Consider the following 57671-nt stretch of genomic DNA (forward strand, 5'->3'; position numbering starts at 1 on the left):
GATGGGTATTAGGACATTGATCCGTTCAACCCCCATCATACGAGGCGCTCCTTTTTTTGTCCAAGCTCAATTCTTAGACTCTACAGGAATGTTTAGCGCCGATGGGGTGAGGTAGTAGCAGTAGCAGTAGCAGTAGCAGTAGCAGTAGCAGCTTGCCTCCTCATCAAGCAATATCCACGCACAAGCACTATTGCACCCGCTCGAACCAACTAACCTCCTTAAAGCGACGCGGGATCCATTCCCGATCCGCGAGCCCAACCTACACAAAAAGCCTGCCGCGGATTCCCGCTGCAGGCTTTCATATGTTTAATGCGATAGCCGCTGAAACGCAGCAGGTGAATTGTTCTGTAGAAGCGTCAGCGTTCGCTTTGTGTCCGGATTGTTACCTATTCTGATCTACTCTAATCAGAACAATCTGGACACAACAGCGATCGGAAGAACATTCACCTGCGGAGTTTCCACAACGGCAAGCTTTTATCTATTAAGCATCCAGTCCGCGCTCACGAGTGCGCGCTCCGACAGTCCGCGGCAGCACCACCACGACGAGGAGGTACATCACTTCAACAAGCGTAACCGCACCGATAACATCCCACAGCACGTGCTGCTTCACGAACAGCGTCGAAGCAATGATCGTCGACGACATGCCGTAGATCAGCGCGCGGTTCACCTTATTCCGAATCGGGCTCACACTGAGCAAGCGAATCATCAGATAGCTCGAGAAGCAGTGTATGCTCGGGAAGCAGTTGAACGGTTGATCCCGCTTGTAGATATACCGCATGAGATGCGAGAGCACATCGTCGCCGACCACAACTGGACGCGGCACCGTCGTCTGAAACACCGAATAGATCATATAGCAGGACAATGCGCACAGCGTATACAGAACGATGCCGCGGTAGAACGATGGTCGATCCTTGAAGAAGAAATAAATAAGGCAAATATAGATATACACGATCCAAATTGAATACGGAATAGCGAAACCTTTCAGGAAAGGCGTCGATTGATCGAAAGGCGTAACCAAGCTGTACACCTGATCCGTCGGTTGGTTGAACGCTTTATACAAGTAGCCGAGCACAGGAAACACCAGCATCAGCAGCAATGGAGCGAGAAACGTTAGCCGATCGCGATCGAGCCACTTTCTGATAGAAGGCATAATGACGATCCATCTCCTTTAATTCTGTTGTGATGTACGCATTGCACCTGGTTCCGTATGTCCATCCACTGGCGGGAGTGACTTGATATAGCTGTTAGACATCTTGAGCAGGCGAAGCGCACGATTGAATTCGTCAGCCGACGGGTACGCAGGCGCATTCGAGTCAGCTGGCAGCGGATAGACGACACCATCGTCGTATTTCTCACCTGGAACGAAAATGCTCTTATTACCAATAAGCGAGCCGGAAGGCAGGTAGTATCGCTCAGGCAGCAGGTTGCTCGTATGATTCAACAAGTCTTGGCCAAAATAAATGTCATCCTTCAGCGACAATCCAGCCAAGTTTGCAATGGTCGGCATAATGTCGATCTGTCCAGCCGTCTGCGTACGAACCTCAGACTGAAGCAGACCAGGTGCAACAACGAGCAGCGGGATGTTCAGCATGCTTGAATAGCTGTAAGGCTTGCCAAGCACCGTCTCCAGCAGCTCGCGGTCCGTGTCGTCGAGCGAGTAGACCGGCAATCCCATATGGTCGCCATAAATGACGAGTACGCTGTTGTCCCAAATACCCGTCTCTTTCATTTTATTAATGAGAACGCCAAGTGCTTCATCCGCATAATGCTCGGATTGAATGTAATTGCCCGCGAAAGAACCTTCATACTTCTCCGGCAGCTTCAGCTTCGGCATCGACTCCGGCAGGAAGTTGAATGGATGGTGCGACGACATCGAGATAATGTTCGCGTACACGGACTTCCCGGACTTGTTAATATTCGCAATCTCATCAATGGCCTTGTCATACAAAATTTTATCGGACGAGCCAAACGCAATCGTATCGTCCTCGCCATACCACGACTTGTCGTAGTAATAGTCGAAGCCGAGAGCCGGATACATTTCATTCCGATGCCAGAACTTCACATCGTTCGTATGGAACGTAGCGGTCAAATAACCAGCTGCATTGAACCGTTTCGGCAAAGAAGGAAGCGAATAGTTAATGTATTCATCTGTCGCTGCGCCAACAGGCGGCACATAGAACGAAGTGTTCGTAATGAACTCGGCATCGGACGTATTTCCTTGTCCAACCATTTGGAACATATGATTGAAATATACGCCCTCTGACTTCAACTGGTTCAGTACAGGCGTAACCTCTTGGCCCTCTACATTCAGATCAATTAAGAAGTTCTGGAATGCTTCAAGCTGAATAACGATAACATTGCGGCCCTTAGCTTCCGCCCAGTGAGCAGGAGTTTCGGTAGAAGGTGTCAAACCTTTCAGCTCATCAATAGCCGAACGGGTTACTTCAGCGACTGGGATCGTACGCTCGGCGTCGCTTGTACGTACGACTTTGTACAGCTCGTAGTTGATAATGCCCATCTCTTCGGTCTGACGAACCTCGTTCAGCACGCTGTCGTGCTTCCAAATCGTAACGACGGAGCAGGCTATAGCAGCAACCAACAAGACCGCCGAAGCTATACGCGGCACTCGAACAGCGGACAGCTTGGCCCAGCCGCGGAAGCGGCGATAGAAGGTCAGCGCAAGTCCGATGAGCACGATGTCAATGAAGATCAACAGGAACGATGCGTGCATGAGCTGGAATACGCTGCCCTTCACTTCGCCAACTTGCCCGACCTGTGCGAGCGCATGATACGTGACGATAATGCCGAAATATTTGTAATACATAATGACGGCGAAATAAACAGCGGTCAGCAATAAGTTCACGAATAAATAGATACCAAGCTTACGCTTAGTTGCCAGCAGTTCAATGACGGCGAAGATAGCCCAAATGATCGGCAACTCGGTCAACAGCGGCTTCCAGCTGAATCCGATGTCATAGATGACATTCCAGGACATATAGAACTTCAAGGTCATAATTACGGTAAAAACTACGAACGGACTCCACAGCCACGTTTTCCAAGTGCGATTCACTTTCTGACCCTCTCCGATCTTACGTCTACGTTAACAATCAAGTAATAAGTTTAGCGATTTGAACGGCCATTTACAACTCGAATTATTTGTCGCATCTGACAGCGCATCGCTGGTCGAAGAATGTACTAGCGAAACGACCTGTAATTTCCATTTTGGAATAGGTTGATTATACGTCTGATTAGATATCGGTTCAATGCGATCATGGTCTAGGTTTTGACCTCGACCCTGCGACCGAGCAGCTTAATTACAGTCACAGTGAAGCACCGGCCGCCGGGCAGCGAGTGCCTCATCCAATCGACTGACGACTGTCGTAGAGGGCGCCTGCAGAATCGTCTCGGGCGAATGTTCCGCTTCCCAAGCAATCTGGAGCATAATGTCGATGAACTGATCGAGCGTTTCTTTGCTTTCGGTTTCGGTTGGTTCAATCATAATGCTCTCTTCGACAATGAGCGGAAAATAGATCGTTGGCGGATGAATGCCGAAGTCGAGCAGCCGCTTCGCGATGTCGAGCGTGCGGATGCCAAGCGCCTTCTGTCTTGCGCCAGACAGGACGAACTCATGCTTGCACAGCCCTGGATAAGGCACGTCATAGGCAGCGCTTAGACGGCTTAGTAGATAGTTCGCGTTGAGCACCGCGCACTCCGAAACGCGGCGAAGGCCAACAGGGCCATAGGATCGAATATAGGCGTACGCCCGCACGAGGATGCCGAAATTGCCGTGGAACGGCTTAATTCGGCCGATCGAGTGCGGGCGATTATCGTCATAGCCATAGGTACCGTCAGAATGACGGACGATTAGCGGTTTTGGCAGAAAAGGCTCCAGCAGCCGCTTCACGCCAACCGGTCCAGCACCAGGACCACCGCCGCCGTGAGGGGTGCTCATCGTTTTGTGCAAATTCAGATGGACAACGTCGAAGCCCATATCGCCGGGACGAGCGATCCCCATAATCGCATTCGCGTTCGCACCGTCGTAATAGAGCAGTCCGCCTGCTTGATGGACGATGTCTGCAATCTCTTCAATATGGGACTCGAACAAGCCTAGCGTGTTCGGATTCGTCAGCATAAGCGCAGCTGTATCAGGGCCAGCTGCGGCGCGGAGTGCATCCAGATCGACAAGCCCGCGCGCATCGGATTTGATCGTAACGGTCGTATAGCCAGCCGCGGATGCGCTCGCTGGGTTCGTGCCGTGCGAGGAGTCAGGGACGAGCACCTTCGTCCGCTGCTCGCCGCGGCTTTCGTGATAGGCGCGAATGATCATGAGTCCGGTCCATTCGCCGTGTGCACCCGCTGCGGGCTGCAGCGTCACGCTGTCCATGCCCGTGATGGCGGCGAGATCATTTTGCAGCGTATAAAGCAGTTCAAGAGCGCCTTGAACCGTAGAAGCTGGCTGATAGGGGTGGATGCCCGCGAAGCCAGGCAGCTTGGCGGCGTCCTCGTTCAGCTTCGGATTGTATTTCATCGTACAGGAGCCAAGCGGATAGAAGCCGTTGTCGACACCGAAGTTGCGCCGCGACAGCGCCGTATAATGCCTCACTACATCGACCTCATACACTTCGGGCAGGGCAGCCGGTGTTGTCCGAAGCAGATCGATAGGAAGGAGCTGCTCGGCAGGCAGCGCCGGCACATCGCATTCGGGCAGGGAGTAGGCGGTGCGTCCTGGCTTGCTTTTATCGAAAATGAAAGGCTGTCCGCCGTTATCCGCTTCATTGTGGTTGGTGTTCATGCGTATTCCTCCAATCGTGCCAGCAGTCGGTCGATGTCCGCGCGCGTTCGCTTCTCGGTCACAGCAAGCAGCATATGACCCGTCAGCTCGGGGTATGACTGCCCAAGGTCATAGCCGGCGAGAATGCCGTCATTTAATAGTCGTTCGCTCAGCGCCGCGCAGGAAAGCTTGTCGGGAAGACGGAGGATGAATTCATTGAAGAAAGGGGCGGCCATCGGCATCGAATAGCCCGGGATAGCCGCAGCGGCTGCGGCGGCATAATGCGCCTTGCGCGTATTCAGAAGGGCGGCTTCTTGGATGCCTGCTCTGCCCATAACGGACAAATACACGGCTGCACATAAGGCGAGCAGCGCTTGATTCGAGCATATGTTGGACGTCGCCTTCTCCCGCCGGATATGCTGCTCGCGCGCTTGCAGCGTAAGCACGAAGCCTCGTTTGCCATTGCGGTCGACGGTCTGGCCGACAATCCGGCCAGGCATTCGGCGCATAAGCGGCTCAGCGACGGCGAAGAAGCCGCAGGTCGGCCCGCCGAACGACTGCGGAATGCCAAGCGGCTGTGCATCACCGACGACGATGTCGGCACCAAGGCGTCCGGGCGGCTCCAATAGACCAAGTGACAGCGGGTTAACGCTGACCGCGAGCAATGCGCCTTGTGCATGCGCCAGAGCTGCGATGTCTGCAATACGCTCGATGCAGCCGAAGAAATTCGGCGATTGCACGATAACCGCAGCAGTCTGATCGTTCACCGCTTGCTCCAGCAGCTCCGGATCGGTTGTGCCATCTGCAGGGATGTAATCGACCTCGGCGATCTCGAGGCCAAGTCCTCGGGCCGAGGTCGCTAGTAGCTGCCGCGCTTCGGGATGGACGCCTCTTGAAACAACAAGCCGCTTGCGTCGGGTGGCACCAGCAGCGAGCAGCCCCGCTTCAGCAAGTGCTGTAGGTCCGTCATACATACTCGCATTGGCTACGGGCATTGCCGTGAGCTCACATATATACGATTGGAACTCGAATATGGCCTGCAGCTCGCCTTGGCTGATTTCTGGCTGGTAGGGCGTATAAGCGGTATAAAATTCAGAGCGCGATATCAGGTGGCCGATCACGGCTGGGATGTGATGGTCATAGAGTCCCGCTCCAAGAAAGCTAATGCATCTCGACGTATCCGTGTTGCGCTCCGATAGCTCTCGCAGATGGGTCCACAACGCAAACTCATCAAGCGGCGCAGAGACCGGGAGTGTCTCCTTGTAACGGACGGAATCCGGAATATCCCGGAATAAGTCGTCGATAGAGGAGAGGCCAATAGCTTGCAGCATATCGGCTTCGTCTTGATCCGTCATGGGCAGGTAGCGGTGACGATAAGAAGTCATAGCCGTTACCTCCTTGGCGAGAACGGAGAGCGGCGGTAGAACGGCGCGGGCACAACAACGGCCTTATGCTCGGTGCCGCGAACATTAACGATCAGCGATGTACCGATCTCTGCATACTCGGCGCTGAGCAGCGCGAGACCGATATTGCGCTTCAAGGTGGGGGAATGGGTGCCGGACGTGACATAGCCAGCCCGCACGCCGCTGTTCGTTAGGACTTCACAGCCGCTGCGCGGAATGCCGCGCTCTTGCAGTTCGATGCCGACGAGTCTGCGGAACGGTCCGCCGTCTGTTAGCTGGGTCAGCAAAGCCTTGCGGCCGATGAAGCTGCCTTTATCGAGCTTAACGAACGAGCGCAGCCCCGCCTCCAACGGTGTGATAGAAGGGGACAGCTCATGGCCATGCAGGGGCAGCCGCGCCTCCAGCCGCAGCGTGTCCCGCGCGCCAAGTCCCGCCGGCTGCAAGCCTGCCTTTGCCCCGACTTGCAGCAATGTACGCCACACCGCAGCAGCATCTTCGGCGGTTGTATAGAGCTCGAAGCCGTCCTCTCCTGTATAGCCGGTTCGGGAGACGAGTACAGAGGCATCGGCGATCGGCACGCCAGATCTGAATTGAAACGGGGCGAGAGCGGCGATCGCTCTGGCGTAGGTTCCAGTTGTGCCAGCTGCCTCAACCAGAATATCCTCAGCGTTGGGGCCTTGAAGGGCAATGAGAGCCGTCGTGTCCGTGCGATCCTCCAGCGTCACATCGCCGATCAGATGCTCGCGCAGCCAATCTAGATCGGCAGCCGTATTGGCAGCATTCACTACGAGCATATACTGATCGGCTGACAGCCGATAGACGAGCAGATCATCTAAAATGCCGCCTGAAGGGCTGCACAGCAGCGAATATTGCGCACGACCGTCCTTTAATTGTGAGACATCATTCGTAGTCAGTCTCTGGAGACACGCTTCTGCGAATAGGCCGGTTACGATCAGCCTGCCCATATGCGATACATCGAACAAGCCAGCGGCTTGCCGGACGGCTTCATGCTCCTTCACAATGCCGGCGAACTGTACGGGCAGCTCCCAGCCCGCGAAATCGATGCAGCGCACGCTTGGCTGCTCAGTATAGAGCGGATAGAGGGGTGTTCTTCTGCGCATCGTCATCGAATCACCTCATCATGTAAGGTTAGGGGGAACCCTTGAAGGGCTATCTCTCGCTGCCTCGACATAGATATAGGGGGAATAGCAGCTGCAGCGGGATAGCTGTTCTATATGCATACGCGGGGAGGCGGTCTAACATGAGCGACATTCGGCAAGGGCTTTGCTATACAGAGGAGCATGAATGGGCAGTGTTGGTGAAGGATGGTGTCGTACGGGTCGGCATTACCGACTATGCGCAGTGTCTGCTTGGCGACATTGTTTATGTCGATCTCCCGACTGTCGGTACGACAGCAACGGCCTTACAGCCTATGGGGACGATCGAATCGGTAAAGACCGTATCGGATCTGTTCAGTCCACTGGACGGCGTCATCGTTCGAGTGAACGAGCAGCTTCAAGCCGCGCCAGAGCTCGTCAATGAACAGCCTTACGAGGAAGGCTGGCTCGTCGAAATTGCTGCAGCAGGAGATGTGCCGGAAGCACTTCAACGGCTGCTAACGGCAGAACAGTATGAGAAGAGGCTTTCGACCGAATAAAGGGGGGAATAAGTGTCCATTACAGGATAATAGTAGATGTCTACCGACTAGAGTCGGTGTATAATCAATGATAGGGTTAACATGTATGATTCGGCATCGGAGGACATCTTATGGTTATGTTGCATGGGACCTACAACATTGGAATTGTGCTACTTTCGTTCCTCATCGCCACTTTGTCTTCATTCTCGGCGCTTAATATGATCGGACGGGTATGGCGGTCACGAGGACGGTCTAGATGGGGCTGGATTACATCTGGAGCGATCGTCATGGGCAGCGGCATATGGTCGACGCATTTTGTAGGCATGTTGGCTTATCATTTGCAAATGCCTTTAACTTTCGATGTGGAGTCAACAGCGCTGTCGATGGTGGTCAGCATCCTCTCTTCGTTTATCGCGTTCTATATCACCCAGCGAGAGCAGATCGGGTTGGGACGGATCGCGATCGGCGGTTTAATTATGGGTGCGGGCATAGCCGCCATGCACTATATCGGCATGGCGGCCGTCAGCATTCCTGGCGTTACGATGAACTATGATCCGTTCTATTGGATATTGTCTATTCTTGTTGCGATCATCGTGTCTTATGCGGCGCTGTTCATGATGAGTCGATTCCGCAGCGGCTTTGAAGGTCTGTTCGTATCCAAATTGGCTGCAGCGATACTTATGGGACTTGCTGTGTGCGGCATGCATTATACGGGGATGGCATCGGTCTCGTTCTGGTGCAGTGTACCTTCGGCGATCGATGCGACGACGGATAATAATATTTTCCTGCTTGGTGTCGTGACGCTGTCGATTGCAACGCTGCTGCTCGTGTCATGGGGAGCGATGTTTATTGACCGTGCCTTCCTGGAGCGGATGGCCTATAAGGATCAACTGACAGGTTTGCCGAACCGGTATGAGCTCAGCCGTCGGTTTGAAACATTCTTGTCGAGGTCGAGCCGGGGCGCTATTCTGTTCGTTGATATCGATCAGTTTAAGTCGATCAACGATACACTCGGCCATGACGTAGGCGACCTGCTTGTGTTGGATGCAAGCAGACGTTTTGAAGCCTTGGCAAATAAGCAGTTGATGGTGTTCCGCATTGGCGGCGACGAGTTTCTGCTGATCGCAGAAGGAGCCAACCAAGCACAGGCAGAGAATTTGGCGCAGCGGATTTTATCGCGCATCCATCAGCCATTTTATATCGAAAGCAATGAATTGTTCGTCTCATGCAGTATTGGCATTGCCCTATATCCGGAGCACGGCAGCGACCGCTCGTCGCTCATGCGTTCATCGGATGCGGCAATGTACGAGGCGAAGGCTGCGGGCAAGAACCGTTATGAGCTGTTCAATCCTGAACTGCAGGAGCGTCTGATTCGCCGGATGCAGCTGGAGAACGATTTGCGCAAGGCAATCGAATATGGCGGTCAGTTTATCGTTCACTATCAGCCCAAATGGGATACAAGGATCGGTCGTCCGGTTGGCTTCGAGGCGTTGGTTCGTTGGGACCATCCGGAGCTCGGCATTGTGGCGCCGTCCGAGTTTATTCCAATTGCGGAGGAGACCGGTATTATTGTCGGGTTGTCCCGCTTCGTTCTGCGTCAGGCTTGCCGCGACTGCATGCGCTGGGAGCAGAGTGGGCTTGGTACATATACGGTTTCGGTCAACACGTCGGTAAGGCTGTTCGACAGTCAGATTTTGTTCGAGATGGTCAAGGAGTGTTTGCAGGAGTCGAAGCTGCCTTCTGATCGTCTGGAGCTCGAGATTACAGAGTCGATTGTCATCCACGACATGAACGAGGTCATCCGCCAGTTGAACCAGCTGCGTGAGATTGGGGTGAAGGCGTCGATGGACGACTTTGGAGCAGGCTATTCTTCGCTCGGCTCACTGGATCTTATTCCGATCGATACGGTTAAGATCGACAGGCTGTTCATCAGTCAGAGTCATATCCCGGCAAGGCGTGCCATTATTAGAACAATCGTGACGCTAGCACAGCAGCTGAATCTTGAGGTCGTCGCAGAAGGCGTCGAAGAGGAAGAACAGGTCACCCTGTTGACGGAGGCGGGCTGCTCGATTATTCAAGGCTACTATTTCGGCAAGCCGATGGGCGCTCCGCAGGTCATCGCATACTTGAAAGAGTACGGCTCCGAAGCTAAGCTGGAAACCGCGGCCGGTGCGGGAATTGATTCTGATATAGGCGGCAAATCGAGTAATTAAGAGAGAAGCGTTTCATTGTACGGCAAAATCGGCTTATATGCCGACGGAGCGTACGAGGGAACGCTTTTTCGACGCGGAGCGGGGTGGGATTTTTTAGGTGTCGTCCTTATAATGGAGGTTGTGTGAATTAACGATATATCGGAATGGGGCTTCATCTCAATTCAATTTCACCTTTGGTGCAACAGAATGGGGGAACGCATGTGAAAGGAACGGCACTTCTGGCTGCTTATTTCAGGCGAAACAAGTGGATGTACATGGTAGCGGTTGCAGTAATGGCGGCAGGCAATATGATCTATGCGTTCTATCCGAATGTGCTGGGCGGTTTCACCGACACGATGAAGCAGGGCGGGCTGACGAAAAGTCTTGTCATCAGCTGCAGCTTACAGCTGCTCGTGATCGGAGTCGCATACGGCGTCATGTTCGGCGTGGGTCAGCTGCTCAACCATCGGCTCGGTCGTCGATTCGAGGCCGAAATTCGGGAGCGGCTGTTCGCGCAGTTCACTAAGCTGAGTGAAGCGTACTTCGCTAAGCATGGCGTTGGCAAATGGCTCAGCTACGTGCTCAGCGATGTCACGAGCATCCGCGAGACGATCTGCGGCGGCATCAATCAGCTGACAAACGCGACCTTCCTGTTCATTACCTCGGTTATTATGATGGCGTCGACCGACATCCCGTACCCGCTTTTGCTCGCGTGTATTGCACCGCTCTTGGCAATTCCCGTGCTCGTCGTTTACTTCGGCCCTATCATTCGCCGACGCTCACACGAGGTGCAGGAGTCAATCGCCAATATGACGGCATCAGCCGAGGAGCAATTCGGCGGCGTGCGAGTGACGAAGACGTTCGTAGTTGAAGAGGTGGCACGACGCCGATTCGGCGAATCCGTCAGCCGGATTCAAGAGCGTCAGCTGTCGCTTGTGCGTTCATCGTCGATGTTCCAGTCCGCGATTCCGCTAGCGGGTGCATTGTCGCTCGTCGTAGCGATTACGTACGGCGGTTATTTTGCAGGGCATGGCAAGTTCTCGCTTGGGGGCTTCGTCGCGCTTACGCTTTATCTGAGGGTCATTATGACACCTCTTCAACAGTTCGGTAACGTCATCAACCGCCTGCAGCAGGCGCGTGCTTCGCTGGATCGGCTTAATGCGCTGCTCTCAGAGAAGCCAGAGGTACGGGATGCAGAAGGAGCGATTGAATTGACAACGGCGCGTGCTGATCTAATGGTCGATCAATTGACCTTCACGTACCCGGAGGCGCGTCGGCCGGCGCTGGAGGATCTCGCTTTCACACTGCAGACGGGACAAACGCTTGGCATTGTCGGGCGGACGGGCAGCGGAAAAACAACGTTGGCAAAACTGCTGCTCCGTGTCTATGAGCCGCCTGAAGACACAATCCGCATAGGCGGAGTCGACATTCGAGAGGCAACATTAGCAAGCTTGCGAAGCGGTATCGCCTACGTGCCGCAGGACGGCTTCCTGTTCAGTGAGACGATTGGCGACAACATCGCCTTCTCCGATCGCAGCGGGGCTAAAGAGCGTGTCCATGCCGCAGCGCAATCGGCGGCAATTAGCGGAAGCATCGAAACATTCTCCGACGGCTACGATACGAGGCTGGGCGAACGAGGCTTGACGTTGTCAGGCGGTCAGCGCCAGCGAACGAGCCTGGCACGTGGTCTGTATAAGAATGCGCCCATACTTATTCTAGACGATAGTGTGAGCGCGGTTGATGCTGTGACAGAATCGCAAATCATTGAACAGCTGCAGCGAGAGCGTAAAGGCCGGACGACGGTCATTATCGCGCATCGCATTAGTGCAGTGAAGCACGCGGACTTGATTCTCGTCTTGGAGAACGGCCGGATTATCGAACGAGGCACCCACGAGGAGCTCGTGCAGCTCGGCGGACACTATGCTTCACTCCGTGCCATTCAAGAAGACGGAACGGATACAGCAGACAGCGTCGAAGGAGGTGCAGCATATGAGCGATCCCAAGCCGACGCAGACGCCAATAATCGCCAAGCCGTCCAGCGGCGATAACAGCGGTAATCGTCCGGCGAATCGAACGGCGGCATTCCGTGCGCTGCTCAGCTATGCGAAGCCGCATCGCTGGATGTTTGCAGCCGTATTCGGTTCCGCGCTGCTGGCCATATCGGCCGATCTGCTCCAGCCGTATCTTGTCAAAATCGCCATCGACGACGAGCTGCTCACCGGCGAACATGAAATGCGCAAGCTGATCATTCTTGGTGCCGTATATCTGCTGATGGCGGTCGTCAGCTTCGCCTTCGGTTACTTGCAGTCGGTACTCGTGCAGCGCATCGGACAAAGCATCGTCGCACGGCTGCGCGAAGATCTGTTCCGGCATATTACGAACCAGTCGATGTCGTTCTTCGATCGGCATCCAATCGGCAGTCTCGTCACGAACGAGTCAAGCGATACGGAGACGATCAGTCAGTTTTTCACGCAAGTATTAATTAGTCTCGTACGCGATGGCCTGATGCTCATTCTCGTCGTCGCCTTCATGTTCTCGCTTGATGCACGGCTGGCGGCATTTTGTCTGCTGCTGTTTCCGGTCATTATCGGCATCGCGATCGCATTCCGACGGGCGCTTCGGCAGTCGTATCAGCGGGCGCGTTCACAGCTGTCGCGAGTCATTGCATTCGTTGCGGAAAATCTATCCGGCATGAGCCTCACGCAAGCGTTCCGGCAGGAGCAGGAGCAGCGGCGGCGGTTCGCAGAGAAGAATAGCAATTATCTTCGTGAGAGCTTACGTGAAATTCGTACCTCCGTTATGTTCAACCGGACCTATGATACGCTTGGCAACATCGCAGTTGCTCTCGTCGTCTGGCTCGGCGGGCTCGCCGTACTTGATAATGCCATTGCTTTCGGTGTGCTGTATGCATTCATCAACTACATTCGTCAGTTTTTCCAACCGATCAACCAAATGACCCAGCAGTGGAATACGCTGCAATCGACCTTCGTATCCGTCGAGCGTCTATGGCGCATTTTCAGCCAGGAGCCAGAAGTGAAGGAGCCGTCTGCTGATGAAGCGGTTCGGCCTGCACCGGCAGCTGTTCGCGGCGCGATTGATTTCAATGGCGTATCGTTCGCTTATATCGAAGGGCGCGATGTGCTGCGTGAGCTCGACCTGCACATTCAGCCAGGGGAGTTCATCGGTATCGTTGGCACGACGGGAGCGGGCAAAAGCTCGCTCGTCAATTTGCTTGCCCGCTTCTATGATGTGCGTGCGGGGAATATCATGATTGACGGCATCGATGTGAAGCGCATGCCGCAGGACGATCTGCATCGGATTGTCGGGCTTGTTCAGCAGGAGCCGTTCTTGTACTCAGGCTCGATCATCGACAATGTGCGGCTGTTCCGCGAAGAGATTACGCGAGAGCAGGCAATTGAAGCGTGCCGGCTCGTTGGTGCGCATGCGATGATTATGCGGCTGAAGGACGGGTACGATACACGACTGTCGGAGCGGGGAAGCGGCCTGTCGGCGGGAGAACGGCAGCTGCTCTCTTTTGCCCGCATCGTCGTGCATCAGCCGCGCATTCTCATTCTCGATGAGGCGACGGCGAATCTCGATTCGCATACGGAGCGGCTTATTCAGCAGGCGCTGCATGTCGTGTCGGAGGGGCGGACGACGCTTGTCATTGCCCATCGCTTATCGACGATTCAGCATGCGGATCGCATTATTGTGATGCGCAACGGCCTCATTGAGGAGCAGGGAACGCATGCGACATTGCTGGAAGACCGCGGCTATTACGCGGAGCTTTATGCGCACTCGCGCCGCGGCGGCACGCTGTCGCATGCAGAAGGCAGACTTAGCGTTTAAATGGATTTTTGCGGTAACATCGATCCATACTAACGCTTACGAATATGCCTTTCGAGATTGGGGTGCAGGTAACGTGAGAAATCGACTGCAGCGAGGGAAGGAACGGCTTACGCGAATGACAGCGGGGCTGCTGGCTATGCAAAGCTTACTCTTCGGATTAGGAGCCCCGGTTGCGGCGGGGGCTTCCGCGGCAGCTCCTACGGCTGCAGGCCTGAATGTGTTAGGTGCTCCAGCGGATACAGCCGTACATCCTGAAGCGCAGCGGGATCGATACGCGACGGTGAAGCGAAGTGACGGCTACAATCTTGTTTTTCCAGTGATGAGTGATATTCATATCGGCTCCGGCGATAAGGCCGAGACCAAATTCGCTAGTGCGCTTGAGCAGTTGAATCGTCTGGCACCGCATTATGATGCGATCGCGAGCGTAGGGGATTTGACGGACCATGGAAAAGCGGAGCAGTACGATACGTTTATGGCGATCTATAATCGATATAAGCAGCCCGCAGCACGGAGCTTGCTGACGATCGGCAACCACGACTATTACGGCTCGTCAGGCGCAATGAAAGGGCAGCGTCTGTTTCTTGAGAAGACGGAGATGCCGGGCATTTATTACGATCGGTGGATTAACGGCTATCATTTTATCGTATTGGGGAGCGAGAATAAGTCGACCGGCGGCAAGCTGTCGGATGAACAATTGAAGTGGTTGAAGGAGAAGCTGGCGGAGCACGCGAGTGCGGATAAACCGATCTTCGTGCTGTTCCATCAGCATATTAGCGATACGGTATATGGCAGTGACCGATGGGGGCATACGCAAAATCATAAGAAGCTGTACGCCATCCTATCGAAGTACCCGCAGGTCATTACGTTCTCCGGCCATTCGCACTACATGCTGGAGAGTCCGAGGACGATCCATCAGCGCGACTTCACGTCGCTTGGCACATCCTCGATCCGCTACCCCGAGCTGGAGCCGGGCATGGTGCAGGGCAACCACCCGTCAGATGATATTTCGCAAGGATATCTCGTGATGGTGAAGGATGATCGCGTTATCGTGAAGCGTCGTGACTTCCATCGCAACGATTGGACGGGGGAAGATTGGGTCATTGACTATCCCGCTTCCAAAACAGCCTTCCGCTACACGGATGATCGTGATCGGATCAACCCTTCGTTCGAGCCGTCTGCGCAGGCAACGGTAGAACCGAGCTCCGTTCATGCTGCGCGAGCCCTGCTTCGCTTCGATCAGGCGAAGGACAACTTGTTCGTCCACGCTTACGATATTGAAGTAAAGAGGGAGGGCGGGCAGCGTAATGTGCTGAAACTGCACGCATTCTCCGAGTTTTACAAGCATCCGATGCCTGCTGAGCTGACGGTCGAGCTGAACGGATTGACGCCGAATACCGCATACACAGCTTCTGTCTATGCCGTGGATGCATTCGGCAATCGGAGCGACAAGCCGCTCGCGGCGGGATTCCGCACCTCGGCGCTCACCCCGCTGCAAGCATCGCTTCGTCTGAAAATTCGCAGCTGGTTCAAGGACGGCGTGTAGCCGCCTTTGGTCTTGCTGTTTCGCTGTTGGCTATTTTCGCACTTCCGGTTCGCAGTCATTGCTCTACAAGTTGTAATTTGCAGAAGAGCATGTCTTGCCAATAGGACAATGGTCTGCCTATGTGCGCAACGGTTGCCATAGCGGTTATTTTACGAAAAATACGACTGTCGATCCAATAACGGATGCAGGAGAGCTTATGGATGTGGAAATCGCCTGTTTCAAGCGACAGTTCGTCCAATAAGCGCAATGACAACCGTTATCAAGCAAACTTGCACCTTTCGAGCTGGATAAGATCCATTGCAACCGTTAGCAGGTCCAGCCTGCCTAGCAGAAACGGGCTCGAGCTTATCGCATTGTGCGCCGCGTACTCCGTGAAGATCCTGCGGCAGATAACGTCTGACGAACACCGCCCGCTTCGGCAAGAAACCGAGACAGCTCTGCCTTCTGCCCGTGATAGAAGGCAGGCGAGCTAACATACAGCCGTTCACGCGCACGCGTAACGGCAACATACATGAGACGGCGCTCCTCTTCGAGCGCCTCTTCTTTTTCCCGCTCCGTCTCTTCCTGCGAGGACGTCTGCTTTGGCTGCTGCGGCTGAATCGCGCTGCGATGCGGCATGATGCCTTCGGAGGCGCCAATGACGAATACAGCAGGGAACTCCAGCCCCTTCGAGCGGTGAATGGTCATCACTTGGACGCGGCCCTCACCATTCGAGCCTTCGCTGCTGTCCGGCTTTACATCCCCTTTAGCCTCCGCCTGACGCTTCACCATATCCTCTGCAAAAGCAACAAACGATTCGACGGTCTCGAACCGTCCCGCCGATGATTCGAGCTCGTCCAGCAGCTCCTTCATCAGCTCCTTATGCGGCGTCCCGCCTCGGTTCGTCTCCGCGAACTTATCGAAGAACGCATCGCGAATACGTCGAATGGCTGCCGCTGGCTTCTGGGTTGCCGCTGCTTTAATTAATCGAAGCCGCTCGATGACAGCATCCTTCTGGAATTGCTGCAAACCCGGAAGGGAGGTTAAGTGGATGAGCGGCCATTTCTTCGCCTGCTGCGCATCCTTATCGCGAATCCACCTCATCGCCGACTCCCGGTTCACATACAGCGTAGGAAGCATCATCTCGATCGCCTGCTTGTCCCGATGCTGAAGGGCCAGCTTCAAATGCGCCATCACAGGACGGATAAGCGGCGATTCGTAGAAGGAGAGCAAGTCGCCATGCTCTTCAATTGGAATGCCCGCCTGCAGCAAATGCTCGATCGTCGCACGACCGCTGCCTGCCGACCGATACAGTACCGCGATATCGCCGTACGAATAGCCGCCGTGCTCGATCAGTTTGCGGATCGAGGTTGTAATGAGCGCCGCTTCCTCCTCGGCAGTAGCAGGACGTGCGAACAGCGGCTTGCCTTCTACGCCAATAGCGGCTTCAACCGTATCATCGCTGCCATCCGCCAGCCTTTGACGACCAGCTGGCACGGTCAACGTCTTCGGCCGGCGATGCTTGTTGCCGCGAATGATCGCATTGCCAAGGCCAACGATCTCCGCGCTCGAACGGTAATTGATCCGCAATGCGACAACTTTTGCATCGGGGTACACCTTGTCGAACGACAGAATGGCCTCGCTGCTCGCACCGTTGAAGGAGTAAATCGTCTGGTCATCATCGCCAACGACCATCAGATTACGCCGCTCGCCTGCGATTAGACGAACAATTTCATATTGGACCGTATTCGTATCTTGAAATTCGTCGACCATAATATAGTGAAAACGATCCTGCAGCGCTGCCAATAGCTCAGGCTCCGAGCTCAGCTTGTTATACGTAAGCAGCAGCAGATCGTCGAAGTCGATCATGCCGCCAGCCTGCTTCCACTGCTCATAGCGAAGCAGGACTCGCTTAATCTCACGCTCCGCCGGCGATGCTTCCGGCAAGTCGCTGGCTGTGAGCAGCCGGCACTTGTAGGAAGATAGCAGCGCTAACAGTGATTCAGGCTCAAAGTCGAATGACGTGCCGGATTCGCGCAGCAATCGTTTGATGGTCATCCGCTGCTGGCCGTCATCTCCGAGCACATTCGACCTTACGCCGTTGCGCCGCAGCAGCTGCAGACAGAAGGAGTGGAACGTCCGCGCCTCCACGCTCTGGGCTGCCCGGAGCGGGACGCCGGGAATTTCCGCTAAGCGCTGCTTCATTTCATCCGCCGCTTTGCGAGAGAAGGTAACTAGCAGCAGATGCCGTGGCGAGACGCGGCGCACCTGCATCAGATAGGCCGCGCGGCAGGCCAGCGTCGTCGTTTTGCCAGAGCCAGCGCCTGCAATCGTGAGCAGTGGACCGTCGCCATGACGGACGGCCTGCACTTGGTCGTCATTCAGTTGGATTTGCTGCTGCTCAAGCTCTTGAAAGAACAATGCATCACGCTGCGCAAGGCTGGCTGCTTGGCGGCTGCGGTCGGCGGAATCATCCTCTGTAGTAGAAACCGTGTTCCGACTGACCTCGTCAACAATAGAAGCTGACTCGACAGGGCGGGGTGCCCCGGGAATGGTAAGACGATATGATTGCATAAGGAGACAATCCCTTCATTAATTCGTATCGAAATAATTTCGTTACCCATAAGTATAACATGCGCAGCCCGAATAGCTGATCTGGTAAGGATCGGAACTGTTTCGGAGCGAATGATTTTCTCTAGTGATGAGCATCTATATAAACGATGTTAGATATAACCAAACGTAATCCAGTTTCTATCAAACCGTCCTGAGCCTTAATACACTTGAGAGTAAGCGCATCCAACTATAGGCCGAAAAATTGCACATGTAATTGTAATTAGGGTGTTAATATAGTAATATAAATGTTAATAGCTATTATATAAACACAAAAGGGTGATCCGCTTGTTCATTCCAGAATATCAGAATCCGGTATTGCTTCAACGAGCCGATCCATGGGTGTATAAACATACGGACGGCTATTACTATTTTACAGCATCTGTGCCTGAATACGACCGCATCGAAGTTCGTCGCTCCCAGACGATTCAAGGTCTTGCGCAAGGCGAAGTGTCTGTAGCTTGGCGTAAATATGAGACAGGCCCGATGAGCGCTAACATTTGGGCGCCAGAAATCCATTTCATCGATGGCAAATGGTACATCTACTTCGCAGCGGCACGTACGACGGAAACGCAAGACGGTCTGTTCGACCACCGTATGTTCGTACTGGAGAACGCTTCCGCTAATCCGTTGGAAGGCGAGTGGGTAGAGAAAGGCCAAATCATTACGGAATGGGAATCGTTCGCGCTGGACGCAACGTCGTTCAACCACAACGGTACGCAGTACCTCGTATGGGCGCAGAAAGATCCTTCGATTAAAGGCAACTCGAACCTGTACATCGCACCACTCGCGAATCCGTGGACGCTTGGCGCTAAGCAAGTGATGATTACGACGCCAGAGTACGAGTGGGAGAAAATCGGCTTCCTCGTAAACGAAGGTGCAGCTGTGCTGAAGCGCAACGGCAAAATCTTCATCAGCTTCTCCGGCAGCGCAACGGACTACAACTACTGCATGGGTCTGCTATGGGCAGACGAGAATGCAGATCTGATGGATCCTGCTTCTTGGAACAAGCTTCCTGAGCCCGTGTTCCAAACGAACGAAGCAAACAGCCAATACGGCCCTGGACATAACAGCTTCACGGTTTCGGAAGACGGCAAGCACGATATTCTCGTGTACCATGCTCGTAACTACAAAGAAATCGTTGGCGATCCGCTGTACGATCCAAACCGCCACGCACGTGCACAAGTGCTGAGCTGGGATGAAGACGGCATGCCAGTCTTCGGTGTTCCAGTTCCAGACGCTAAGCAAGAAGCGAAGGCTTAACAAGCAGAAAGCCGCGCAGTCATCTGATGACTGTGCGGCTTTTTGCTTTGCCGGGGGGCAGTTCGTTTGGTGAAACGTTGAGATGATCGACATGCTGCTTGAAATCATCGGTGTAGATCAACTGCGCCTTCTTATCAGCGAGCAGCTCCTTCTCCTGTACCTTCCAAGTATGCGTATTCTGGTCAGCTCTTCGAAATGCAGCAAAATGATACGGCGACGCACTGCGCAGCATCAGTCCGTGCTGCAGGCAATCCCGTAAAAACTGTACGTCGGAGCCTTGCTTCTTCTTCCCGAACTTAACATGCTCGAGCACGCTTGCCCGAAACATAAGCGTTGCGCCTGCCACCCGTTTGATGTCGCCCTGCGTGGGATCTTTCCGCATGCGCAGCATCAGTAATTGACGGTGGGGAAAATAAAAGAAGAAGGAGCGCTTTCCTACGATATCCGCACCGGTCTGCGCAAAGGTATTCATCGAGTCGGCGATGTAGCCGGGACCGTAATAGTCGTCATCGTCGAATTTCGCAATGTATGGATATTGTGCATGCGATGCCGCCAGATTCAAGCAGTCGCCGAGCGGATGCTTGGATGGCAGCCGAAGGATGCGCACGTTGTCGTACTTTTGCGCGGCTTCCTCGTAACGAGACATACTCATCCTCTCACGATTCAGGACAATAATAAGCTCTTTGTGCGCCCACTGCTGCCGGGCGTAATTCTCTAGCAGCAGCTTCATATATTTCGGCCGAATCGTCGATGTGACGATCGTAACACCTCTGCTGACACTACTGCTGAACTTTCCGCCAAACAAAGCAGAACGGTTCATGTGATACCTCCTTCTGTGTGCGAAGCAAATGGTCGTTTGTTCTCGGTCATCGGTCGTGCGCAACCTCTGTTCTTGTCCGTACCTTATACAAGAACAGTAATTACCCGGAGGGAGGGCGGAGCTGTGAATGATAAGTACACGACATCAGCATTCGACAGGTCGTCACGCGAAGCCAATAAGGTCGGTGTCATCGGACTTGGATATGTCGGGTTGCCGCTGGCCATGGCATGTGTTCGTAAAGGGCTGCAAGTCATTGGGATTGAGGTAGATGAACGTAAGCTTCAGCTGTTGAAGGATGGTAAGAGCTATATTCAGGACATCGACGACGACGAACTGGAGGCAGCCGTCGGCTCTGGACGATTGGTGCCGACTTCCGATTACGGACAACTGACGGAAGCGAGTGGCATTATCATCTGCGTGCCAACGCCGCTGACAGAAGAGCATACGCCGGACGTTAGCTTTATCACCAATGCATGCATGTGTTTGCGTGCCTATCTTCAGCCGAATCAGCTTGTCGTAGTCGAGAGTACGACATATCCAGGCACGACCCGTGAGCTGGTACAGCCGCTCCTTGAGCAGAGCGGGCTCAAGGCGGGCGCTGATTTTCACCTCGCCTATTCGCCGGAACGAATTGACCCAGGCAATCACAGCTATCCAGTGGAGGATGTGCCCAAGCTCGTCAGCGGGATTACGCCCCGCTGTCTTGAACGTGTTACCGAACTGTACGGGTGTATTTTCCGACATGTTGTACCCGTATCCTCAACCGATATTGCCGAGGCAGCCAAGCTGCTCGAGAACAGCTTCCGGCTGATCAACATTTCGTTCATCAATGAGTTCGCGAAGCTGTGCGATGAGCTGCGTCTGAACATATGGGAAGTGATTGAGGCAGCTAGTACGAAGCCGTACGGCTTTATGCCGTTCCAACCCGGTCCTGGTATCGGAGGACATTGCATACCTGTCGATCCGCTGTACCTGCAGTGGACAGCGCGGCGCTCGGGTGCGGAGAGCCGATTCATCGAACTATCGCACGACACGAATGAGACGATGCCGCAATATATGGTGAACCGGATCATTCGGCTGCTCGGTCCTGATCGGACGTTGAGCGGCTCATCCATTCTATTGATCGGCATTGCGTATAAGAAAAATATTGCCGACATGCGCGAATCAAGCGCACTGCCGCTCATCAAGCTTCTGCAGCAAGCCGGAGCAGAGGTGAAATACTACGATCCGTATGTGCCATCCGTTCGTATTGGCGCATCGGTGATGCATTCGGTGGAGCTGACCGATGAGGTATTGTCTGGCGCCGGTTGCGTTGTCATCCATACCGATCACGGCGGCCTGCCGATTGAGCGGATCGTCGCGAAGGCTGCTGCCCTATACGATGCGCGTAATGCGACACGGGGGATGCAGGGGGCAGGTAAGCTGGAGCGGTTCGGTGATGGGACGCGGGCTGGCGTGCAATAGCGTTTAGTCCGTGAACAGCTTGTTGTGCAGCTGTGTGCCTATTCTGAACGGAATTAATCCGATCCGAGGCTTTGCCGAAATCGATGGCAACCTTGCCTGTTAGGCTGGCAATCTGCGGTGCGAGAATGACGGCATTGACGCCGCAGGAGATCAGCGCAATATCGAAGGCGTTCCTTATCGATCTGACCGTCTTCAACGTCTTACTGATTTGGCTGTAGCGAGAGAACGAAATCGTATGTGTAACCTGAAGTTTCTGAGGCTTTTTCTCCAGTGTAGACTTGAGTCGACCGGGATAACGAGTGATGATGAGAATGCGTCGGCGGCGCAAAGCACGCCAAAATAATTCACTGCCCGGCATTTCCCGATTGACGCACGAATGGCATTGTACGCCTGGGTTCAGCTTGAAATAGCGGAAAACTCGGTTGGTTAGAGGCCGCTTGAGATAATTCGGAGCCTTGATCTGCTTGTCGCCTGGCGGGAGCAGACCGACAATGGAGGCAGAACGGATCGATCTGACAAGTTCGTTGCGCAGCTTGATGTTGGGCAGTGTTACACCCTTCAGGCCTTTGCTCGCTTTGATTGCCCAGGGCTCTTGCAGTACTCTGCGCATAGTCCATACGGATTGCTGCGCAAGCACAATATTCTCACCATCACCGATTCGAACAAGCGACAACGGCTTGCGGTCCGTCAACGCTTGATCGATGGTTCGAAGGACATCATTCAATCCCAGATAGACTGCCAACCACATCCCCGCTTTCGCATACTTCATATTGGATAAGTTACACCAGTATATGTTGCTTGGCGCTTCGAGGAGAGATGGCAGCTGTACCGTCACAATAGATGCCTATCTGCATGGGGCCGGATTCTACTGCCAGTAGAATTCGGCTTTTGTTGTGCCGGGAATGCAGCAGCAGCAAGGGCTGAGCCGATTCAACTGACAGTAGATAGCTAATTGGAAGAATCGTATGCTATGCTCGATTCAGACAGTGCGCACTGTTCCATACCATATGGAGGGGATTCGGAATGATCGACTCAAGAAAAATTGGAGCACGCATCTCGGAATTGCGCAAAGAACGGGACATGACGCAGTCCAACCTGGCGGAGCAGCTCAATGTAAGCCATCAGGCGGTGTCGAAGTGGGAGCGGGGCGAATCGCTGCCGGATGTTGCGATACTGCCACGATTATCGGAGTTGCTCGACATCTCATTAGATGAGCTGCTGATGAACAGCAGCAGGGACCGGACGCAGGCGGGCAGCGTCTATGTCAGCAAACTACTTAAAGGCCTTTCGCAAGGTCAAACGAATGAGGCGGCTTCTCTTATTAATGGCAACGTTGCTGCAACAGAAGATTTAATCGAAATTGCGCCGATGCTGAAGGCAAGTACGCTGAATCGATTGACAGGACAGCTGGCGCCAGAGGTATTCACCCCGCAGTTTGTGTTTCAGCTGGCGCCTTTTGTGTCCAAAGAGTCGCTTGACCAGATCGTTTCAACCGTAAAGGAGAAGTCTTGGGGCTGGGAAGCCATTGAAGGTCTTGCACCGTTCCTTCACGAGCAATCGCTGAGCAGGCTTGTGGATGGAGCCGTGCAAGGGAACATTTCACCACAGCGTATTGTGAGCCTAGCACCATTCTTAAGCAAGCAGCAGCTGACTCGACTTGTACAGGCTGCGGAGGAAGGGACGTTCGACCTTCACATGGCCGTCTCGCTTGCGCCGTTCCTAGATCGGCAAACGCTGGGCAGCTTAGCGGAGCGGGCGATTGATGGACAGATTGAAGGCTCGCTGCTTGTTGGTCTCGCACCGTTCTTAGAGCGAAGTGCAGTCGATCGGTTTGCAGAGCTGGCAGCAGAAGGTTCGATCCGTCAGGAGGTTGTGCTTGGCTTGGCTCTATTCATGAGCCAGGAGTCACTTGGCAGACTGGCTGAGCGTGGATTGCATGGCGGGATTAGTGAGCATGTGCTTACGGGTCTTGCGCCGTTCATTGGAAGAGAGCGGCTGGATGTGCTCGCGCGCCAAGCGATAGAGGCTGGTCAGTTGTCGTCGAACACCTTGGTTAGTCTGGCGCCATTCCTCGGAAGAGAGCAGTTGTCTATTCTCGTACTCGGGGCAGCAGAGACGGGCAAGCTGTCGCCGAATGCGCTAGCTAGTCTTGCGCCGTTTGTTGACCAGCAGCTGCTTAGCAGTATGATTAATGCGATGTTAAGTGGAACGCATTCGCAATCGTAAGGCGAAGAATGAAGAGGATAAGGAAGTCATGAATGGAACGGAAGACGGCGTAGGCGAGATTCTGCCTACGCTGTTAATATTTTACATAACAACTGAAATGTAAGCGCTATCGAAATCGTTTTAGGAATTGTTTTATGCCCTTTCGCTTAGTATAATGAGGGCATCGTTCATTCGTTTAAAGGTTAAACTAACATTTCCAATACCTTACAATTTGAACAACATGTTTCTATATGAAGGAGTTACGACAATGACGAAGTATGAATATCCGTTCCGCAATCCGGAGCTGCCGCTCGAGGAGCGCGTAGCGGACTTGGTTTCCCGTTTGACGCTTGACGAGAAGGTGGATTCGATGCCGCAGTACATGACGGCGATCGAACGCCTCGGCATCGCACCTTACAAGCACGGCACGGAAGGCGCACACGGTATCGCATGGCTTGGCGAAGCAACCAGCTTCCCGCAGCCGATCGGACTGGGCCTAACATGGGACCAGGATTTGATGAAGGAAGTCGGCGATGTCATCGGCACGGAGGCGCGTGTTTTCTACAAACGCAATCCAGAGATTAACGGTCTGACGCTGTGGGCGCCGACGGTTGATATGGAGCGCGACCCACGCTGGGGACGTACGGAAGAAGCATACGGCGAAGATCCGCATCTGACCGGTGAACTGACGACAGCGCTGACACAGGGTATTCAAGGCGACCATCCGAAATACCTGAAAGCTGTAGCTTCGCTGAAGCATTTCCTTGGCAATAACAACGAAATCAATCGCGGCAGCTGCTCCGCGAGCATTGATCCGCGCAACATGCGCGAATATTATTTCAAAGCATTCGAGCCTGCGTTCGTTAAAGGCGGCGCACAATCGATGATGACAGCTTACAACTCCATTAACGGTACGCCTGCGCTTCTGCATGAGACGGTTAACAGCGTTGTTAAGGGCCAGTGGATGGACGGCTTCATCGTAAGTGATGCGGCTGACATGATCGGTATCGTAAACGATCACAACTATTATGATTCGATGCCGCTCGCAGTTGCCGATACGATTAAAGCAGGCATCGACAGCATTACGGATGAATTCAAGGTCGTTACGGAGGCGATTCGTGAAGCGCTTGAGCAAGGTCTGCTGGCGGAGTCCGATCTGGACAAAGCACTGACGAACACGTTCCGCGTCCGCATGCGTCTTGGCGAATTCGATCCACAGGAGCTTGTACCATACGCAGCAATTGACGATGCGTCCCTCATGAAGCCAGAGCATAAAGCACTGTCACTTAAGGCTGCTCAGAAGAACGTCGTTCTGCTGAAGAACAACGGTGCGCTGCCGCTGGACGCAAGCAAGCTGAACAAAGTAGCGGTTATCGGTCCACTCGGCGATATCGTTTATCGTGACTGGTATTCCGGTACGCTTCCTTATAAAGTAACGCCGTTTGAAGCAATCCAAGGCAAACTGGCTGGCAAATCGGTTTCCTTCGCGGACGGTAACGATCGCATTAAGCTTCGTTCGAAGGCGAATGGCCAGTACCTGGCGATCAGCGAAGGCGAGAGCAAGCAGCTTGCAGCAACGGCTGATGCAGCTGGCGCTGAGACGTTCAACGTTGGCGATTGGGGCTGGGGCAGCCTGACGCTGCAAGCGGAGAGCAACGGCAAGTACGTAACGACGGACGAGGAGAAGGTAACGGCATCGGCTGAGGAAGTATATGGCTGGTTCGTCAAAGAAGTGTTCCACCTCGTGCCGCAAGGCGACGGTGCACATGCTATGACGACTTGGAACGACCGTACGGTTACTTCGGCAGAAGCAGGCCTTGCCGTGAACGATTCGAAGACGTTCGAAGCATCCGAGCTGTTCGAGAAGGAAGTTGTACGCGACGGCCTGAAAGAAGCGGTCGAAGCTGCGAAGCAAGCGGAAACGGCTATCGTGTTCGTGGGCAACAACCCGCTCGTTAACGGCAAAGAAGAAATCGACCGTCCGGGCCTTGAACTGGCAGAAGCGCAGCTTCGTCTTGTACAAGCGGTGTATGAAGCGAACCCGAATACGGTGGTTGTAGTAACAGGCGGTTATCCATTCGAGATCAACTGGATCAACGACAATATTCCAGCTGTTATTTACTCGTCGCACTCCGGCCAAGAGCATGGCACAGCATTGGCTGACGTCTTGTTCGGCGACTACAATCCGGCGGGCCGCCTGAACATGACATGGTACCGTTCCGCTGATCAGCTGACAGACATTATGGACTACGACATTATTAAAGGTAAACGTACGTACCTGTACTTCGAAGACAAGCCGCTTTATCCGTTCGGGCATGGTCTGTCGTACTCGGCGTTTGCATACGGAACGCCGCAAGTCGCTGCAGCTGAGATTAGCGGCGATGGCGAAGTAACGGTATCGGTTCGCGTAGAGAATACGAGCAGCGTTGCAGGCGAAGAGGTTGTTCAATTGTACGTTCGCGCTGAGCAGTCCCGCGTGAAGCGTCCGGTGAAGAAGCTGTACGGCTTCAGTCGTATCGCGCTGCAGCCGTGCGAAGCGCAGACGGTTACGTTTACGGTTCCAGCGATCGAGCTGGCAATTTGGGACGTTACGCGTGAGAAGTACGCCGTTGAGTCCGGCGAGTATACGCTGCTCGTAGGCAGCACGTCAGACGATATTCGCACCTCTACCGTTGTGAAGATCAACGGAGAGACGATTCCAGCTCGCAATCTTGGCGTTCAGACGAAGGCAGAGAACTTCGACGACTACGAAGGTACATTCCTCGGCGAGAGCAAGGAAGGCTTCGCGGCGGTTGAACTGAGCGGCGATGCAGGCTGGATCGCGTTCAAGGACGTTGAACTTGGCGCAGGCGCAGCAGCGATTGAAGTTCGCGCGGCTGCGGCAGCGAAAGGCGGCCGTCTCGAGGTTCGCCTCGGCTCCGCGCAAGGAACGCTGGCAGGAGCGATCGATCTTGCTGCAACCGGTGGCGAGCAAGCATGGTGTACGTTCGATTCCGCACTGCAAGGTGCAGCGGGTCGACAAGATGTGTTCGTAACCCTTACGGGCGACGTTCGCATCAGCTGGCTGAAACTGGCGTAATTGGGAGTAGGGAGAGCCTTGCTAACCGTGTATAACATGGTGAGCAAGGCTCTTTTTGTAAGCAAATAATGTTATTTATATATTTTTTGAATCCTTTCTAGGCTGGTGTGCGTATGGAAGGTTACAAGCTGTTGTTATAACGTTTTATTCCCTTATATAACGTATGAAATCAGCTTATTTAGCCCAGTCTAAATGTTTGTATAAGCAAGTAGATTTTTGATGATTACTAGAGTATAGTTGGGGTTAGAGTCTGGAAATTCGAGGCTTTAACCTTCTGGTTCAACAGGCGTTCCTACTGCAGTTACACTTGGAAGGGAGGTGAACAAACGATGTCGATTAGTTTGGTAAAAGGTCAGAAGATCGATTTGACGAAAGGCAACGCAGGTCTGACGAAAGTTACGGTTGGTCTGGGCTGGGATCCTGTGCAGACGAAAGGCGGACTGTTCGGTTTGAAGAAGCAGGCTGCCAATATCGACTGCGACGCTTCGGTCCTGATGCTCAATGAGCAATCGAAAATGACGAACGATCATCATGTTGTTTGTTTCTACAATAAACAGAGCCCGTGCCAATCCGTTATTCACTCGGGTGACAACTTGACCGGTGAAGGCGATGGCGACGACGAACAGATCTTCATTGATCTGGCGAAGGTTCCAGCCGACGTAAACAAGCTTCTTGCTGTTGTTAATATCTATGATTGCGTCAACCGCAAACAAGATTTTGGCATGATTCAGTCCGCATACATACGGGTGATGGACGGAACGAAGGGCACTGAGCTCGTTCGCTTCAATCTGTCGGAGAACTATGCTGGCAAGACTGCGCTAATCTGTGGCGAACTGTACCGCCATGGCGGCGAGTGGAAATTCGCGGCGATTGGTGAGGGCACGCACGCCGTTCATATTAATCAATTGGTTGCTGAGCATAAATAAGCGGACGCCGGCCATGAGGCCGGCTCGGCGGGAGAGAGGTGTTTACCTTGGCAATTAGCTTGACGAAGGGCCAGAAGGTCGATTTGACGAAAACAAACCCAGGGCTGACGAAAGTAACGGTAGGCCTTGGCTGGGACACGAACAAATACGACGGCGGCAAAGACTTCGACCTCGACGTATCGGTGTTCCTGACGAATGCAGCAGGCAAGGTCGAAGGTGAGCGCAACTTCATCTACTTCAACAACCGCGAGAACGAGAACGGCTCCGTCGTTCATACAGGCGACAACCGGACAGGTGCAGGCGAGGGCGACGATGAGCAAATCAACATCGATCTTCCGAACGTACCAGCGAATGTAGAGAAGATCGCATTCACGATCACGATCTATGAAGCAACGGAGCGCAACCAAAACTTCGGTCAAGTGTCCCGTGCTTATGTTCGTATCGTCAACGAGGCGAATAACGAGGAACTGATCCGCTTCGATCTCGGCGAGGATTTCTCCATCGAGACGGGCGTTGTCGTAGGTGAACTGTATCGCCATAGCGGTGAATGGAAATTCAGCGCGATCGGCAGCGGCTACAAAGACGGTTTGGCTGGATTGGTACGCGATTACGGCTTGTAATATGCGGCGAAGCCCGTGCGGCAGACCTTCGCGTTAGCGACTGGTCTGCCGCACGCCATTTTGGTCAGGAGAGGAAGAATTCGATGAGCATCTCACTATCCAAAGGTCAACGCATTGACCTGACGAAGACGAACCCAGGGCTTACGCAAGTTGTTGTTGGCCTTGGCTGGGACACGAATAAATATGTCGGCGGTGCTGATTTCGACTTGGACGCTTCGGCTTTCCTACTGTACGAGGATGGCAAGGCGAAGGGCGCCGACGATTTCGTATTCTACAACAATGTATCGGGTGGTAACGGTTCGGTCGTTCATACGGGCGACAATCGGACAGGCGAAGGCGATGGCGATGATGAGCAGATCAACATTGATTTAAGCAAAGTACCAGCTTCGATCCATCGGATCGGCATTACGGTGACGATTTATGATTACGAGTCGCGCAAGCAAAATTTTGGACAAGTCTCGAACGCATTCGTACGCGTTGTGGACGCTTCTTCGAACCGTGAGGTTCTTCGCTTCGATCTTGGCGAAGAGTTCTCGACGGAGACGGCTGTCGTATTCTGTGAATTCTACCGCCATAGCGGCGAATGGAAGTTCCAAGCGATCGGCAGCGGCTTCGCAGGCGGATTGTCTGCGCTGTGCCGTAACTACGGCTTAGACGCAAACTAGATTGCAGCCCGGCTTCGTCTGCGGAGCAAGCGGTGCAGTCCGATCCGGGCGTGCGATCGATGACTATCGGAAGCAACTTCTCCGCTGGGCTTGCAGCTGGAGCGCAGCGTAACGGAGAGTTTCGAATACGATTATTCCATTTCTATTGGAGGCAGCATTTATGGATTGGTTGAACAAAATAGGAGAAAGCTACGGTCATTTCTTCTCCTGGAGCGACATCTCAGCAACATTCACGGACCCGGCAAGCTGGGGTATCATTCTCAGTCTTGTCCTGTTGGAAGGTCTGTTATCGGCGGATAACGCGCTCGTGCTGGCGGTTATGGTTCGTCACCTGCCGAAGGATCAGCAGAAGAAGGCGTTGTTCTACGGCCTGCTTGGCGCTTATGTATTCCGATTCTTAGCGATCGGCTTCGGTACATACCTCGTTAAGTTTACGCTGGTGAAGGTACTTGGCGCGGCTTACCTGATGTTCATCGCATACAAGGGATTGTTCAAGCATGGCGGAGATGAACAAACCGAAGGTAAAGCCTATGGCTTCTGGAAGACTGTATTAATGGTCGAGTTGATGGATATCGCATTCAGTATCGACAGCGTTATCGCGGCATTTGGTGTGAGCAACGAGGTATGGGTACTGTTCTTGGGCGGTATTCTCGGCGTTCTCATGATGCGCGGCGTTGCACAAGTATTCCTCAAGCTCATCGAGCGTTTCCCGGAGCTGGAGAAAGCAGCATTCGTTCTGATCGCTGTAATCGCGGTCAAAATGCTTTTGGGAGCATTCGGCGTTCATATTTCGCACTACCTGTTCTTTGCAGCGATGTTCCTCGTATTCGGCGGTGCGATCGTGCTCAGTATTGTTCGCCGTAAGAAAGTTGACGAAAAAGCTTAAGAGACAGGCAGCAGTCGCTCTTTCATAGTTATTATACGAATCCCTCCAACTCTGGAGGGATTCGTTCGTATCTGAGACATTTTGTATGACAGGGATAGAGGGGAGGAGCGAGCGTCATGCGTTATTATGATGATTTGTCCGAGGAAGAAAGAGGGGCGATGTTCTTCTGCCCACCGATGGCGTTCAGCAGCCGTACACCAAGGGAACAGCTTGCTTATGCGGTTGGGGCCGCCTTGTACATGCCTGCGACACGACCGACGATTGCCGCCGATCTTATTGCGGGGAAGCTGGGCGATCTTGTGACCGCGGTCATCGATTTGGAGGATGCTGTAGCTGATCAAATGGTCGACGCAGCCGAATATTCGCTCATACAGCAGCTGTCGCGGGTTGCCGCAGCAATCGATAGTGGTCTGCTGTCGCAGGATCGACTGCCGCTCCTCTTCATCCGCGTTCGATCAGCGGATCAGATGGCGAGACTGCTTGTAAGGCTCGAGGATTCGGTTCGTATATTGACTGGCTTCGTATTCCCGAAGTTTACGCCTGCGGCCGGGGGACGGTACTTCGAGTTGTTGGACGATTACAATAGCTGCAGAGAGAAGGACGAGCCTGTCCTTTATGGGATGCCTGTACTTGAAACGGCTTCGATCATTTATAGAGAGAGCAGGCTTGAGACATTGCTCGATACGAAGCGGCTCTTGGATGCGTACCAGGATTATGTATTGAACGTAAGGATCGGAGCGACGGACTTCTCGAGCCTATTCGGCCTGCGGCGCAGTCCAGAGCTGACGGTGTATGACCTTGCAGCCATTCGCGATTGTATTGCGGATATTATGAATATTTTCGGCAGGGCGGAAGATGGGTATGTCGTCTCGGGTCCGGTGTGGGAGTATTTCGGCACGGGCAACGATCGTCCTCATCAGCTTGCGGCGCTGCGAGAAACGCGTCTGCGGGATGCGCTGCTGCCAGAGCTGCCTCATCCGCGTCATGTGACGCTTGGTACGGGGATGGTAGATCCCGAAGCGACTTTCATTCGTGAAATTATGCTCGATAAGGAGAATGGCATGATCGGCAAGACCGTCATCCATCCTGTTCAGCTGCGTACGGTGCAGGCGATGTATACCGTTACCCATGAGGAATACATGGATGCACTTGCGGTCGTCGAGAATCGGGACGGCAGCCTTGGCGTTATGAAGAGTGAATATGGTAATAAGATGAACGAAATAAAGCCGCATTATTACTGGGCGAGAAAAATTATTGCGAGAGCGAATATATACGGGGTGCTGCATGATGAGCAACGCTACACAGCCTTATTCCGGGAGCAAGGCTACGCACGTTTATAACATTGCCGGCAGCCTGCAGGTGACCGTCAACGAGAAGGACAACCCTTTTGAATTACCGATCTCATCCTTATTTCATATGGCAGCACGCAACAACCCGAAACGGTCGTTTCTGTTCGTGAGTAAACTGCTTGGCAAGCATATTCCGATCGATCCACACACGTCGCTGCTTGCAGGCTATGCGCTTGCTGTACTGTTGTGCCGACATCTGCAGCCAGAACGGTCCGCAGAGTGGGAGCCGCTGCTGCAGCAAACGATGAAAGGCCTAACTGACCCGGCAGAAGCAGCCAGTGTGTACCGCAAGCTGATTGCGGATCGGCTGCAGGTTTCCGTGCCGCTTAAATTGCTCGGCTTCGCAGAGACGGCTACTGCGCTTGGACATGCCATGTTCGATGCGTTCGAGTCTGCTGCCACCTATCTGCACACAACGCGCGAGCTGCTCGCAGACCGAGAATCGGTGCTGCAGTTCGATGAGGAGCATTCACATGCGGTAGCCCATCGCTGTTATGCGGAGCGGAGCGATTACTGGGCTAACGACGAGATCGTTGTGTTCGTCGATGACGAGATGACGACAGGGAAGACGACGCTCAACCTCATTCGGGACATGCATGCGAAGTTTCCGCGTAAGCGATATGTCGTTGCTTCGCTGCTGGATTGGCGCAGTGTTGCGGCGGAAGATGCTTTTGCAGCGCTGGAGAGCGAGTTCGGCATAACGATTGAGACAATTTGTCTGTATCGCGGCACGATCGAGGTAAGCGGTGAAGCGTTCCCGAACGGGGCGCCGCAGGGGCTGCTGAACAGCAGCGCTGCTGACAGCGACGAGATCGGGAATGACAGGACTGGAAGGCCGGAGTATCGCGTGCACACGCTGGAATCGGTATTTGAGCCGGTCGAGGCGGTATCGCTTGATCTAGCAGGAAGCTCGAATGCTGCTCCTTACATGAAGCAGACAGGGCGCTTTGGTATTGCGGCAGAAGAGCGCGGGCATGCCGAAGCAGCGATCCAGCGCGCAGCCGCGCAGCTGGAGAAGCTGCGGACTGACAGTGGCGGTGGCGGTGGCGGTGGCGGTGGGAAGACGCTTGTCATCGGCACAGGGGAATTCATGTACGTGCCCATGCAGATGGCTGCAGCGCTTAAGGGCAGCGTCTACTATCAGTCGTCGACGCGCAGCCCGATTCATCCGGTGGACAGAGCGGATTACGCAGTGAAGGACGGCGTAACGTTCGCATCGCCAGACGACGAAGGGGTCCGGCATTTTTTGTACAATCTTGGCGCCCACACGTATGATGACGTCTTCGTTGTATTGGAGCGGGTTACACCAATGGAGCGGCTGGAGCCGATGCTGGAGGCGCTTAAATATATTGACTGCAAGACGATTCATGTCGTGTGCTGCACAGGGGAACCGGAGTTAGGCGAGAGGCCGGCGTCCAAGCAGAAGAAGCCTGATCAGCGAGCAGCATCTCGTGACCCTCGTGTGGCGAAGCTGTTCGAACGCACGATGAAGCCGCCTGTACCGCTCGGCAGCTATGATGCAGCGGACGTCACGTTTCTGCTGAAGGACCTGCGTGATGCGAAGCTGGAGGTGCCAACCGAAGATCGGGAAGAGGCGATTCAGTCGGGCGTCCACTATTCGGAGATGCTGCCGAAGGAATATGAGCCGTCAGAGCGATATCTAGAGCTGTATCGTAAGACGCTGGATGAATCGGCAGCGCTAGTAGCAGGAGGCATTGCAGCGGTTGCGGAGCTTATTGTCCGCAAGCGCGGGCTGAACTGCGTGCTCGTGTCGCTGGCAAGAGCGGGAACACCGGTCGGCGTTCTAATCAAGCGATATATCGAGCAGCGCTATGGCGTATCGCTTCCGCACTACAGCATCTCGATTATTCGTGGCAAGGGTATCGACGAGAATGCGCTTCTTTATATTTTGCAGCAGCATGGGGTAGAGGCTTCGATTCAGTTCGTTGATGGCTGGACGGGCAAAGGGGCGATCCGCCGCACACTGATGGAGGCGTGCCGCCAATTCGAGGACAAGTATGGCGTTCGATTAAGTGATGATCTCGCTGTATTAGCCGACCCTGGACGATGCTCGGAGACGTTCGGAACACGGGAAGATTATCTCGTCCCTAGCGCGTGCTTGAATGCTACCGTTTCGGGCCTCATGAGTCGAACGGTGCTGAAGCCGGGGCTGATCGGTTCAGACGATTACCACGGTTCCAAGTTTTATGAGCAGTGGTTGTCCATCGATGAATCGAAGCGGTTCGTCGATCGCATTGCTGCGCATTTCGAGGCCATCGCGCAGACGGCGGTTGGTTGCGCGGACGGACATGCGCAGGCGGAATCGCCGGAAGCAACTTGGCAGGGACTCGCGGACATTCAAGCGGTGCAGCAGGCGTTTGGTATTGAAGATATTAATCTAATCAAGCCTGGCGTCGGCGAGACATGCCGCGTGCTGCTGCGCCGCGTACCATGGAAGATTCTCGTCAATCGTATGGACAATCCTCATCTGGGACCCATCCTGATGCTCGCCGAGGAGCGGGGCGTTCCGGTTGAAGTATTCCCAGGACTCGCTTATTCTTGCTGCGGTATCATCAAGCCGCTGAAGGGGGAGTCGGCATGATCTATGCAAGCGATTTGGATCAGACGCTTATTTTCTCCCGTCGGTCGATGATTGTATCGGAGGATGAACCCGGTATCCGCATTGTCGAGTGGATTGATGGCAAGTCGCAGTCCTTCATGTCGGAGGCATCCATTGCGACGTTGAAGTCATTGAATGAACGGCTTGTCTTTGTTCCTGTAACGACGAGGACGTTGGCGCAGTATCGGAGAATTGAAGTATTTCAGCGGGACATCGTCCCCGCTTATGCGATTACGAGCAATGGCGGCCGTATTCTGATCAGAGGCGAAGAAGATGCGCATTGGCAGAAGCTTGTGCAGGACCGGCTGAAGCGAGCTGCATGCTCTTCAGACGAAGCACGGGCGTTGTTTGCACCGATCGTCCAGCCGGAGTGGGTAAGAGAAGAGCGGCTCTGTGACGAGCTGTTTTATGTGTACATGGTTGATCGGGACAAGCTGCCGTTGGAGGCGGTGCAGGAGCGCGCGGAGCTGCTTGCTGAGCGTGGTTGGGAAGTATCGGTGCAAGGCCGGAAGGTATACATCGTACCCTCTGTTGTGAACAAGCGGGATGCCGTCGCTTACATCAGGCAGCGTCATCCTGAAGCGCCGCTTATCTCGTCAGGCGATTCGCTGCTGGATCGCAGTCTATTGGAAGCGGCAGATGAGGCAATTGCACCGGCTCATGGCGAGCTTTATCGAATTTATCAAACAACCGGACAGCAGGGACGTTGGGTGTTCACGCGGCGGTCGGGCTTATTTGCAGGGGAAGAGATTACGGATTTCGTACAAGAGAAGTTCGATTCGTCAGAACAATGGACATGGGGGGAACGTTCGTCATGAAGAGCAAGAAGGAGTATCGCGTCTATTTTAACCGCTGGTTTTCCGTTGCCTATCATTATATGAACAGCATTCGCAATAATGAGGACGGTCTTCCGTTCAAGCTGTACGGCACGCATCCTGACCCTCGCCATATGGCGCTGCAAGCAGCTGATTATGCGACGACGGAGCCTGTCCTTGATTCGCTCGATTATGTGCATTGGCTGGTCGACTTCTGTAAGGAGCACGAGATTGATGTGTTCATCCCGCGTCTGCGCATGCTCGATATCGCTCGCAATATCGAGTTGTTCGACGCCATCGGCACGAAGGTGACGGTCTGCCGCGACGTTGAATTGCTCGAGAAGCTGACGATAAGTTCTACGAGGAAGTGCGCGAGAGCGGCATTATGGAGGTGCCGGCGTACGAGGTCGTAACGGATGCGGAAGGGTTCAAGCGAGCCTATGAGCGACTGATCGCTGAAGGCCATCGCGTCTGCTTCAAACCGACGGACTCGGAGGGCGGACTTGGGTTCCGCATGATTAACGATAAGCGGGACGCGCTGCGTGACTTGTTCGGCTATGTGACGAATGAGCTGACGTTCGAGGAAGCTTATTCGATTTTGTCGCGGACAGAGAGCTTCCAATCGCTTATGGTCATGGAACTGTTGGAAGGCCCGGAATACAGCATCGACTGCATTGCGGATGGGGAAGGCAATCTTCATGCCGCGATTCCACGCCGCAAGGCGGATGGCCGCCTGCGTGTTCTGGAAAATAACGAAGAGCTGATTGCGATCGCGCAGCGTGTTGCTGCAGCTTATCGGATTCCTTATAACTTTAATATTCAGATGCGATATTCGAACGGTGTGCCGAAGCTGCTAGAAATTAATCCACGTATGTCCGGCGGCCTTCATGCAACATGTCTAACGGGTATCAACTTCCCGTATTTGGGCGTTAAAGCAGCGCTTGGACAGCCCATTGGCGACCTTAAACCGGAATACGACATGATGACGAGCCATATTGAGCTTGCTATGCGGATGGCAACATTCGAGGCGGATAATCGGCGCGAGGAAGCTCTCGCGGGTGACCGGTCACATTGACAGCGCTTGTGACGGTTCCTACAATAAGGGAAGAGACTACGTGTCCAGTCCAGTAGTGGAGGGAATCGTCCGTGAATAAAAATACGATGATCGGCGCTGCAGTCGGCTATGTCGCTGCTGTTATAACCAGTTTTGCACTGCCAGAGATGCTGTCGCTTATTCTGCCCGCTGGGGGTGCTATCGTCGGCAGCATGATTCCATCGCGTCCGAATGGGAATCGACCGCCAGGTGACCAGCCTTATGGCGCACCGCCTGTGCAGTCGCCGCAGTCAAGTCCAGTGCAAGTGCCGCAATCTGCGGCGCAGGCGCAAGCAACGATATCGGCAGCAGCCGGCCAGACGGCACAGCGTCCGCAATCGCAGGTACAGACACCATCCATTCCGGAAGGTTTTGAATCGGTCGTCGAGTATTTGCAGGTGCTTGAGGATATGATTATTTCCGAGGGCCAGAAGAACAATCTCGACAGTGAGATCGTCGACAAGTCACTTGCTCTGTTCGCACGGATTCAGCGAATTATTCCGCTGCTGAATGAGCTTGGCAACAGCAACATTAATCATACGGTCCGCAGACTCGTGCTGAAGGATCTCAACGGTGTTATCAATCCATTCCTGCGTTTGAGCGGCGAGATGAAGAGCCAGAACCGGCGCATGCTGCTCAACGGCTTGCGAGACGTAAACTCGAAGATTTCCGATATCGTCTCGACAGTCGAACATAAGGATTTGCTTGAGCTTCAGACGAAGGCCGAGCTCATTCACCAACGCTACAAGCAATCGGAGCTATAAGCGGACCTAGTAGTGCGTGTTCAAAAAGTTCGGACTTTATGAATAACCTCTATTTCTAATCACTTTTGTATCGCGAAGGAGGCAATCGGCATGTCTACACAGCTCGTACAGTTGAAGAAAGAAGACGAACAGCAGGTCGTACAGGAAGCGTCACGCCTGATCGGTCAGGTCGCTCAGACGGACTCGGTGCAGTTGGATTCCTTGATGGACGAGATTGGCAAGCTTGGCATGAAGACGCAGGAGAAGGCAGGACAAACGCTCAAGCTGCTTGATCGTCCGGTCAATGATTTGATGGGCGGCAGCCGTGCGGAAGTGTCCAACATGATTCTGAAGCTGCGCAATGAGTGCGAGGGACTGCAGCAAAGCAAGAACGTCGGATTTTTCGGCAAAATCGTTCGCAAGAGCCCGCTGAAAAACTACATTTACAAGTATCAGTCGGTCAAAACGAACGTGGACGTCATCATCAACGGCTTGCGCGACGGTAAGGATACGCTCGAAGAAAGCATCGTGAATATGCGTCAATTGAAGCGCTCTTCGCTGGAAGAGATCTATTCGCTCCAGACGAAGATCGCATTCGGCGACAAGCTGAAGGAGCTGTTCGAGGCTGAAATTGCGAAGCCGGAGAACGAAGGCCGCAAGGCACAGCTGGAGCGCGGCTTGCGCAAAGTCGTGACGCGCATTCAGTCGATGACCGAGATGATCATGCTCTACAACCAAGCGATCGCCGCAACCGATATCATTAACGATAACAACGACAAGCTGATCGACTCGGTGAACAATGCAATCGATAAGACGTCGAACCTGATTACGGTTTCGGCCATGATCGCACTGGCGCTCAACGACCAAGAGAAAGTCATTAGCGCGGTTGACGCAACGAACAAGACGATCGAGAATCAATTCCAAGAAAATGCCCGCTTGCTGCGGCAGACGACGGAGCGAACGAATGACCTGCTGGCGAAGCCTTCGATGTCGATGGAAGCCGTCAATCGGGCTATCACGGACCTGATGGCGGCGATTGATCTGTCCGAACAGTCGAACCGCCGCATCATCGATAGCTGCAACGATTACACGAATAAAATGACGACGATCAACACGCAGCTGGCGAACCGTCTCGGTCATGGCGAAGAGACGAAGACGTTGAACGCGGCGCAGCAGCCTGACAGCAATAGCGTTAGCTCGTTCTTGAGCTAGCTGGGATGAAGTTAGCGTGAATTGAAGAATGGCGGTGCAGGGAGCGATCCTTGCGTCGCCTTTTTTTTTGTTGTGTCAAACACAACCTCATGATGTTGGATCTTGTCGAGAAATTATTCAGTCCTGACAAATAATAGGCGGAAGGAATAAAACAAAGAAGATGGAATAAATTGTCTTGTATTAAATTTTATATCCTTATTACAAATTTATTGAAAGCGAAGGAGGAATTTATTGATGTCTACTACCTCTTCGGTCAACACCGCGTGCAAAATCACGAACAATGCAGGAAAGCCAGTCGTGGTGTTGGATGCCTACGATTCGTCTACGAATGTCGCCAACAACTCGCCTAAGAAAGGGTACCAGCAGTCGCTGAAAATCCTTAGCCTTGCCGAAGGTGGACAAGTACTCTCCGATGGGGGCACCGGAACGGTAACGCTGAACGACACGCGCACCGATTCCGGCGGGAAGACGCAGCCGAATTACCTGTACCAGCTGTTAATCAGCGAGCCAGGTTCATTGTTCCCCGTCATGAATGTCGGCGAGGCGCTTGATTTTGATTCCATGGGTTATCCTCCCGTTACGGTCACTGCGGCCGCAGCCAAAAACATGAGTCTCGCCTTCACATTCTGTCAACACCTCATGGCGTATCCAACCACGGATCTCGCGAAAAATTTCCAGCAGGCATTAACGGATGCGCAAAAAGAGAAAACGGTCGACGATATGATGAAGAAGATCGCCGATTATTTTAACAGCACGAAAGGCTTTAAAGGGCTTGATTTCCCGAGCTATCTCGCCGTCAGCACCTATCTGAAAGCATTTGCATGGAAGTGGGGGCTTGATGACGACAACAAGCCGGGACGCACGTATTGGCTGTATGGCGCACCGGGAGCTGATTCGGTCTCCTCCAGCGACAGCAAAGCAGCCGTCAATTACGGCTCCATTACGTTGTCTCGCCCGGCTAGTGCATCTGAAACGGCTGATCCGAGCGATCCGAACAGCGGTTATACGATCACCTATTCGCCCGAGTCAGGTGATGACAAGCAGATGACCTTTAGCGCCATGCAGCTGCTCGATGATGCATCAGTTGATACGCCATCCATCTGCTTGCAGCTAACGTTCGCCCGTCGGAGTCAGTTTACTCAGGATACTCAGGATACGGCACTATGGCCAGTGCTGGTCGGCACACTCAACGGCGTCAAGGTTATCGGCGTGAGTCAGAAGCCGGAAGATGCATTCGTCAAATGGCTTAAAAACCTCGTTCCGAAAAGCTTTAACGATCTCGTGAATTCGTTCTTGAAAATTATGGGCATCTGGATGGCGTACGATTTCCTGAAGACGAAGTTCGCAGGGAAGAAGGACAAGCTCCAAGACGACAAAACGAACGAAAACAAAGGTAAGGATCCGAGCGACGATCAGCAGAGCGAGGCGGACCAATCGGCGGACGATATCGGAAGCGAAGCGCTTGACGATGAACGCAGCGATGCAAGCCGTTTAGACTCGGATGAAATCGACGTTCCGGATCTCGACAACCTGGATGAGGTCGTGGATAACGTGAATAATTATGTCGTCGAAACGTTAAGGGAAATAACGGCGGATAATTATAATGCGATGATTGAGGAGTATGAGTTCCAGCTCAAGGAGCTTGCGCAGATCGAGGTGAATCCGTCACTCGAGGAAGCTATGGGCAAACTCGTGGAGGCCAAGGGAAATTTAGAGGAAGCGATAGATTCGGGCGACTTCAGCTCGGTGAAGGACAGCCTTGGCGAGGTGAAGACGTCTGTCACGGATGCCATTGGCGATATGGACATATCGGCTGAACTCCAAGAGCAGCTGAAAGAATCGCAGCAAGCGATCGACGATTTCCAGGAGACGGCGGACGAGATGGATGATGCCGCTAACGATATTGAGAACGGCGAGGACCCAATCGAGCCTGAGGTGATCGAATGACCGGCTCTGCCAGTTATTCGTTCTCGCTTCACAATAACGGAGGCGGGACAGTTGTCGTCTACTCGACAATGAGCCTGCCGGTATCGGATCCGCCTTCGTTGGATCACGATGCATACTATCCGATCTATACGCGGCTGGGTACCGTCGATTCCAATCAATCGGGAAGCTTCTCGACGGGTAACCCGCTGGCTCGCATCGTAATCGCGCGCGCGACCGACGATTTTCCGCTTAAGCTCGCCATCGTCGATACGCTCGATCCCGACAGCCAAACGGTCGCCGTTGGGGACGATGACGGGAAGGCGACGGCGCTGGCATGGACGTTCTACCAATCGTACGCGAGCCAGCCCTATCAGCCGCTTGCGCTGCAGTTCAACGATTTGGTGCTGAACAATACGGATCCGACGCAGCTGAACGGGCAGGCGGCTAGTTTTTTCTCCGCGAACGGGTATGCAGGCATCGACTTCAGCATTTTCTCGATGGTCAGCTTCTGGGCGACCAACTCGCTTTATGCTTTCCCGGGTACTTATTATTGCTATGAGCCGCAAAGCGACACGCACGGATTCATCGTTCCGCCGGATGAGGTCGGAACGATTACGGTGGCGAACGGCACGGCGACCTATACGTCGGCTGCGGACGGCAGCACGCAGACGCTTCTGTTCGTGCGATCCAAGCTATCCTCGGCTGGGGCTGACAGCAAGAACGGCATTGCGCTGACGAGCATTTTGCGCGATTTTGCATGGGAGGGCAAGCCGGACCAGATCGGCATATGCTTCGTGGGCACGAATAACGGCGCCCAAATGATTGCGCAGCCGTATCAGAACCCGAGCGTGCCGTGGTATGCGGTCGCTTATGACATGGTGTACGGGGCGTTCACTTTGGTGCAGATCGCGATGGCGCTCGATATGGCGGTTCACATGCTGAAGAGCATCGGCAGCGGGCTGCAGTATTTGAAGGACAACCTCGGCAAGCTGTACGATAATATCCGCCAGTGGGCTAACGAAACGGGCGACTCTGCAGGGCCTGGCTCCGGTATCGGCGATGATGTCGATCCCGTCAACGTCGATGTGGACATTGACGTTGACATTGACGTCGACATTGATGTGGATATCGATATCGACATTGATATCGATGTGGACGTCGACATCGATATTGACATTGATGTTGATTTTCTCGCCGTAGTGGACGTTGACGTTGACGTGGACATCGATATTGATATCGACGTCGTGACGGATACGGAAACCGACGTGGACATCGACGTGGACATCGACATCGATACGGACGTTGACGTACAGCCGGGTATGATCCGAGGGCTGCTCAACAAGGTCGGCAGCTGGGTCATGGAGAAAGCCCTGCCGGCGCTGACCGAGATGCTGGCCATAAACTTGGCATTCATGTCGGCCGCTCAGTTGCTGCAAGCCTGGAGGCACGCCGACGAGCAAGGCATCAAAAACTTGCAGCCGCGCGAGTCGACCGGACTCGGCCTGCTCGTCAATTATATGCTTAACGAGCAGGTCTCCCTGCAGACCCGCTGGAACACGTTCGCGGATTACGTGCAGCAGTCGCAGGCGGACAATGCCACGATCGAGATGACCGTAAGCACGATTATTATGGCCGGCAACTCAGCGGCAGACCAGGCGGCTTCGAATTGGCGCTGGTCGACCGATGCGGAGAACGCCGCCGTGGCCGCCCTCGCGCAATATACGGGAGACAATAGGTATCAAGCATTCCAAACGCTGGGCGGGTACCAATATCAGGGGCGCGATTTGCCCGTCAAAGTCGGCGCGCAGGTCGCCATGGATTATTTGAAGAAGGGAGGCTGAGATGATGTCAACGGATCAAATCACTCCTCCCTCAGTTCGAAGCTACCCGACGCGCCAAGCGCATGACGAACGGTGGATCGAGCTTGCACGCGCGATTGCCGCCGATCGCGAACGAATAACGGACGATCCGGCGTTCGTCATTCCGGCAGTTGACCAGGGAGAATTGACGATAATAGGCTCGGGCATCGAAGCGGTCGGCTTCACATCCTCGGACGAAATTCTGATTCGCGAGGCGGAATACGTGTTCTATTGCGTCGCCGATCCGGCAACGTCGGTCTGGATCAAATCGCTCCGTCCGGATGCATTCGATCTTTACGTTCTGTACGACGACTCGAAGCTTCGGTATCTTACTTACATGCAGATGACTGAAGCGATACTGCACTACGTTCGAAAGGGCAAGAAGGTTGTCGCGATCTACTACGGCCATCCCGGCATTTTCGTCCTCTCCACGCATCGAGCGGTCCAGATTGCGCGTCGCGAAGGCCATCAAGCGATTATGCGGGCCGGCGTAAGCGCGCTCGACACGCTCTGCGCAGATCTTGGCGTCGATCCAAGCCAGCCGGGCATGCAGATGTATGAAGCGACCGACATGCTTATTCGCCGCCGCAAGCCGGATACAGGCCTGCATCTCGTGCTCTGGCAGGTCGGGCTAATCGGAGAGCTCGGTTATCGGCGGTCCGGTTATTTGAACAGCGGCTTCGCAGTGCTGCTCGATTATTTGGAAGACATATATGGAGCCGATCACACCGTTATCCATTACATCGGTTCTCGTTACCCGGGCATCGATCCGCTGATCGGCGAGCATACGATCGGTTCGCTGCGTGATCCCGAAATTCAGACGACGGTCACCGGTATATCGACTTTCTATTTGCCGCCGAAAGATGCCGCTGCCGCAGATCAAGACATGCTGCTGAAGCTCGGCTTGCTGCAGCCTGGCCAGACGGCAAAGGCGCCGACGGGCCCGCTTAGAGAAATCGACCGGTACGGGGCACGCGAATGGAAGGCGTTCGACGATTTCGAGCGTTTCCGCATACCGTCCTCCTATCATTGGCAGGAGGATACGGCCGCCGCCCGATTCATTCTGGCGCTGAGGGAAGACGGCGAGCTGCGGGATCTCTATGTTCGCGATCCGGCTGCTGCGGTTGCGAGTTGGTCAATGAAGGGGCTGACGCCTCGCGACCAGTCGCTGCTCTCGCGCCGCGACGCAGGTGCGATGCAAATCGCGGCCAAGGGAATTCGGGCGAAGTCTTCACCGGATTCGGCGCGGATGCTGACGTCGCTGCTGACTAACAAAGCCGTGCTTCGCGGGCTCCACAACGCGGTGCAGCGAGCGGCACCGAACCAACGTCGACAAGCGCTGGACGATTGGAGCGCGAGCAACGGCTATGCGGTCGATTGGTCTGTCGCAACGGAAGACCTTACGATTCTGATGCGTACTGCGCTGTTCCCTTGGACCGGATTCTATCTGGCGAATGATCGCCAATGGAGCATTTTCCTTTACGGCAGAAGCCAGACGGTCGGTACGGGCACGGTGTTCAACCAAGCCGTGTACGTGAATGGGCAGGCGCTAAAGCGAGTACGATACAGCAAAGGCTCCATCCGTTGGTATGCAGAAGACGGCAATCCGAATAACGGGTTCTTTCATACGGATCTCACGCCGAAGGGAGCAAGGCGCCTTGTCGGCGCCATCTGGCCAGAGGGCGAGACCATGGGCTCGCAGCACCGCTTAGCAGCGCTCGAACACTTTATGCCGCATGTCACGCAGCTCAGCGCTATCGCCGGCGAGTACCGAGTCAAAGATGTCGGCGGCCGGACGCTCTCTGTCGTCGTAAGGCCGGATTATCCCGGCCAGAGCGCGCCGGTTATGGTGATCGAGATCGATGGCCAGCCGTTCCAGGGCCAAACGACGTTCCAAGCGAACGGGTTCGCACTGGACGGGTTGGCCGTGCCGTACGCAAGCAAAGTGATCGGCGACGTGCATCCGCATCTGCAGGGCGAATACCGGATTAGGGCGGTCAATAGCAAAGGCTCGCAGAAGCATCGGCTATCGTACGATGGAGCGATACTGACGGTGAACGATCAAGCCATTGACAACGTCAAAGGGAAAGCTTCGACTCTCAATTGGAAGTCCGATGCCGGTCTGCTGGCGCGCGGCGATACGACTATGCTGCTGGACCCAATTACGCTGCGTCCGATGCTGTTCGGAACCGGACGCGCGGATACGATGGAATCGTTCTCGCTCGTCGGCAGCGCGCCGATCGGTGACCATGACGTAGAGCTCATCCGTTCTTCGCCTAAGTTCAATCTTTCGCCATGGGCGTGGGATCATTTGGTGACCATCGCGGCGGAAGCGAACGAACAGGGCGGGCACTTCCTGTGGCATAGCTGGGACAAAGCGGTCAAAAATTTGGCCGGTCTTCGTTCCATCCTTCAGGAGGTGCACTTATGAGTATGGGCGGCCCTCAGCGAGTCGAGGCCCGGGCGATAGCGGCTGCGGAGGGCCCGAAGCCGCTCAAGCCTTGGACCATTCTGGCGTATGATACGCGGCGCTTTCCGTTCGCGGAGCTGCTCACTCGGGACGTATACAACGTTCGTAACCTGGCGGCGCTCCATGAATATTTGCTGGCGAAGCGGCGTTCTTTGGGGCTTAGCGAGAGGCTGACGCATAACGATAACCTATCCGTCCGCAAGATGATGCAGGATCTGCCGGATGATTCGCCTTTTTATCAGTTGTACCGCCACTTCATGCTGAAGGTGCTGTCCCCGCTGATCGGCAGGGCGCTTTCTTACTCCAGCCATCCGAAGATGCGCATCCATTTTCCAGGAACGGATAGCGTCAGCAGCTTCCACCACGATATTATCGTGACGAAGCGAATCGATCAGATTAATTTCTGGATGCCCTTCACAGACGTGGACGGTTCGGCGACGCTGTGGCTGGAAAGCGACTACGGAGCTGGCGATTATGCTCCAGTGCCTGTTCGCTACGGAGAAGTGCTCATCTTCGACGGCGGGTATATCGGCCACGGCTCGGTGCCGAATGAGAGCGGCGTCACCCGAATCAGTCTGGATATGCGTTTCTCATACAAAGGAGCCAAAACCCGCGTCGAGGGCGTCGATCTTATGAACCGCGTCATCACTCGTATCGAAGACGGGAAGGCCCTCTGACTGGATTTGATAGCCCGCCGCTTGCCGGTGGGCTTTTTTTTGCTACGTTAGCATTGATATCTTTCATAGCCTTCTCGGTAGAACGAATTTATACTATAGTGGTTTCTCATCGTTTCGCTTCGCGTCATCTTCTCGTCTCCTCTTGCATAGTCTGGCAGTACCAACTACAGCCGTATGCGAAATGAGGGGGGCGAATGATTATGTCCATCACGCTTGGTTTCATCATCGCCGTACTGATCGTCGTGGCGAGCAGCGAGCGAGCGGAATCGATCGCGGAATTGAACGAGGATGACTCGGTTGATAGAAAATACAGGAATGACTAAGCGGCATGCGGACAAAAAAGGGCTGATCGGTCTCGCACGAGTTACTGACGTGCGGAACCGATCAGCCCTTTACTATCCATTCATGTCAGCCGTTGACGATTTCTCCGCCGTTCAAATGCATGATCTGACCGGTCATGTAGGACGAGTCGTCGCAAGCCAGATACACGTAGGCAGCGGCCATCTCATAAGGCTGACCAGGCCGCTTCAGCGGCGTGTCGGAGCCGAACTCGGACACCTGCTGCGCATCGAATGATGCCGGAATGAGCGGTGTCCAGACGGGGCCTGGCGCGACGCCGTTGACGCGAATGCCGCGATCAGCCAGATGAACGGCGAGCGCGCGCGTGAACGAGACGATCGCACCTTTGGTAGAGGAATAGTCGATGAGCAGCGGGTTGCCTTTGTAGGCGGTCACGGATGCCGTATTAATAATGGCTGTACCAGGTTTCAACAGCGGGATTGCAGCCTTGGTCAAATAAAACATGCCGAAAACGTTCGTCTTGAACGTGCGCTCCAGCTGCTGCGCGGTTAGCTGCTCGAACTGCTGCAGCGGATGCTGTTCGGCCGCGTTGTTTACGAGCACATCGATCCCGCCATGTGCGGCAGTCGTTTGCTGCACGGCTTGTTGGCAAAAGGCTTCATCGCCAATGTCGCCAGGTATGAGCAGACAGCGCCGGCCAGCATTCTCGATAATGGTTTTCGTCGCCTGCGCATCGCCATGCTCGTCCAAGTAGACGATGGCGACGTCCGCACCTTCTTTTGCGAATGCAACAGCAGCCGCGCGTCCGATGCCGCTGTCGCCGCCTGTGATGAGAACGGACTTGCCCTGCAGTTTGCCGGCTGGCTTATAGGAAGGTGACTCAAAGGCAGGGAGCGGATTCATTTCCGATTCGATGCCGGGTTGCTTATTCTGATGCTGTGGTGGAAGCACCTGATGCTTCTGTTGGGAAGGACTCAATGCTGAAACCCCCTTGATAGGACTAGTTGTAAATTTCGCCCTTATTATGAGGAGTTCGGATGAATCTATACGCAAAAATAGTGATCAATATCACAATTCGCTAATTATTGTATGTTTGTAAACCGATATTCATAGATACAGGAACAATAGGCTTCGGCCGGAGGAGAATAATGATGAATACGATATTGCGGCAAACAAAAGGCCGTGTCCAATTGACAGGCCAACGTCTTCAGCAGGTAACGTATACGGGCATTCGTGAAGAGGATTTGTCACTGCTGCAGGAGCAGCGCGAGCTGTTCAAGCGCATTACGAATAATGTTGTCGATGAGCTATATGATCGGTTGATGAAAGAGAAGGAGCTTGCGTCGCTTATTGAACGGCATAGCACGCTCGATCGACTGAAGGAAACGCAGCGCTGGTATTTCGAGTCGCTGACGGACGGGACGATCGACGAAGCCTTTTTTGAACGTAGACTTCATATTGGCCGTATTCACTCACGCATCGGATTAACGACGAATTGGTATTTGGGCACCTACATGCTCTACCTCGATATTGCAACAAGCTGGCTGAAGAAGGAGTCGCCGGAGCAGTGGCCAATCATCGTTCTTGCGCTGAGCAAGCTGTTCAACCTCGATTCCCAAATCGTGCTAGAGGCGTACGAAGAAGGCGAGAAGAATAAAATTCAGCAAATGGTCGATCAGAAGCAGCATTTGCTGCTCCGGGTCAATGATGCGGTACAGGAGCTGACCTCGATGATCACGGAGCTGACGGCAAGCAGCAAGTCGATGGCGCATGCGGCGCAGCATACCGCTGAGCTTCAGCGCAGCTCGAACGAACAAGTGCAAGCGCTTAATCATCATCTCAAAGCAATCGGTGAGCTCGGCTCGGCGATGAAGGACGTTTCGGATCAGACGCATCTTATCGGTCTGAATGCTTCGATCGAGGCGGCGCGTGCAGGCGACGAGGGACGAGGATTCGCAGTAGTCGCGAACGAGATTCGAAAGCTTGCTGCAAGCTCGAAGAGCTCGCTGGACGTTATTCAATCGAAGCTCATTGATATTAACAATTCGCTGAAGCATGTAAGCTCCGGCAGCGACGCAACGCTGAAGCTGGCCGAAGGTCAGGCAGCAAGCTCGCAGGAGCTCGCATCGTTCATCCAAATGATCGAATCGGTTGCATCCGAGCTTGGGAAGCTGCAGCAGCAATAACGATAGACCCATCAAAAAATCCGCGATACCGACAGCATAACAAAGCTAACGGGATCGCGGATTTTTATCGAGTAGAGAGCTGCAGTTGGCTGGACTGCCTCCGGTATTACAGAACGGCAATATCATCTTCTTCGTTTGCATCTTCATCTTCGTCGTCTTCATCGTCTTCATCGTCTTCGTCTTCATCATCGTCATCTACGAGGCGCGCGAGCAGCAGTCCATCGGTTCCTTCATTCGTACCCGTTACAAACTCGCGCAAATAATACGTAACATAGTCGCCATAGCGGCTGTCTTCTGCCTCTGTCAGGTCGTGAACCCAGTGGACGCCAGGCTCGACACCGTCAAGCAGGATGACGGCGGCTGCAGCGTATACGCCGCTTGCAACTTGGACGTACGTTGCATTTGTTTTGAACTCCGCATAAGCATCCTCGTTCTTAATGCTGTTGTACATGTAGCGCTCATGATCATCATAGACAAGCAATACGCCGACAAGGTCGGAGCCGCTCAGTTCGCCGTCGTCCGGGTGAAGCAGCTTCTGATCGTACTCCCACAGATCATCGACATTATCGAGATTATCCTGGATTTGTTCGGTCGTATAATCGTTGACCCGGTAGATAAAGGCCGTCTCCAGCTCGTAATCCTCTGCGAGTGCGATCGTTTCTTCATGCGCCATGATACAGCCGGAGAATGTCAAATCACCAAGACGAACGGTATATTCCCGATTGTAGACGTCGTCGAACAGCATATACGTCGTATCGCTGATCGAGTAGACCGGATAGTTCGAAATCGCTTCCTCCAGGAAGCATTCTGGTGACCAAGTTACATAAACCGTCTTCGGCTTCACAAGCGAACGATCTGTGTAGAACGTATCGTCTTTCTCCACGACATAGATTGCACGAGGTTTCTGATCGGGGTTTTCTTTCATCATCTTCACAGCCATCCATTGCACAACACCGGGATTCATGCCTGAGCACACAATCGCTCTCACCTTCTTGAACGTGTGCTCGACCTTCTCGAAACGATCGATCCGCTCCAGTAGGCTAGTTGCTTCTACTTCTGGCATTTCATCCACTTCGGTATCTTCGAGCGCCGTGTTCACGTAGGCGATGCCAAGCTCATCGCAGCAAGCGATCATGCTGCGGGTGTCGGCCCATGACAGGTCGATCACAAGTTGAGTCTTGGTGCGCATGCAATGCTGCTTGAGCGTTTCGGCATGCGTGAGGTCAAGCTGATGCAGTTTGAGACGGGAGGAGAGTTCTGGCGCAAATTCGCGGTAATAGCTGCGCGGTTTTTGTTCGCGGTCGATACCGTGAATTTTTGCATTACTGAGGTAATGGTGAAGCGGGGCTTGCTCGTCCAATAAGGATCGCTCGAACAGCGTAAGCAGAGCTCGAGCGACACCTCCCGAGCTTCCGAGTACCGTTATGACGAAAGGGTTGTCCATCCTTTCGCCTCCTTCCAATTCGAATTTGTACATCCTATTCCGGAAACTAGCAGGACGACTGATGCAAGTGCGGACAGGCAGGACAGATTCGCGGCGATACTTGGAAACTTTTACTTTACGACAGCTATATTGTCAGGTATAAATCAAGGTAGACGGCATATGTTTCACGTTGATGGTATCCGCTTGAAGGGAAGTTCCAAAAGTCGAACTTAAAGGGCTGATTTCAGAAACGGGGGAATGCTCCGATGATCGTTGCGCCAGATTTACCGATTCTGCCGTGCCGAATTGATGGTGGTGTGAAACTGTTCGAGCTGCGGGCCGAGCCGGTTGCTCGGGAGCTGCTGCCTGGCGTATGGATGGAAGGCTGGGGCTATAACGGCTCTATTCCAGGTCCGCTGATTGTTGTTCGCACGGGCGATGACGTTATGGTTCGCGTGCAAAATCGTCTTCCGGTACCGACTTCTATTCATTGGCATGGACTCGATGTGCCTAACACGATGGATGGCGTTCCGGGTATTGAGCCGACGCCGCTTATTCAGCCGGGTCAGACGTATGAATATCGCTTCCAGATTACGAATCGGCCGGGGACACATATGTATCATTCGCATGTTGATGTTGTCAGGCAGATGTCGATGGGACTTGGCGGCATGCTGATCATTATGGACCCGAATGAGAGTGGAATCGCGCATGATTATGCGTATATGCTTCAGCAGTTCCGCCTGAACGGATTATCGAAGGGGGAGCTGTTGAAGGGACACTATCGGATCGACCCGTACAGCGATGATTTTAACTTCTTCACGATGAATGGCCGCTGCTTCCCGCATGTCCATCCCATGATCGCGAAACGAGGAGATAAGGTTCGTATCCGGCTTGGAAGCATTGGAATGATCCCTCATCCGATGCACCTGCATGGACATCAATTCCAGTTAACGGCGCTGGACGGCAATAAGCTTCTGGCAGGCAACCGTCCGCTGATGAACACGATTAGCGTCGCATCCGGTGAGACGAGGGACATCGAGTTCATGGCAGACAATCCTGGCCGCTGGCCGTTCCACTGCCATATCCCGCATCATAATGCGAACAATTTCACTTCGCAGGTCGGCGGGATGTTTACTTTCATTCATTACTAACGATCCCACTAGAATGGAGGTTCCAGCTTGTGCGGAGTAGAGCAGTAATTCGCAATACACTTCTTGCCGTTATGTTATTGCCGTTGATTGGGTACGGACTGCTTCACCGCTTTAGTTCAATGGATCATACCTTCAAGGCCCCGACTGGACATTTCTATGTCGTCAGTACGGTTGCGGCCATTGCCTTTGTGTTGGCCTTAGTTGTTGGGATTGCTGGTATTCGTATGCGTAATGTGAAAGTGACGTTCGTCTCGCTTGCTTATGTCTCGCTTGCTGAAGTGTTTACGCTGCATGGTCTCTCTACGCCTGGTTTTCTGCTGCATGCATCGAGCCTGCCGACTGCTGCCGCACAGCTCAGCTTAAGCCTTGCGGTGTTCTGGCTATGGCTGTCTTCAATGTCGAGTGATCGGCTCGTCGTACGAATGCTGGCACGTCATAATGTCATGCTGCTGCCGATGTGGACGCTCATTCTGTTCATTGTCTGTTCGCTGCTATTCAACCATACGAGCTGGATTCATGGCGAGTTTGTCACGAATCCATGGTTCAAAGGCGCGCAGTCAGTCGTTGAGATTGGATTGATAGGATGGACGATGAGACGGTACTGGCAGGCTTATCTAGCCTGGGGCTCGCCGCTCCATTTCATGATTGTCCATAGCTGCGGTCTTCTTATCGTTTCGCAATTCATTATGGTAACCGGCAAGATATGGCAGGTTAGCTGGTGGGGATATCATGTCACTTTGCTTATTTCCGTTATCTTCATGATTATCGGTGTTATGCGTCAATACTCGGCGCAGGATGCAGCAGGCTCCTCGCTGCTTCGGCTGTTCCGTGCGAATCCGCGCGAATGGATTGAAACCTGTCTGTCGCCGAATGTTCGAGCATTAATCGTGACGACTGAGAAGCGTGATGCCTATACAGCCGGACATAATTATCGTGTTGCATTGTACGCGCTTCGACTGGGCGAGCGAATGGGGCTGAACACGGAGCAGCTGCGTGCGATTGCGCTTGGCGGCATTGTGCATGACGTCGGCAAGCTGAAGGTGCCGGATTCGATCTTGAATAAACCAGGTAAGCTAACGCCTTTCGAACGGGATGTTATTGAACGGCATCCGCTAGCTGGCTATGACGTTTGCAAGCGTCTCGGTTTTATGAAGGAGGAGCTTGCAATCATTCGCAATCATCATGAAAAATGGGACGGTACAGGCTACCCAGACCGTCTGAGGCATGACAATATTCCGCTGCTCGCTCGGGTAACGGCCGTTGCGGACGTATACGACGCGCTGACCTCGTCGCGCTCGTATCGGAAGGCGATGTCTCATGGGGAAGCGCTGGCGATTATTACATCGGAGCGAGGTGCTCACTTCGATCCGGAGTGTGTAGACGCATGGCTGAGGCTGGCGGAAGAGGATCAATTATTTTTTGAACAAATGTCGGGTTCCGATCGTGGGCTGCAGCAAGATCAGCTTATTAGCTCCAGCAGTTGAAAGATACGGAGAACCATCCACAATATACATGCCTGTGAGGCGCAACTTAACTCGAACGATGTCGTCTATTAGAATAGATAATATATTCATAGACTTCATAGAAAACGAGGTAGCAAATCATGGGGAAAGTAATCTGGGCTGCCCTTATTGGGGTGGCTCTTGTTATTGGCGGGGCATATGTCGTTCTAACGAGCCAAGGTTCTTCTGCGGATGATCGTTTGCAGTCGGGAGATTCCGTGTCGGATACAACACAAGACAGCAGTAACTCGGAAAGCAGCAACTCGCCAGCTGACCAGCAGTCGCAAGAGACGGACAAGCCGGGTGATTCGGCTGCTTCAAGCGATGGCGGTAGCAGCAGCGAAGGCACGGAGAAGACGGACAGCAACTCGGATGCATCGGCCGGATCAACAGACAATGGACAAGCTGCTAATGGTCAATCCTCTGGCAGCATTGTGACGGTGTCGGACCCTAATGATATTGGCGTGCTCGTAAACAAAACGCATCGGCTGCCAGAAGGCTATGCGCCGGATGATCTCGTATATCCGGATGTAGCCTTTATATTCGATGACAAGGTGGATAAGCGTAAAATGCGACGTGAAGCAGCGGACGCATTAAAGGAATTGTTCGATGCTGCCGACAAGGATGGCATTGAGCTGGCCGGCGTATCGGGCTATCGCTCGGAATCGCGTCAGAAAACGTTGTTCGATAACTATGTGAAGCGTGACGGTGAAGAGGCGGCTGTGCGATACAGCGCACGTCCAGGCTTCAGTGAGCATCAGACCGGCCTTGCGATGGACGTGTCAGGCAAAGACGGCAAATGCGCGGCGGAGGACTGCTTTGCAGGTACGGATGAGGCGAATTGGCTGGCGGATCATGCGCAGGAATATGGCTTTATTATCCGTTATCCAGAAGACAAGGAATCGGTCACTGGCTACAAATACGAGGCTTGGCATTTGCGCTACGTTGGCGTTGATCTTGCGGAGTTGATCCATGCTGGCGGGTTGACGTTGGAAGAATATTCGGCTCAGCATGAGACAAGCTAGTAGGTACAAGGCTTCATTCATTACTCGATCTAATACCGACATAAGCTTACTTAACAATTAGCTGACTAATGAAGCTGCGAAAAATAAGCATATATGCTTATTTTTCGCAGCTTTTTTTTAAAAGGCCCTCCTGTTGTTTCTCTCTCTCCGTCCGTATGCTACAATGGTCCTTGAAGTAAACCGCTTAACCTCCCTTCAAACGTAAAATGACAGCGTTTCCATTATCTCGTAATAACCTGCTTAGGAGGGTTTATTATATGCCGCGTAATTGGTACTTTCGATTGCTGTTCTCGTATTTCCCTATTCTCGTCTTAACCTTCTCGATTATTTTGTTCTTATCATACATTGCCATCAATGAAATCTCACGCTCTGAGACGGAGAAGGCGGACCGAATTTCGACTAGCTATACGGTGGACAGCGTCGAACGAACGGTACACGAGATCGAGATGACGGTTTTAAGCGAAGCTGTTAAAAATGTGAATTATGCAGCCTTCATGAATCGTGAATCAAACCGCGATGCGAAGTATGAGATCGTAAGCAGCTTGCGCGCGATGATCGAGAACAACGAACTTATTCAGTCGATCTATGTATACCGCGAGTCTGACGGAGCCATTCTGACACAGAACGGCCAGACGGAGCTGGCGGCATTCGGAGATCGGGCGTTCATCACGAAGGCGATGGCCAACCTCGATAATCGTCAATGGTCTACAATTCGGACGTACGCGGAATATGAAGGTGTAAAGCCAGTCGAAGTGATATCGATGTACAAACGTGCACCCTTGCCGTTTGGCAATGAAGGGCTAGTTGTCATTAATGTGAATTTGTACGAGCTTGAGAAAATGATCGGAAGCATGACCAACCACAGCGTGTCATTCATGCACATTACGGATGAAGCGGGGAATGTGGTTTATCCTAGCAGCGTAGACTCTGCTGGCGACGGTAAAGTGCTGACGACCGTACGATCCGATGCGTTGGGTTGGACGTTCAAGAGTGGCATTCAAGCAGGTCAGCTATTCGGCTGGGTATCTGTCGTGTCCTATGTTTGGGTGATCCTGGCGATACTGACATTCGCAGGCGCTATCGTTTATATCATTTGGATTACACGTCGAAATTATAAACCGATTCAACTGATGATGACTCGGATTCAAGCGCTGCAGCTGCGTAGTGATGGCGCACCTATGCAAATGGACGACATGTCAAGGATTGACCGCGCACTTGAGAAGCTGATTCACCAGACGCTGGACTATGAGAAGGAGCAGCGCGAAAGCACACTCATTCAGCGCCGTCAGCTGTTCTTTGATTTGATTGGCGGCGTCCGTTCGGAAGGCTTGGAGCAACACATTGCCAGACTGGATCAGATGCCAGGCGATGCCGCGCAATATGGCGTCATGTTGGCACGGTTGGATGTTCATGAGCAATTCAAACAGTCCTATTCGCCGGCCGAACAGAACATGATGAAATATGCGGTTGGTAATGTTATTCAAGAACTGGCTCACAACGAAGGAATGAATGGTTGGGGAGAATGGATTGCGCCGGATACGATCGCATTCATTCTAAGCTCCCCTGACGACGCGGAAACCTCCTCCATGCAGGAACAGATGAGAAGCGCTGCTGCCAATGCACGTAATTGGGTTGCGGAGCATTTGCATCTGGCGCTTTCGTTCGGGATTGGCACAATCGAGCCGCATTGGAGCGAACTGAACCAAGCGTTCAAGACGGCTTCAACGGCAATGGAGCACCAGCTTGCGATCGGTCATAACGCCGTTATGGTGATGGATAGCCTTCCTCGAGAGGGACAGGCTTCGATGTTCGACTATATGGGGATGTGCTCCGACATTGCAGGGGCGTTCCGGCTGGCCAATGAGAGCTGGCGGGAGCGAGTGGACTTTATGTTTATCCAACTGGAGAATAGTGCACCTAAGGACGAGGACATTCGTTCATTAATTGATCTGCTATTTGGCATGCTAGGACGGGAGCTGAAGGAGCTGTCAGACAGCCTCCGCGATTGCTTCGAAGGGGAGCAGGCGGAAGCATGGCAGAAGCGTCTGCTCGCCGCAGGCTCACTAGCCGAGATGAAGGTACAGCTGCTTGAATGGATGACGGAGATTTATCGCACGTATGTCGCAGTCAGCGAGACGAAAAGCTACAAAGCGATGGTCGCAGAGATGCGCGGTTATATTCAGGAGAATTTTGCAGATCCGGATTTGTCCCTTAAGCATCTAAGCGATCGGTTCCAAATATCGGGCAAATACGCGAGCCATCTGTTCAAATTGGAGTACGATATGAAGTTCGTCGATTATCTTGTACAGCTTCGGATGCAGCAAGCCGAGCGTTTACTCGCGGATACCGATGAAACGGTACAAAACATTGCGCTGCAGGTCGGATATGCGAATTCAATCACGTTTGGACGCGTATTCAAACGGACGGTTGGCGTGACGCCTGGCGATTTCCGCAAGCTGAAGATGCGGCCTTCTGTCCCGCAGGCGTAAATACCTTGAATATGGTTTAGGAGATTGGTTTATTCGGGCGGACAAGTACCGCCCGAGTTTTAGTTTATATCGGGAAAACGGTGTATCCGTAGGCGAAAAACCGCGTCACAACAAGGATCTGGCGCATCGGTTTGCTCCGAGGAAACTAGTTTATTGCCGCAGTCGATTGCGGCATGACATACTGAGGGCATTCCGGTACGAGGCGGTTAACGAAGCTTGGATGCGTTTACAAGGACGCATCGAACCGGGAGCACTAAACAACACATAAAAGGGGTTGTATCCATGGTTCAGAAGTTGAAGCAGGCAAGCTCCAAGAAGAAAGCAAGCGCAGCGCTCGCGCTGACTGTCGCAACATCTATGGTACTGGCAGCTTGCGGCGGCGGTAGCAGCAATACGGAGTCTGGAACGAATGCTAGCACAGATAGCGGATCTTCGAAGGCTACTACATTAAAGGTAGAGGTGTTCGACCGCGGAAACTCGCCTAAAGGCAGTACGATTACGAACAACTATCTGACGAATTTCGTACAAGACAACTTCGGCACGCCAAACAACATTAATATGGAGTTCGTTCCGGTGCCTCGTTCGGAAGAGACCAACAAGCTTAACGTCCTTATGGCAAGCGGCAGCGATGTTCCTGATATCGTATTCACCTATGATTCCGGTACGTTCTATCGGTACGCACAGCAAGGCGGCTTGACGGATTTGACGGAGCTGCTTGATCAATACGGACCAAACCTCAAGCAATTCCTGACAGATGAAACGCTGGCTTACGGCCAATTGGAAGGCAAACAGTACGGACTTCCGGCGAAGCGTTCGCACTTGGGTAAATACTCGTCGTTCATCCGCCAAGACTGGTTGGATAAACTGGGCCTGCCAGTGCCGCAAACGACGGATGAGCTGTACACCACATTGAAAGCGTTTAAAGAGCAGGACCCAGGCCAAACAGGCGGCAAAGTCATTCCGCTTGGCATGTCGATCGCTCCAGCTCAATATGAGCCATTGATCTGGTCGTTCATTAAGCCGATGACGGAGGAAGAAAGCTATACGCTGACGCAGCAGCTCAGCTCCCGCGATTATCCGATTCTGCTTCCTGGCTTCAAGGACGCTATGTCGTTCATGAACAAGCTTTACAATGAAGGATTGATGAGCCCAGACTTCAGCTTGGATAAAGACAAAACGAAGCTGAGCGAGAATGTTACCAAAGGGCTGGTCGGCTTCTTCAGCGAAGACGACATGAACCCTTACTACCCAGACGGCATGTACGCAACATTGCAGAAAAACAATGCAAACGCTGTTCTTAGCGCTGTAGACGTCTACACGAATGAGGAAGGCAAGCATCCGAAGCCGGAATATTCGCCAATCGGCATGTACATCATGATTCCGAAAGCGAGCAAGCATGCGGCTGAAGCGATCAAATACCTCGACTGGATGGCATCGGGCGACAATCTGTTCCAAATGCAAAACGGTGTTGAAGGCGAGAACTATACGCTTGTGAACGACGTTCCTGTCGTGAATGCGGATGCAGCAGATGAAATCAAGAACCGCCTGTACAACCAAGGTGACATGGCGATTATCTCCAACGGCAAGCAGCTCGGCGATGCAGACAAAAACGTAGAAGCTTACGTTGTTGGCATGCCTGAGAAATATCAAGAAGATACGCGCAAAGCACTTACGATCTCCCGTACGGATACGATCAAGCCGATTCTGTTCGACAAGCCAATTGAGGCGCAAGCGAAGTATGGCACGTCGCTGCTCGACAAGTTCAACGAGATTATCGTAAAACTGACGATGGTGAAGCCAGATCAGTTCGACAGCACGTATGATCAAATGATTAAAGAATATCTCGCAAACGGCGGACAAGCGATTCTCGACGAGCGCACAGCGGCTTATAAAGCGATGAAGCAATAAAAATAACGGCAATACTTGATTGTTTTCGGGCGGGGACATATAAGCCATAAGGTTGCAATGCCATGTGCATCGTAAGCGGCGGCGAACGTCCTTCGCCCGGAAACCATTGCAAGCAAGAGGGAGGATGATTGCGTTGAACGCGATCTTGTACTTCAAGAGATATTGGCAGATGTACGCACTGCTTTTCCTACCGGTGCTCTATTTCGCCATATTCAAATACGGGCCGATGTACGGCATTATAATCGCTTTCAAAGATTTCAACTTCTTCCAGGGTATTAACGGCAGTGAATGGATCGGGTTAGACGCCTTCCGCGAAGTGTTCGCGATGCCGGATTTCACGAAGACGCTGCGAAACACATTGATGTTGAATTTGCTGGACCTGATGGTGTCCTTCCCAGCGCCGCTCATTCTCGCGGTTATGCTGTATGAGCTGAAGATTACGTGGTTCAAGAAAATCTCGCAAACGATTCTGTACATTCCGCACTTTATTTCATGGGTTATTATCGGCGGCATTGTTTATCAGGTGTTCGGCACGCAGTCCGGCATGATTAACAATATCGTAACGTCAATGGGCTTTGATGCCATACCATTCCTTACAGACAAGAACGACTGGCTGTTTACTTATTTGATTGTAGGGGTTTGGCAAAGTGCAGGTTGGGGAACGATCATCTACTTGGCGGCGCTTACGGGTATTAACCGGGAATTGTTCGAAGCGGCTGACGTGGATGGCGCAGGGCGTTTCCGTAAAATTTGGAGCATTACGCTGCCAAGCTTGAAGCCAACGATTGTTACACTTCTTATTATCAGTCTCGGCAATATGATTGCTATTGGCTTTGAACGTCCTTACATTATCGGCAACACCTCTGTACGGGATTACTCTGACGTATTAAGTACGTTCGTTTACCGGGTAGGTATTGAATCTGGTCAATATACGATTGCGACGGTTGTTGGCTTATTCCAAGCGGTTGTTGGTCTAGTATTCGTCCTTGGCGCCAACTATGCGTCCAAGAAG

39 protein-coding genes and 3 pseudogenes (1 of these 42 running past the window's edge) are annotated in these 57671 nt (G+C 53.4%); 32 read left to right on the forward strand and 10 right to left on the reverse strand.

The window, feature by feature from the left end; all coding sequences use genetic code 11:
• Positions 1–481: 481 nt before the first annotated feature.
• The 5 genes from DFQ01_RS25485 to gcvT form a co-directional block, all read right to left on the reverse strand.
• Complete coding sequence (locus DFQ01_RS25485; protein WP_110046773.1) at positions 482–1150, reverse strand: phosphatase PAP2 family protein; 669 nt, start codon at positions 1148–1150, stop codon at positions 482–484.
• Between the two features lie 18 nt (positions 1151–1168).
• Complete coding sequence (locus tag DFQ01_RS25490) at positions 1169–3070, reverse strand: LTA synthase family protein (RefSeq protein ID WP_110046774.1); 1902 nt, start codon at positions 3068–3070, stop codon at positions 1169–1171.
• 240 nt (positions 3071–3310) lie between these two features.
• On the reverse strand, positions 3311–4792 hold the full coding sequence (gcvPB, locus tag DFQ01_RS25495) for an aminomethyl-transferring glycine dehydrogenase subunit GcvPB (RefSeq protein ID WP_110046775.1): 1482 nt from the start codon (positions 4790–4792) through the stop codon (positions 3311–3313).
• The gene (gcvPA, locus tag DFQ01_RS25500) at positions 4789–6156 is read right to left on the reverse strand and encodes an aminomethyl-transferring glycine dehydrogenase subunit GcvPA (protein ID WP_110046776.1); all 1368 of its coding nucleotides are present in this window, start codon (positions 6154–6156) and stop codon (positions 4789–4791) included. Before gcvPA ends, gcvPB begins: the two co-directional genes overlap by 4 nt.
• A gap of 5 nt (positions 6157–6161) precedes the next feature.
• Complete coding sequence (gene gcvT / locus DFQ01_RS25505) at positions 6162–7301, reverse strand: glycine cleavage system aminomethyltransferase GcvT (RefSeq protein ID WP_110046777.1); 1140 nt, start codon at positions 7299–7301, stop codon at positions 6162–6164.
• Positions 7302–7435: 134 nt separating this feature from the next.
• Between gcvT and gcvH the strand changes: the two genes are divergently transcribed.
• The 5 genes from gcvH to DFQ01_RS25530 all read left to right on the forward strand — a co-directional run bounded on the left by gcvH (position 7436) and on the right by DFQ01_RS25530 (position 15394).
• Complete coding sequence (gene gcvH / locus DFQ01_RS25510) at positions 7436–7831, forward strand: glycine cleavage system protein GcvH (protein WP_110046778.1); 396 nt, start codon at positions 7436–7438, stop codon at positions 7829–7831.
• A gap of 110 nt (positions 7832–7941) precedes the next feature.
• A complete protein-coding gene (locus tag DFQ01_RS25515) occupies positions 7942–10023 on the forward strand; it encodes a putative bifunctional diguanylate cyclase/phosphodiesterase (protein ID WP_110046779.1) in 2082 nt (693 codons plus the stop codon).
• 200 nt (positions 10024–10223) lie between these two features.
• On the forward strand, positions 10224–12050 hold the full coding sequence (locus DFQ01_RS25520; protein WP_425452441.1) for an ABC transporter ATP-binding protein: 1827 nt from the start codon (positions 10224–10226) through the stop codon (positions 12048–12050).
• Complete coding sequence (locus tag DFQ01_RS25525) at positions 11992–13851, forward strand: ABC transporter ATP-binding protein (RefSeq protein ID WP_174812508.1); 1860 nt, start codon at positions 11992–11994, stop codon at positions 13849–13851. Before DFQ01_RS25520 ends, DFQ01_RS25525 begins: the two co-directional genes overlap by 59 nt.
• A 73-nt stretch (positions 13852–13924) precedes the next feature.
• Positions 13925–15394 (forward strand): metallophosphoesterase, encoded by a 1470-nt coding sequence (locus DFQ01_RS25530; protein ID WP_174812509.1) that lies wholly within the window; start codon positions 13925–13927, stop codon positions 15392–15394.
• 345 nt (positions 15395–15739) lie between these two features.
• On the opposite strand, the gene DFQ01_RS25535 is transcribed toward DFQ01_RS25530, so the two are convergent.
• Positions 15740–17947, reverse strand: a complete 2208-nt coding sequence (locus tag DFQ01_RS25535; protein ID WP_110046782.1) for an ATP-dependent helicase — start codon at positions 17945–17947, stop codon at positions 15740–15742.
• 324 nt (positions 17948–18271) lie between these two features.
• Between DFQ01_RS25535 and DFQ01_RS25540 the strand changes: the two genes are divergently transcribed.
• Entirely contained in the window at positions 18272–19246 is a 975-nt protein-coding gene (locus DFQ01_RS25540; RefSeq protein WP_425452442.1) for a glycoside hydrolase family 43 protein, read from the forward strand.
• A 19-nt stretch (positions 19247–19265) separates the two neighbouring features.
• Here the strand turns inward: DFQ01_RS25540 and DFQ01_RS25545 are convergent, their stop codons facing one another.
• A complete protein-coding gene (locus tag DFQ01_RS25545) occupies positions 19266–20066 on the reverse strand; it encodes a glycosyltransferase family 2 protein (protein ID WP_110046783.1) in 801 nt (266 codons plus the stop codon).
• Positions 20067–20189: 123 nt separating this feature from the next.
• On the opposite strand from DFQ01_RS25545, the gene DFQ01_RS25550 reads away from it, so the two are divergent.
• A complete protein-coding gene (locus DFQ01_RS25550) occupies positions 20190–21530 on the forward strand; it encodes a nucleotide sugar dehydrogenase (RefSeq protein ID WP_245946884.1) in 1341 nt (446 codons plus the stop codon).
• Between the two features lie 61 nt (positions 21531–21591).
• Here DFQ01_RS25550 and DFQ01_RS31790 read toward each other — a convergent pair.
• A pseudogene (locus tag DFQ01_RS31790) lies at positions 21592–22299 on the reverse strand (GT-D fold domain-containing glycosyltransferase); the annotation flags it as partial.
• A 254-nt stretch (positions 22300–22553) separates the two neighbouring features.
• Here DFQ01_RS31790 and DFQ01_RS25560 point away from each other — a divergent pair.
• The 18 genes and pseudogenes from DFQ01_RS25560 (at position 22554) to DFQ01_RS31980 (ending at position 44998) form a co-directional block, all read left to right on the forward strand.
• Positions 22554–23756 (forward strand): helix-turn-helix domain-containing protein, encoded by a 1203-nt coding sequence (locus tag DFQ01_RS25560; RefSeq protein WP_110046784.1) that lies wholly within the window; start codon positions 22554–22556, stop codon positions 23754–23756.
• A 247-nt stretch (positions 23757–24003) separates the two neighbouring features.
• Positions 24004–26814, forward strand: coding sequence for a glycoside hydrolase family 3 protein (locus DFQ01_RS25565; RefSeq protein ID WP_245946885.1), 2811 nt, complete (start codon positions 24004–24006; stop codon positions 26812–26814).
• A 329-nt stretch (positions 26815–27143) separates the two neighbouring features.
• Positions 27144–27740, forward strand: a complete 597-nt coding sequence (locus DFQ01_RS25570) for a TerD family protein (RefSeq protein WP_110046785.1) — start codon at positions 27144–27146, stop codon at positions 27738–27740.
• A gap of 47 nt (positions 27741–27787) precedes the next feature.
• Complete coding sequence (locus tag DFQ01_RS25575) at positions 27788–28360, forward strand: TerD family protein (RefSeq protein WP_110046786.1); 573 nt, start codon at positions 27788–27790, stop codon at positions 28358–28360.
• Positions 28361–28443: 83 nt separating this feature from the next.
• Positions 28444–29025: a TerD family protein gene (locus DFQ01_RS25580; protein ID WP_110046787.1), complete on the forward strand. Its 582-nt coding sequence runs from the start codon at positions 28444–28446 to the stop codon at positions 29023–29025.
• A gap of 160 nt (positions 29026–29185) precedes the next feature.
• On the forward strand, positions 29186–29911 hold the full coding sequence (locus tag DFQ01_RS25585; protein ID WP_110046788.1) for a TerC family protein: 726 nt from the start codon (positions 29186–29188) through the stop codon (positions 29909–29911).
• Positions 29912–30027: 116 nt separating this feature from the next.
• Positions 30028–31251 (forward strand): HpcH/HpaI aldolase/citrate lyase family protein, encoded by a 1224-nt coding sequence (locus DFQ01_RS25590; protein WP_245946886.1) that lies wholly within the window; start codon positions 30028–30030, stop codon positions 31249–31251.
• Positions 31252–31327: 76 nt separating this feature from the next.
• Positions 31328–32590: pseudogene (locus DFQ01_RS31430) on the forward strand (phosphoribosyltransferase family protein); the annotation flags it as partial.
• Positions 32591–32746: 156 nt separating this feature from the next.
• Entirely contained in the window at positions 32747–33862 is a 1116-nt protein-coding gene (locus tag DFQ01_RS31435) for a cysteine protease StiP family protein (protein ID WP_217490353.1), read from the forward strand.
• On the forward strand, positions 33859–34698 hold the full coding sequence (locus DFQ01_RS25600; protein WP_110046790.1) for an HAD family hydrolase: 840 nt from the start codon (positions 33859–33861) through the stop codon (positions 34696–34698). The genes DFQ01_RS31435 and DFQ01_RS25600 overlap by 4 nt, the downstream gene beginning before the upstream one ends.
• Positions 34695–35770, forward strand: a pseudogene (locus DFQ01_RS25605) (ATP-grasp domain-containing protein). Before DFQ01_RS25600 ends, DFQ01_RS25605 begins: the two are co-directional and overlap by 4 nt.
• 71 nt (positions 35771–35841) lie before the next feature.
• Positions 35842–36552 (forward strand): hypothetical protein, encoded by a 711-nt coding sequence (locus DFQ01_RS25610; protein WP_425452443.1) that lies wholly within the window; start codon positions 35842–35844, stop codon positions 36550–36552.
• A 90-nt stretch (positions 36553–36642) separates the two neighbouring features.
• Complete coding sequence (locus DFQ01_RS25615) at positions 36643–37743, forward strand: toxic anion resistance protein (RefSeq protein WP_110046791.1); 1101 nt, start codon at positions 36643–36645, stop codon at positions 37741–37743.
• 234 nt (positions 37744–37977) lie between these two features.
• A complete protein-coding gene (locus DFQ01_RS25620; protein ID WP_110046792.1) occupies positions 37978–39690 on the forward strand; it encodes a DNA repair protein RecN in 1713 nt (570 codons plus the stop codon).
• A complete protein-coding gene (locus DFQ01_RS31265) occupies positions 39687–41510 on the forward strand; it encodes a hypothetical protein (RefSeq protein WP_174812510.1) in 1824 nt (607 codons plus the stop codon). The genes DFQ01_RS25620 and DFQ01_RS31265 overlap by 4 nt, the downstream gene beginning before the upstream one ends.
• 1 nt (position 41511) lies before the next feature.
• A complete protein-coding gene (locus DFQ01_RS25630) occupies positions 41512–43959 on the forward strand; it encodes an SAM-dependent methyltransferase (RefSeq protein WP_110046793.1) in 2448 nt (815 codons plus the stop codon).
• On the forward strand, positions 43956–44675 hold the full coding sequence (locus DFQ01_RS25635) for a phytanoyl-CoA dioxygenase family protein (protein WP_146216926.1): 720 nt from the start codon (positions 43956–43958) through the stop codon (positions 44673–44675). The genes DFQ01_RS25630 and DFQ01_RS25635 overlap by 4 nt, the downstream gene beginning before the upstream one ends.
• Positions 44676–44869: 194 nt before the next feature.
• A complete protein-coding gene (locus tag DFQ01_RS31980) occupies positions 44870–44998 on the forward strand; it encodes a hypothetical protein (protein WP_281272043.1) in 129 nt (42 codons plus the stop codon).
• Between the two features lie 85 nt (positions 44999–45083).
• Here the strand turns inward: DFQ01_RS31980 and DFQ01_RS25640 are convergent, their stop codons facing one another.
• Positions 45084–45953: an SDR family oxidoreductase gene (locus tag DFQ01_RS25640; protein ID WP_110046795.1), complete on the reverse strand. Its 870-nt coding sequence runs from the start codon at positions 45951–45953 to the stop codon at positions 45084–45086.
• 170 nt (positions 45954–46123) lie between these two features.
• Here DFQ01_RS25640 and DFQ01_RS25645 point away from each other — a divergent pair, with 170 nt between their 5' ends.
• Positions 46124–47161 carry a globin-coupled sensor protein gene (locus DFQ01_RS25645; RefSeq protein ID WP_110046796.1) on the forward strand — a complete coding sequence of 346 codons (1038 nt, stop codon included), beginning with the start codon at positions 46124–46126 and terminating at the stop codon, positions 47159–47161.
• Between the two features lie 106 nt (positions 47162–47267).
• On the opposite strand, the gene DFQ01_RS31270 is transcribed toward DFQ01_RS25645, so the two are convergent.
• Positions 47268–48605, reverse strand: coding sequence for a Rossmann-fold NAD(P)-binding domain-containing protein (locus DFQ01_RS31270; RefSeq protein WP_174812511.1), 1338 nt, complete (start codon positions 48603–48605; stop codon positions 47268–47270).
• 245 nt (positions 48606–48850) lie between these two features.
• Between DFQ01_RS31270 and DFQ01_RS25655 the strand changes: the two genes are divergently transcribed.
• From DFQ01_RS25655 to DFQ01_RS25680, 6 genes are all read left to right on the forward strand, one after another.
• Positions 48851–49735, forward strand: a complete 885-nt coding sequence (locus DFQ01_RS25655; protein ID WP_110046797.1) for a multicopper oxidase family protein — start codon at positions 48851–48853, stop codon at positions 49733–49735.
• 29 nt (positions 49736–49764) lie between these two features.
• A complete protein-coding gene (locus DFQ01_RS25660; protein WP_245946887.1) occupies positions 49765–51219 on the forward strand; it encodes an HD-GYP domain-containing protein in 1455 nt (484 codons plus the stop codon).
• 119 nt (positions 51220–51338) lie between these two features.
• Complete coding sequence (locus DFQ01_RS25665) at positions 51339–52262, forward strand: M15 family metallopeptidase (protein WP_110046798.1); 924 nt, start codon at positions 51339–51341, stop codon at positions 52260–52262.
• Between the two features lie 257 nt (positions 52263–52519).
• On the forward strand, positions 52520–54751 hold the full coding sequence (locus tag DFQ01_RS25670; RefSeq protein ID WP_174812512.1) for a helix-turn-helix domain-containing protein: 2232 nt from the start codon (positions 52520–52522) through the stop codon (positions 54749–54751).
• Positions 54752–55033: 282 nt separating this feature from the next.
• On the forward strand, positions 55034–56659 hold the full coding sequence (locus DFQ01_RS25675) for an extracellular solute-binding protein (protein WP_110046800.1): 1626 nt from the start codon (positions 55034–55036) through the stop codon (positions 56657–56659).
• Positions 56660–56783: 124 nt separating this feature from the next.
• Positions 56784–57671 carry the 5' portion of an ABC transporter permease gene (locus DFQ01_RS25680; RefSeq protein WP_425452444.1) on the forward strand. It continues 24 nt past the right edge of the window, so the window shows 888 of its 912 coding nt (coding positions 1–888); its start codon is at positions 56784–56786; the stop codon falls past the right edge of the window.

The organism is Paenibacillus cellulosilyticus, assembly GCF_003182255.1.
GTDB lineage: Bacteria > Bacillota > Bacilli > Paenibacillales > Paenibacillaceae > Paenibacillus_T > Paenibacillus_T cellulosilyticus.

Excerpts from the sequence above, each read along its gene's own strand:
- DFQ01_RS25485 (WP_110046773.1), bottom strand. The coding sequence starts at position 1,150 with ATGCCTTCTATCAGAAAGTGGCTCGATCGCGATCGGCTAACGTTTCTC.
- gcvPB (WP_110046775.1), bottom strand. The coding sequence starts at position 4,792 with ATGAACACCAACCACAATGAAGCGGATAACGGCGGACAGCCTTTCATT.
- gcvPA (WP_110046776.1), bottom strand. The coding sequence starts at position 6,156 with ATGACTTCTTATCGTCACCGCTACCTGCCCATGACGGATCAAGACGAA.
- gcvT (WP_110046777.1), bottom strand. The coding sequence starts at position 7,301 with ATGACGATGCGCAGAAGAACACCCCTCTATCCGCTCTATACTGAGCAG.
- gcvH (WP_110046778.1), top strand. The coding sequence starts at position 7,436 with ATGAGCGACATTCGGCAAGGGCTTTGCTATACAGAGGAGCATGAATGG.
- DFQ01_RS25515 (WP_110046779.1), top strand. The coding sequence starts at position 7,942 with ATGGTTATGTTGCATGGGACCTACAACATTGGAATTGTGCTACTTTCG.
- DFQ01_RS25525 (WP_174812508.1), top strand. The coding sequence starts at position 11,992 with ATGAGCGATCCCAAGCCGACGCAGACGCCAATAATCGCCAAGCCGTCC.
- DFQ01_RS25535 (WP_110046782.1), bottom strand. The coding sequence starts at position 17,947 with ATGCAATCATATCGTCTTACCATTCCCGGGGCACCCCGCCCTGTCGAG.
- DFQ01_RS25545 (WP_110046783.1), bottom strand. The coding sequence starts at position 20,066 with ATGAACCGTTCTGCTTTGTTTGGCGGAAAGTTCAGCAGTAGTGTCAGC.
- DFQ01_RS25560 (WP_110046784.1), top strand. The coding sequence starts at position 22,554 with ATGATCGACTCAAGAAAAATTGGAGCACGCATCTCGGAATTGCGCAAA.
- DFQ01_RS25565 (WP_245946885.1), top strand. The coding sequence starts at position 24,004 with ATGACGAAGTATGAATATCCGTTCCGCAATCCGGAGCTGCCGCTCGAG.
- DFQ01_RS25570 (WP_110046785.1), top strand. The coding sequence starts at position 27,144 with ATGTCGATTAGTTTGGTAAAAGGTCAGAAGATCGATTTGACGAAAGGC.
- DFQ01_RS25580 (WP_110046787.1), top strand. The coding sequence starts at position 28,444 with ATGAGCATCTCACTATCCAAAGGTCAACGCATTGACCTGACGAAGACG.
- DFQ01_RS25585 (WP_110046788.1), top strand. The coding sequence starts at position 29,186 with ATGGATTGGTTGAACAAAATAGGAGAAAGCTACGGTCATTTCTTCTCC.
- DFQ01_RS25590 (WP_245946886.1), top strand. The coding sequence starts at position 30,028 with ATGCGTTATTATGATGATTTGTCCGAGGAAGAAAGAGGGGCGATGTTC.
- DFQ01_RS31435 (WP_217490353.1), top strand. The coding sequence starts at position 32,747 with ATGAAGCCGCCTGTACCGCTCGGCAGCTATGATGCAGCGGACGTCACG.
- DFQ01_RS25600 (WP_110046790.1), top strand. The coding sequence starts at position 33,859 with ATGATCTATGCAAGCGATTTGGATCAGACGCTTATTTTCTCCCGTCGG.
- DFQ01_RS25615 (WP_110046791.1), top strand. The coding sequence starts at position 36,643 with ATGTCTACACAGCTCGTACAGTTGAAGAAAGAAGACGAACAGCAGGTC.
- DFQ01_RS25620 (WP_110046792.1), top strand. The coding sequence starts at position 37,978 with ATGTCTACTACCTCTTCGGTCAACACCGCGTGCAAAATCACGAACAAT.
- DFQ01_RS31265 (WP_174812510.1), top strand. The coding sequence starts at position 39,687 with ATGACCGGCTCTGCCAGTTATTCGTTCTCGCTTCACAATAACGGAGGC.
- DFQ01_RS25630 (WP_110046793.1), top strand. The coding sequence starts at position 41,512 with ATGATGTCAACGGATCAAATCACTCCTCCCTCAGTTCGAAGCTACCCG.
- DFQ01_RS25635 (WP_146216926.1), top strand. The coding sequence starts at position 43,956 with ATGAGTATGGGCGGCCCTCAGCGAGTCGAGGCCCGGGCGATAGCGGCT.
- DFQ01_RS31980 (WP_281272043.1), top strand. The coding sequence starts at position 44,870 with ATGATTATGTCCATCACGCTTGGTTTCATCATCGCCGTACTGATCGTC.
- DFQ01_RS25645 (WP_110046796.1), top strand. The coding sequence starts at position 46,124 with ATGATGAATACGATATTGCGGCAAACAAAAGGCCGTGTCCAATTGACA.
- DFQ01_RS31270 (WP_174812511.1), bottom strand. The coding sequence starts at position 48,605 with ATGGACAACCCTTTCGTCATAACGGTACTCGGAAGCTCGGGAGGTGTC.
- DFQ01_RS25655 (WP_110046797.1), top strand. The coding sequence starts at position 48,851 with ATGATCGTTGCGCCAGATTTACCGATTCTGCCGTGCCGAATTGATGGT.
- DFQ01_RS25665 (WP_110046798.1), top strand. The coding sequence starts at position 51,339 with ATGGGGAAAGTAATCTGGGCTGCCCTTATTGGGGTGGCTCTTGTTATT.
- DFQ01_RS25670 (WP_174812512.1), top strand. The coding sequence starts at position 52,520 with ATGCCGCGTAATTGGTACTTTCGATTGCTGTTCTCGTATTTCCCTATT.
- DFQ01_RS25675 (WP_110046800.1), top strand. The coding sequence starts at position 55,034 with ATGGTTCAGAAGTTGAAGCAGGCAAGCTCCAAGAAGAAAGCAAGCGCA.